Origin of the sequence: Cryptosporangium sp. NPDC051539, assembly GCF_044454545.1 — a bacterium.
Taxonomy (GTDB): domain Bacteria; phylum Actinomycetota; class Actinomycetes; order Mycobacteriales; family Cryptosporangiaceae; genus Cryptosporangium.
On sequence record NZ_JBITDV010000012.1, the window covers coordinates 1 to 55,669 of the forward strand.

The 55,669-nt window shown below is 71.1% G+C and carries 54 protein-coding genes, 1 pseudogene and 1 riboswitch (1 of these 56 cut by a window edge); of the genes and pseudogenes, 23 read left to right on the plus strand and 32 right to left on the minus strand.

Translation table 11 applies throughout. From position 1 onward, the window contains the following. Positions 1–74: 74 nt before the first annotated feature. Positions 75–608, minus strand: coding sequence for a site-specific integrase (locus ACIBZJ_RS32100; RefSeq protein WP_395936322.1), 534 nt, complete (start codon positions 606–608; stop codon positions 75–77). A gap of 462 nt (positions 609–1,070) precedes the next feature. Between ACIBZJ_RS32100 and ACIBZJ_RS32105 the strand changes: the two genes are divergently transcribed. Next, a complete protein-coding gene (locus tag ACIBZJ_RS32105) occupies positions 1,071–1,289 on the plus strand; it encodes a DUF2283 domain-containing protein (protein ID WP_395936324.1) in 219 nt (72 codons plus the stop codon). A 220-nt stretch (positions 1,290–1,509) separates the two neighbouring features. Here ACIBZJ_RS32105 and ACIBZJ_RS32110 read toward each other — a convergent pair whose 3' ends face one another. The 7 genes from ACIBZJ_RS32110 to ACIBZJ_RS32140 all read right to left on the minus strand — a co-directional run bounded on the left by ACIBZJ_RS32110 (position 1,510) and on the right by ACIBZJ_RS32140 (position 7,677). Continuing rightward, entirely contained in the window at positions 1,510–1,683 is a 174-nt protein-coding gene (locus ACIBZJ_RS32110; RefSeq protein WP_395936326.1) for a hypothetical protein, read from the minus strand. A 149-nt stretch (positions 1,684–1,832) separates the two neighbouring features. Further along, entirely contained in the window at positions 1,833–2,873 is a 1,041-nt protein-coding gene (locus ACIBZJ_RS32115; protein ID WP_395936328.1) for a hypothetical protein, read from the minus strand. Beyond that, positions 2,870–3,214, minus strand: coding sequence for a PadR family transcriptional regulator (locus ACIBZJ_RS32120; protein ID WP_395936330.1), 345 nt, complete (start codon positions 3,212–3,214; stop codon positions 2,870–2,872). The genes ACIBZJ_RS32115 and ACIBZJ_RS32120 overlap by 4 nt, the downstream gene beginning before the upstream one ends. Positions 3,215–3,570: 356 nt before the next feature. Further along, positions 3,571–4,119 (minus strand): TIR domain-containing protein, encoded by a 549-nt coding sequence (locus ACIBZJ_RS32125; RefSeq protein ID WP_395936332.1) that lies wholly within the window; start codon positions 4,117–4,119, stop codon positions 3,571–3,573. Beyond that, positions 4,109–5,326: a CATRA conflict system CASPASE/TPR repeat-associated protein gene (locus tag ACIBZJ_RS32130; RefSeq protein ID WP_395936334.1), complete on the minus strand. Its 1,218-nt coding sequence runs from the start codon at positions 5,324–5,326 to the stop codon at positions 4,109–4,111. Before ACIBZJ_RS32130 ends, ACIBZJ_RS32125 begins: the two co-directional genes overlap by 11 nt. Further along, a complete protein-coding gene (locus ACIBZJ_RS32135; RefSeq protein ID WP_395936336.1) occupies positions 5,310–7,343 on the minus strand; it encodes a CATRA conflict system CASPASE/TPR repeat-associated protein in 2,034 nt (677 codons plus the stop codon). Before ACIBZJ_RS32135 ends, ACIBZJ_RS32130 begins: the two co-directional genes overlap by 17 nt. Continuing rightward, complete coding sequence (locus ACIBZJ_RS32140; protein ID WP_395936338.1) at positions 7,321–7,677, minus strand: CATRA system-associated protein; 357 nt, start codon at positions 7,675–7,677, stop codon at positions 7,321–7,323. Before ACIBZJ_RS32140 ends, ACIBZJ_RS32135 begins: the two co-directional genes overlap by 23 nt. Positions 7,678–7,915: 238 nt before the next feature. On the opposite strand from ACIBZJ_RS32140, the gene ACIBZJ_RS32145 reads away from it, so the two are divergent. Continuing rightward, on the plus strand, positions 7,916–8,230 hold the full coding sequence (locus ACIBZJ_RS32145; protein WP_395936340.1) for a GIY-YIG nuclease family protein: 315 nt from the start codon (positions 7,916–7,918) through the stop codon (positions 8,228–8,230). 109 nt (positions 8,231–8,339) lie between these two features. Here the strand turns inward: ACIBZJ_RS32145 and ACIBZJ_RS32150 are convergent, their stop codons facing one another. Continuing rightward, entirely contained in the window at positions 8,340–9,302 is a 963-nt protein-coding gene (locus ACIBZJ_RS32150) for a macro domain-containing protein (RefSeq protein ID WP_395936342.1), read from the minus strand. A gap of 11 nt (positions 9,303–9,313) precedes the next feature. Continuing rightward, the gene (locus tag ACIBZJ_RS32155; RefSeq protein ID WP_395936344.1) at positions 9,314–9,868 is read right to left on the minus strand and encodes a GNAT family N-acetyltransferase; all 555 of its coding nucleotides are present in this window, start codon (positions 9,866–9,868) and stop codon (positions 9,314–9,316) included. A gap of 6 nt (positions 9,869–9,874) precedes the next feature. On the opposite strand from ACIBZJ_RS32155, the gene ACIBZJ_RS32160 reads away from it, so the two are divergent. Next, the gene (locus ACIBZJ_RS32160; protein WP_395936346.1) at positions 9,875–10,420 is read left to right on the plus strand and encodes a GNAT family N-acetyltransferase; all 546 of its coding nucleotides are present in this window, start codon (positions 9,875–9,877) and stop codon (positions 10,418–10,420) included. A gap of 148 nt (positions 10,421–10,568) precedes the next feature. Here the strand turns inward: ACIBZJ_RS32160 and ACIBZJ_RS32165 are convergent, their stop codons facing one another. The 3 genes from ACIBZJ_RS32165 to ACIBZJ_RS32175 are packed head-to-tail and all read right to left on the minus strand — an operon-like array spanning position 10,569 to position 12,909. Next, positions 10,569–11,120 carry a cysteine hydrolase family protein gene (locus tag ACIBZJ_RS32165; RefSeq protein ID WP_395936348.1) on the minus strand — a complete coding sequence of 184 codons (552 nt, stop codon included), beginning with the start codon at positions 11,118–11,120 and terminating at the stop codon, positions 10,569–10,571. Further along, entirely contained in the window at positions 11,117–12,478 is a 1,362-nt protein-coding gene (locus tag ACIBZJ_RS32170; protein ID WP_395936350.1) for an MFS transporter, read from the minus strand. The genes ACIBZJ_RS32165 and ACIBZJ_RS32170 overlap by 4 nt, the downstream gene beginning before the upstream one ends. Beyond that, positions 12,475–12,909: a MarR family winged helix-turn-helix transcriptional regulator gene (locus tag ACIBZJ_RS32175; protein WP_395936352.1), complete on the minus strand. Its 435-nt coding sequence runs from the start codon at positions 12,907–12,909 to the stop codon at positions 12,475–12,477. The genes ACIBZJ_RS32170 and ACIBZJ_RS32175 overlap by 4 nt, the downstream gene beginning before the upstream one ends. A 500-nt stretch (positions 12,910–13,409) precedes the next feature. Between ACIBZJ_RS32175 and ACIBZJ_RS32180 the strand changes: the two genes are divergently transcribed. Beyond that, positions 13,410–13,565, plus strand: coding sequence for a hypothetical protein (locus ACIBZJ_RS32180; RefSeq protein WP_395936354.1), 156 nt, complete (start codon positions 13,410–13,412; stop codon positions 13,563–13,565). A 55-nt stretch (positions 13,566–13,620) separates the two neighbouring features. Then, positions 13,621–13,797, plus strand: a pseudogene (locus ACIBZJ_RS32185) (replication initiator); the annotation flags it as partial. A gap of 83 nt (positions 13,798–13,880) precedes the next feature. Here ACIBZJ_RS32185 and ACIBZJ_RS32190 read toward each other — a convergent pair. The 3 genes from ACIBZJ_RS32190 to ACIBZJ_RS32200 form a co-directional block, all read right to left on the minus strand. Continuing rightward, positions 13,881–14,951, minus strand: a complete 1,071-nt coding sequence (locus tag ACIBZJ_RS32190; protein ID WP_395936356.1) for a glutamate--cysteine ligase — start codon at positions 14,949–14,951, stop codon at positions 13,881–13,883. A 79-nt stretch (positions 14,952–15,030) separates the two neighbouring features. After that, positions 15,031–15,258, minus strand: coding sequence for a hypothetical protein (locus ACIBZJ_RS32195; RefSeq protein ID WP_395936358.1), 228 nt, complete (start codon positions 15,256–15,258; stop codon positions 15,031–15,033). Then, positions 15,255–15,485: a hypothetical protein gene (locus ACIBZJ_RS32200; RefSeq protein ID WP_395936360.1), complete on the minus strand. Its 231-nt coding sequence runs from the start codon at positions 15,483–15,485 to the stop codon at positions 15,255–15,257. Before ACIBZJ_RS32200 ends, ACIBZJ_RS32195 begins: the two co-directional genes overlap by 4 nt. Before the next feature lie 266 nt (positions 15,486–15,751). Here ACIBZJ_RS32200 and ACIBZJ_RS32205 point away from each other — a divergent pair, with 266 nt between their 5' ends. The 4 genes from ACIBZJ_RS32205 (at position 15,752) to ACIBZJ_RS32220 (ending at position 19,106) form a co-directional block, all read left to right on the plus strand. Next, positions 15,752–16,594, plus strand: coding sequence for an alpha/beta fold hydrolase (locus tag ACIBZJ_RS32205; protein ID WP_395936362.1), 843 nt, complete (start codon positions 15,752–15,754; stop codon positions 16,592–16,594). A gap of 22 nt (positions 16,595–16,616) precedes the next feature. Then, positions 16,617–17,042, plus strand: a complete 426-nt coding sequence (locus ACIBZJ_RS32210) for a hypothetical protein (protein WP_395936363.1) — start codon at positions 16,617–16,619, stop codon at positions 17,040–17,042. Between the two features lie 117 nt (positions 17,043–17,159). Continuing rightward, positions 17,160–18,317 (plus strand): MBL fold metallo-hydrolase, encoded by a 1,158-nt coding sequence (locus tag ACIBZJ_RS32215; RefSeq protein WP_395936365.1) that lies wholly within the window; start codon positions 17,160–17,162, stop codon positions 18,315–18,317. A 300-nt stretch (positions 18,318–18,617) separates the two neighbouring features. Beyond that, positions 18,618–19,106 (plus strand): hypothetical protein, encoded by a 489-nt coding sequence (locus tag ACIBZJ_RS32220; RefSeq protein WP_395936367.1) that lies wholly within the window; start codon positions 18,618–18,620, stop codon positions 19,104–19,106. Positions 19,107–19,150: 44 nt separating this feature from the next. On the opposite strand, the gene ACIBZJ_RS32225 is transcribed toward ACIBZJ_RS32220, so the two are convergent. The 4 genes from ACIBZJ_RS32225 to ACIBZJ_RS32240 all read right to left on the minus strand — a co-directional run bounded on the left by ACIBZJ_RS32225 (position 19,151) and on the right by ACIBZJ_RS32240 (position 23,220). Then, positions 19,151–19,612: a pyridoxamine 5'-phosphate oxidase family protein gene (locus ACIBZJ_RS32225; RefSeq protein WP_395936369.1), complete on the minus strand. Its 462-nt coding sequence runs from the start codon at positions 19,610–19,612 to the stop codon at positions 19,151–19,153. A gap of 44 nt (positions 19,613–19,656) precedes the next feature. After that, positions 19,657–21,564 (minus strand): GGDEF domain-containing protein, encoded by a 1,908-nt coding sequence (locus ACIBZJ_RS32230; protein WP_395936371.1) that lies wholly within the window; start codon positions 21,562–21,564, stop codon positions 19,657–19,659. 196 nt (positions 21,565–21,760) lie between these two features. Then, positions 21,761–22,741, minus strand: coding sequence for an LD-carboxypeptidase (locus ACIBZJ_RS32235; protein WP_395936373.1), 981 nt, complete (start codon positions 22,739–22,741; stop codon positions 21,761–21,763). Continuing rightward, positions 22,738–23,220, minus strand: a complete 483-nt coding sequence (locus ACIBZJ_RS32240) for a YbaK/EbsC family protein (RefSeq protein ID WP_395936968.1) — start codon at positions 23,218–23,220, stop codon at positions 22,738–22,740. The genes ACIBZJ_RS32235 and ACIBZJ_RS32240 overlap by 4 nt, the downstream gene beginning before the upstream one ends. A gap of 102 nt (positions 23,221–23,322) precedes the next feature. On the opposite strand from ACIBZJ_RS32240, the gene ACIBZJ_RS32245 reads away from it, so the two are divergent. Continuing rightward, positions 23,323–24,096, plus strand: coding sequence for an NAD-dependent epimerase/dehydratase family protein (locus tag ACIBZJ_RS32245; RefSeq protein ID WP_395936375.1), 774 nt, complete (start codon positions 23,323–23,325; stop codon positions 24,094–24,096). Here the strand turns inward: ACIBZJ_RS32245 and ACIBZJ_RS32250 are convergent. Continuing rightward, a complete protein-coding gene (locus ACIBZJ_RS32250; protein WP_395936377.1) occupies positions 24,068–25,075 on the minus strand; it encodes a Gfo/Idh/MocA family protein in 1,008 nt (335 codons plus the stop codon). The two genes, ACIBZJ_RS32245 and ACIBZJ_RS32250, sit on opposite strands and share 29 nt — an antisense overlap. A gap of 4 nt (positions 25,076–25,079) precedes the next feature. Next, the gene (gene nagA / locus ACIBZJ_RS32255) at positions 25,080–26,216 is read right to left on the minus strand and encodes an N-acetylglucosamine-6-phosphate deacetylase (protein WP_395936379.1); all 1,137 of its coding nucleotides are present in this window, start codon (positions 26,214–26,216) and stop codon (positions 25,080–25,082) included. A gap of 204 nt (positions 26,217–26,420) precedes the next feature. Between nagA and ACIBZJ_RS32260 the strand changes: the two genes are divergently transcribed. Further along, entirely contained in the window at positions 26,421–26,753 is a 333-nt protein-coding gene (locus tag ACIBZJ_RS32260; protein WP_395936381.1) for a DUF3263 domain-containing protein, read from the plus strand. A 45-nt stretch (positions 26,754–26,798) separates the two neighbouring features. Here ACIBZJ_RS32260 and ACIBZJ_RS32265 read toward each other — a convergent pair whose 3' ends face one another. From ACIBZJ_RS32265 to ACIBZJ_RS32275, 3 genes are read right to left on the minus strand one after another with little or no spacing between them, the layout of a single operon-like run. Continuing rightward, entirely contained in the window at positions 26,799–28,550 is a 1,752-nt protein-coding gene (locus ACIBZJ_RS32265) for a sensor histidine kinase (protein ID WP_395936383.1), read from the minus strand. A gap of 50 nt (positions 28,551–28,600) precedes the next feature. Next, positions 28,601–31,015, minus strand: coding sequence for an AAA family ATPase (locus ACIBZJ_RS32270; RefSeq protein ID WP_395936385.1), 2,415 nt, complete (start codon positions 31,013–31,015; stop codon positions 28,601–28,603). Positions 31,016–31,058: 43 nt separating this feature from the next. Continuing rightward, positions 31,059–32,129, minus strand: a complete 1,071-nt coding sequence (locus ACIBZJ_RS32275) for a hypothetical protein (RefSeq protein ID WP_395936387.1) — start codon at positions 32,127–32,129, stop codon at positions 31,059–31,061. Positions 32,130–32,209: 80 nt separating this feature from the next. Between ACIBZJ_RS32275 and ACIBZJ_RS32280 the strand changes: the two genes are divergently transcribed. The 6 genes from ACIBZJ_RS32280 to groL all read left to right on the plus strand — a co-directional run bounded on the left by ACIBZJ_RS32280 (position 32,210) and on the right by groL (position 41,193). Next, on the plus strand, positions 32,210–35,023 hold the full coding sequence (locus ACIBZJ_RS32280) for an alpha/beta fold hydrolase (protein ID WP_395936970.1): 2,814 nt from the start codon (positions 32,210–32,212) through the stop codon (positions 35,021–35,023). Then, positions 35,020–35,889 (plus strand): ABC transporter permease, encoded by an 870-nt coding sequence (locus ACIBZJ_RS32285; protein WP_395936389.1) that lies wholly within the window; start codon positions 35,020–35,022, stop codon positions 35,887–35,889. The genes ACIBZJ_RS32280 and ACIBZJ_RS32285 overlap by 4 nt, the downstream gene beginning before the upstream one ends. 162 nt (positions 35,890–36,051) lie before the next feature. After that, positions 36,052–36,843, plus strand: coding sequence for a sporulation protein (locus ACIBZJ_RS32290; protein WP_395936391.1), 792 nt, complete (start codon positions 36,052–36,054; stop codon positions 36,841–36,843). A 267-nt stretch (positions 36,844–37,110) separates the two neighbouring features. Next, positions 37,111–37,242: riboswitch (SAM riboswitch) on the plus strand. A 10-nt stretch (positions 37,243–37,252) separates the two neighbouring features. Next, entirely contained in the window at positions 37,253–38,524 is a 1,272-nt protein-coding gene (gene thrC / locus ACIBZJ_RS32295) for a threonine synthase (RefSeq protein WP_395936393.1), read from the plus strand. A 449-nt stretch (positions 38,525–38,973) separates the two neighbouring features. Continuing rightward, positions 38,974–39,183, plus strand: a complete 210-nt coding sequence (locus ACIBZJ_RS32300; protein ID WP_395936395.1) for a cold-shock protein — start codon at positions 38,974–38,976, stop codon at positions 39,181–39,183. Between the two features lie 381 nt (positions 39,184–39,564). After that, entirely contained in the window at positions 39,565–41,193 is a 1,629-nt protein-coding gene (gene groL, locus ACIBZJ_RS32305) for a chaperonin GroEL (protein WP_395936397.1), read from the plus strand. A 77-nt stretch (positions 41,194–41,270) separates the two neighbouring features. Here groL and ACIBZJ_RS32310 read toward each other — a convergent pair whose 3' ends face one another. Further along, the gene (locus tag ACIBZJ_RS32310) at positions 41,271–43,634 is read right to left on the minus strand and encodes a S8 family serine peptidase (RefSeq protein ID WP_395936399.1); all 2,364 of its coding nucleotides are present in this window, start codon (positions 43,632–43,634) and stop codon (positions 41,271–41,273) included. Positions 43,635–43,712: 78 nt separating this feature from the next. Here ACIBZJ_RS32310 and ACIBZJ_RS32315 point away from each other — a divergent pair, with 78 nt between their 5' ends. Beyond that, positions 43,713–45,434 (plus strand): glycerol-3-phosphate dehydrogenase/oxidase, encoded by a 1,722-nt coding sequence (locus ACIBZJ_RS32315; protein WP_395936971.1) that lies wholly within the window; start codon positions 43,713–43,715, stop codon positions 45,432–45,434. On the opposite strand, the gene ACIBZJ_RS32320 is transcribed toward ACIBZJ_RS32315, so the two are convergent. Further along, positions 45,431–45,598: a hypothetical protein gene (locus ACIBZJ_RS32320; protein WP_395936401.1), complete on the minus strand. Its 168-nt coding sequence runs from the start codon at positions 45,596–45,598 to the stop codon at positions 45,431–45,433. The genes ACIBZJ_RS32315 and ACIBZJ_RS32320 overlap by 4 nt on opposite strands. Before the next feature lie 200 nt (positions 45,599–45,798). Here ACIBZJ_RS32320 and ACIBZJ_RS32325 point away from each other — a divergent pair, with 200 nt between their 5' ends. Beyond that, complete coding sequence (locus tag ACIBZJ_RS32325; RefSeq protein WP_395936403.1) at positions 45,799–46,344, plus strand: type 1 glutamine amidotransferase domain-containing protein; 546 nt, start codon at positions 45,799–45,801, stop codon at positions 46,342–46,344. A gap of 46 nt (positions 46,345–46,390) precedes the next feature. On the opposite strand, the gene ACIBZJ_RS32330 is transcribed toward ACIBZJ_RS32325, so the two are convergent. Both ACIBZJ_RS32330 and ACIBZJ_RS32335 read right to left on the minus strand, forming a co-directional pair. Continuing rightward, the gene (locus tag ACIBZJ_RS32330) at positions 46,391–47,914 is read right to left on the minus strand and encodes a PLP-dependent aminotransferase family protein (protein ID WP_395936405.1); all 1,524 of its coding nucleotides are present in this window, start codon (positions 47,912–47,914) and stop codon (positions 46,391–46,393) included. A gap of 313 nt (positions 47,915–48,227) precedes the next feature. After that, complete coding sequence (locus tag ACIBZJ_RS32335) at positions 48,228–49,889, minus strand: DNA repair helicase XPB (RefSeq protein WP_395936407.1); 1,662 nt, start codon at positions 49,887–49,889, stop codon at positions 48,228–48,230. Positions 49,890–50,102: 213 nt separating this feature from the next. Between ACIBZJ_RS32335 and ACIBZJ_RS32340 the strand changes: the two genes are divergently transcribed. Next, positions 50,103–50,999, plus strand: a complete 897-nt coding sequence (locus tag ACIBZJ_RS32340; protein ID WP_395936409.1) for a L,D-transpeptidase — start codon at positions 50,103–50,105, stop codon at positions 50,997–50,999. Here ACIBZJ_RS32340 and ACIBZJ_RS32345 read toward each other — a convergent pair. Next, positions 50,996–53,359: a helicase-associated domain-containing protein gene (locus tag ACIBZJ_RS32345; protein WP_395936411.1), complete on the minus strand. Its 2,364-nt coding sequence runs from the start codon at positions 53,357–53,359 to the stop codon at positions 50,996–50,998. The two genes, ACIBZJ_RS32340 and ACIBZJ_RS32345, sit on opposite strands and share 4 nt — an antisense overlap. An 89-nt stretch (positions 53,360–53,448) precedes the next feature. On the opposite strand from ACIBZJ_RS32345, the gene yidD reads away from it, so the two are divergent. Further along, entirely contained in the window at positions 53,449–53,964 is a 516-nt protein-coding gene (gene yidD / locus ACIBZJ_RS32350; protein ID WP_395936413.1) for a membrane protein insertion efficiency factor YidD, read from the plus strand. Between the two features lie 62 nt (positions 53,965–54,026). Beyond that, positions 54,027–54,215 carry a hypothetical protein gene (locus ACIBZJ_RS32355; protein WP_395936415.1) on the plus strand — a complete coding sequence of 63 codons (189 nt, stop codon included), beginning with the start codon at positions 54,027–54,029 and terminating at the stop codon, positions 54,213–54,215. Here ACIBZJ_RS32355 and ACIBZJ_RS32360 read toward each other — a convergent pair. Further along, complete coding sequence (locus tag ACIBZJ_RS32360) at positions 54,212–54,487, minus strand: hypothetical protein (protein WP_395936416.1); 276 nt, start codon at positions 54,485–54,487, stop codon at positions 54,212–54,214. The genes ACIBZJ_RS32355 and ACIBZJ_RS32360 overlap by 4 nt on opposite strands. Continuing rightward, on the minus strand, positions 54,484–54,705 hold the full coding sequence (locus ACIBZJ_RS32365) for a hypothetical protein (protein WP_395936418.1): 222 nt from the start codon (positions 54,703–54,705) through the stop codon (positions 54,484–54,486). The genes ACIBZJ_RS32360 and ACIBZJ_RS32365 overlap by 4 nt, the downstream gene beginning before the upstream one ends. A 480-nt stretch (positions 54,706–55,185) precedes the next feature. Between ACIBZJ_RS32365 and ACIBZJ_RS32370 the strand changes: the two genes are divergently transcribed. Further along, positions 55,186–55,669: the 5' portion of an HAD family hydrolase gene (locus tag ACIBZJ_RS32370; RefSeq protein WP_395936420.1), read on the plus strand. Its footprint extends 137 nt past the window's final position; the window shows 484 of its 621 coding nt (coding positions 1–484); its start codon is at positions 55,186–55,188; the stop codon falls past the right edge of the window.

The following is a 55,669-nucleotide window of genomic DNA, read 5'->3' on the forward strand; positions in this document are numbered from 1 at the left end:
CCGTGGGGAGGTCCATGCGAGCATGGACCCCGGCGGACGCCGCGGGCGAAGCTTGTAATCGGGCGGTTAGGGGTTCAAGTCCCCTCACCAGCTCTGTTCTGACCTGGGAGTTCGTGGTTTCGAGCAGTGCGCCTCTGTCGCCGAGAGGTCACGCGACGCTTCGTTAGGGCCTTTGCGGCGTCCTTGAGCGCGTCTTCCTGCGGGTGCACGTAGGTGCGCATCGTGAAGGCTGCGTCGGCGTGGCCGAGCCAGGCGGCGATGACGGCCACCGGCACGCCCTGGAGGTGGAGCAGGGTGCCGCAGGTGCGCCGGGCGTCGTGCGCGGCCGGCGACCTTCTTGTCCGTTGTCTGCCGCCTCGTGCCCGCTTCAGGACGTCGATCAGCTCGTCGGTGACCGGGAGGGTTCGGCCGCCGCTCTCGGACTTCGGGTCTGATTCCGTGGCGTCGCCGTCGACCGAGACGCGGGCTGCCCTGACGGTGAGCGTGCGCTTGCGGAAGTCGGTCGCTGCCCAAGTCTGCGGCGAGCGGTCGACCAGTTCGGCGACGTTCCGCGCCACGGTGCCCTGGTTGATCGCGTCGTCGAGGATTTGACCGAGCGTGAAGAGCATCGGGTAGACGGTGCGTGCTGTTCAGGGGCGTCGCGGCTTGCCGTCCGCCCGCGGGATCGAGCCGGCCTGTAGCTCAGCGACAAGCTTGACGAGGTGCTGCTTCAAGGGCCGGCCTGCGGCCGGTCGGCGCGCGCCGACGACTATCTCGCTCTTCAGCGCATCGTTCACGCACCGGCCGGGCTCTTGCGGCCACCGTGCCGACCGAACGCCTCTACGTGCTCAGCCTCGGAAGCCAGCAAGGCAACCGACGCGTCCACTGGCACCTCGCACCGCTCCTGCCCGGAGTGCCCTATGCCGAACAGCAACTCGCCGCGGCTCTCCTTCGACCGCGGATACATCCAAGTCCCGGATGAGGAGACGGCCAACCTCGCGGACCGACTGCGCGACCCCCGACGCCCCCCGCTCTCCGGAGGGTGGGTCGACGGCAGACGCGATGAGGACGGTTCGTGGTGAACTACACGCGTGCGAATCACGGTCGACGCCGAAGCCAACGCGGCCTACGTCGAGATAGCCCCCGACGTCCAGGACGGGGACGCGGTCGAGCAAGTCGTCATCGAGCGGCCGGAACGCGGCGACGTGGTGCTCGACTTCGACGCCGCCGGCCACCTTCTGGGCGTCGAGATCATCGGCGCCAACGAGCTTTTGCGGCGCTCTGTTCTCGCAAAAGCGGAGCACCTCTAGCCGACGGCCGCCGTGCCATTTGCAAGGGAAATCGAGGGTCAACCACGGTCAACGACGGACACCTCGCGTCGCAGGTCAGGGCCCGTGACGGCCACGGCGGTACCGGTTCCCAGCTGACAGTGCGAGTTCGATCCTCGTCACCCGCTCCACGGACTGCGGCCCAGGTCAGAGGATACGTTCCTCCCAGCCTGGGCCGTCGTCGTTCCGGGGCCGAGGTCCCCTACGTGCCAATAGCCTGCGGGAACCAGTGCCCCGGCGGCCCCGTCGTCCGGCTCGTCGTCGGCCGAGCGACGGTCTCCCCGAACTGCTTGCCGAGAGCCTTCGCGATCGCCTGGTCGGCCCCGCTCGTCGCATGCTGGTAGATGATCGCGGCCCGCACGTTGGCGTGGCCCATGCGCGCCGGCAGGTCGCGGAGGCTGGCGCCGGTCGCTGCCGCGAGCGGATTTCCCGTGTGCCGGGTCGTGCAGGTGCAGTTCCGGGACGCCGATCGCCTGGACCGCCTTCTTCCAGCCGGACGCCTTGCCTCGGCCGGGACTGGCCGCGTCATCGTTCGCCAGCCGGCCGGGAGCTACCAGCCGGGCCAGGTCGCCGGGGCTTGCTGACCCCGAACGCCAACCCCAGGATCCCGAGCGTGACGACGGTCAGCAGCGCGCTGACCGTCGACCGCTCCAACCAGAACGGAAGCTCCGGCGGCACGGGCGTCCAGGACGACCCGGTCGCGAAGTGGATGAGCGGTTCGGCCCCGAGCAACGCCGCCGCGGGCAGCGTCACCACGCCGACCCACAGCCCGCGCAGGTCCCGGCGGAGCAGCAGCCACCCGGCCACCGCGTTCGCGGCGAACAGGAACAACGGCGCCACCACCGCGAAGGCGGTCGGCGCCACCCAGATGTACGACCAGTAGCGGTCGAGGTCGAGGCGCAGAACCGGCACGATCGGCACGGCGGCGACGAACACCGGCACCCACCGTGTCACCCGGCCCGGACGCGACGGCAGCGCCAACGCGAGGACGCCGAGCGCCGCGTGCGGAAGGAGCACGATGAACGACGCAACCGAGGTGCTGAACCAGCCACCGTCCCGAATCGGGAGTGCGGCGGCCACCAGGCCCACCGGTTTGGCCACGACCATCAGCACGAGCGACGCCGCGATCAACCGCCGGCACCACCGGCCGGGGACGACGGCGAACACGACCGCCGCGGCCAACCAGGCGATCCAGGCGAACGCCGCCGGCGACTGGAAAACACGGGACGGGCCGACGGGCGGGTAGCCGTCGATCAGCGGCGTGAACTCGACCGCGAGCAGCCAGATCGTCGCCAGCGCCGATCCGGTAGCCAGCGCCAGCACCGCCGCGATCGACACCCCGCCGGTGAAGCCTGATGCTCGACGGGCCCGTAGGTGCTGACGCGCCCCGCCGACGAGCAGGTCGACGGTGTCCTGGGGGCTGAGCCGGCTCCGGTCGGGTCCGATTGTGTCCAGGTAGGTGCCGACGAGTTCGTCGCCCCGTTCGGCGCGGTAGTCCGCCGGGTAGGCGAACAGCAGCCGGCGGTACCGCCGTTCCAGGCGGTTTCGCTGTTCACGCTCGTTCATGCGAGCCCTCCCGCCGGGGCCCAACCCGACGCCTTCAGCCGGGCCGTCGCGGCGGCCAGGTTGCGACGCATCCGCTCGGTCTCGGCGCCGAGCACGTTCAAGCCTTCGTCGGTGAGCCGGTAGTAGCGACGGAGGCGCCCGTCCACGACCTCCTCGTGGTCGGGCGCCACCAGCCCGTCGTCGGAGAGCCGGTCGAGCGCGCCGTAGAGAGTGCCCGGCCGGAGGGTGATCCGCCCTTCGGAGAGCTCAGCCACCTCGGTGATCAGCCCATATCCGTGCAACGGCTCTCTGGCAAGCGCGGTGAGGATCAAGAATGTCGGCTCCCGCAACGGCGTTGTCATGCCGACCAATATATCGGCTACGAAGATATACCGCTAGCGAGTACACAGATTGCTGTAGGACCAGGTGAACGATCACGCCGATCGCGAGTCGGCGTCGGGAGAAGTGCGGCCAGGTGAACCCATGACCGCTTGGACCAGCGGGTAGCCACTCAGTAACGTCGCCATCCCCAGGTGTGGCCGTGGTTCACAACGACTGCGCGGCGCGGTCGACCAGCTTCTTGTCCGAAGCCGGCTGAAGCCGGGTGGGTCCGGAGCCGATGTCACCGAGATGCCGTACGGCGCGCGCTCAGGACCTAGGCGGCGTCCTGTCGGAGAGCGTCTCCGGGTGGATCGGCTGCTTCAGGGGCAGGCCTGCTTCAGGGGCAGCGGCGGGTGAATGCGTCCAGGTGGGCGAAACGGTCGGTGCTCAGCCAGTCGGTACCGTCCCGGTTGACGTCGCAGCCGGCGTCGTAGAGGCGGGTGGCGATCTTCTGCAGTGCGGCAGCCGTGCCGTCGATCCGGACGACGTTCAGCCCGCCGAAGTCCGAGAACGGCCGGAGCTGTCCGATCTCGATCATCAGCGTGCGTTTCGGGTAGAGCGCCATCGCCATGCCCGCCTCGAACAGCACGTTCGGCCGGGCCTGGCCGGTCGGCAGGCGCTCGTGCTCCCACTCGCGGTCGACGTGCAGGCTCGGGTGCAGCGACGCGCAGTCGTCCGGCGTGGCCAGGATGATCGCGGCCTGGATGTCGCGGAACGCCTCGTGCAGGGCGTCGATCAGCGACGGCATCATCTTCCCCGTCCGTTTCACGACCTCCTCCCAGTCCAGCGGGTGCAGGTCGAGCGCGCGCAGGAAGCCGTTCACGGCCTGACGGGCCTGGTTGTCGCGGCCGTGGACGACGAAGACGCGCCGCTTCTCAGAAGTCATGGAACATGCCCGGGTCGAGCCATTCGGATCCGGTGAGTCGCACGTCGCAGCGGGCCAGGGCCAGCCGCCCGGCCATCGTCCGTTTGCTGAGCTCGGTGTCGTCGAGCCGGATCGGCCGCCGGAGCTCGAGCCCCGGCGGGACGATCGGGGACCCGGCCTCGACGATCAGCGTCCGCCGGTAGCTCAGTGCGCCCAGCGCCAGGCCGATCCGCAGCGTCATCGGGTCGCCGATCGCTCTCGCTCCGGCGTCGACCGCTTCGAGGGTGCCGTTCTTCCAGGTCACGGACTCCGGGGTGAGGACGATCAGCGCCGCCTGCGCCAGTTCGAGGCCGGCGAGCAGAACGTCGATCTCGGACGGCGGCGCCTCCCCGAGGTGGTTGACGCACTCCTCGCGCTCCACCGGCCGCAGATCGAGCATGCGTAGCCAGTCGTGCACCCGGGCCCGCACCCGATCGTCGGGGCCACAGATGACCAGGACCTTCCGCGGGTCCCGCGGTCGCCGGGCGGGCTTCTCCGGCGGCTCGGGCGCGACGAGCGTGGTGCTGCCCTCCGCGATCGCCCGCAGCAGTCGGCGGCCCAGCGGGGGCAGCTCGGGGTCGCGCTCCTCCACCCAGGTCCAGGCCAGGAGCGGCGGTGACGCCACACCGAGAACGACCAGGTCCCAGACGTTCTCCGGCTCGAGCGGCTGCCACAGCGCGAGGCCGCTCGCGATCGGGCCGCCCTGCCAGCCGCGGACCTTCGGCAACTGCGCCTCGACGACCTGGCGGACCGCCGGTGGCCACTGGGCCAGGGCATCGTCGGGCACCACGCCCTGGAACGCGCGCGCGACCACCAGCGGGGCGTTCGGGACCGGGGAGACCAGCGACCACATGCGGCCGAGGTCGTCCCAGCCGGCCGCGCCCTCGTCCGCCGCCAGCACGATCGAGAGGTTCACCCAGTCGTCCACGATCCGCACGACGGCCTGGTGCAGGGCGTCCGGACGCTGCTGTGCGCAGACGAGGCCGTTCCCGGCGGTCAGCCGATCGGCCGGCGGGAGCCGGACCGGAACCGGGTCTCCGGACGGCAGGACGACCGGTTCGGTGACGCCGAGCAGGTCGCGGCAGCGCCGCCAGACCTGCCTGATCTCGTCGTATCCGACGGCCGCGTCCGGGCCGGCGAGCGGCGCGAACGCATGGATCACCAGTTGCTGGTCAACGACCGCCGTCACCGTCACCTCCTGGACCTTTCAGCCGGCCGGCCAGCTCGGCGACGCGGTCGCGAACGGCCGGCGTCGCCGGCTCGCCCGGCGCCGCGCCGATGCGCCCCTCCCGGAATCGGGTGAGCCCGTAGAGCGCGACGATCGCCGCCGTGAACGCCGGCTCGTCACCGCCGGCGACCGCGCTCAGCGCCGAAGCCAGCGCCGGCTCGATCCGCGTCCACCGATCGGCGGGCAGCCGACGCCCGGGCAACGGCACGACGATGCGCAGCATCTCGTCCACCAAGTCGGCCGGAAGAGCCACGCGCCGGACACCGCCGCGCCAGAGCCAGGCCGCGCGGCGGTATTGCTTGTTCTCGACCTCACAGCTCTCGAACTCCTCGGGGCCCACCCCGTCGAAGCCCTCGCCGACGACCTGCTGGTAGAGCGGGTCGGAGAGCAGCGCGGCCAGTTCGAGCCCCGGGTCGGCCTTGAGGGCGTTGCGGAGCTCGTTGCTGTCGAGCAGGCGTCCGATCTCGATGATCGTTCCGCCGGCGTAGCCGATCGCGGCCTTGGAGAAGCCACCCATCGACACCGCGAGCCGCATGCGCAGACGGTCGTCGTGCGCGTCGTTGTCGGCGGCCAGCCGGGCCCGCCAGCCGAGCAGCAGCCGGGGCAGCGCCGTGGGCACCTCGATCCCGGCCGGAAGCACGACCATCATGCCGTCGCCGGCATCCTGACGGTCGGTCGCGGCGACCGGGACACCGATGTCGGTGACGACCTGCTCCACCAGCGTGGCGATCCGGTGCTGGACCTCGACCTGCTGGGGAGTGCTCCGCGTGCTGTAGCCGACGACGTCGATGCCGAACCCCAGCCTCTGCTCGACCTGGTCGGAAAGCTGGCGCAGGGCCGGAGCCGGTGGTGCGAGTACCGATCCGTCGGGGGCCGTCTCGGGCCGACGCTCGAACAGCCCGGCGTCCTTGGCGATCCGGCGCACGCTCTCGGTCTGCTCGCGGGTGATGTCCAGGAACTCGATGTCGTCGGCGAGCTGGGGTTTCAGCCAGCGCAGGAGCTTGGCGTCGGAGGGCAGCAGCTCGCCGATCGCGCTGGTCATGTTGTCTTCGGCGATCTCGACCGAGCGCCGGATCCGGCGCAGGTCGGCGCGGGTGCCCAGCAGGATCGCCTCGTCCCGCACGAGGTCGGCCGTGTCGTCGCTCGGCCGGCTCGTCCCCAGCGCGTCGCCGATCCGGTTCGCGTGGGTTTCGAGGCGACGGCTCAGCTCCTGCAGCGCACTGCCGTCGCCGCGGACGCGGGCGTGGAAGCGGAGCTTGGCCGCGTGCATCAGGTAGCGGGCCAGCGGCGGGAGCTCGACGCCGCCGGAGCTCCAGGTGAAGTCGCTCAGCTCGCTGTCGCGGCCCGGGTCGGCGAGCACGACCAGCCGGCGGTTGCCACCGTCCCTGGACTCGGGCGCGACCTCCCAGAGCGCGAACTCCCCGGCCTCCCCGGCCCGGCTGGGCCGCTGACGCCAGCCCGGGTCGTCGCCGGGGGCGGGCGGAAGGACCGCTCCGGCGTCGGCACCCCAGCTCGCGGAGTCGGTGCTCTCGGCCGGACGCTTGGCCTGGTAGATCACCGCCGACCCGAGAAGCGCGTCGATGCCGTCGACCGTCAGCTGCTGCCACCAGCGGGCGTACTCGCGCCACCCCAGCGGTGCCGCGGCGCCGATCCGGGGTTTGCGGTGATGGTCGGCGACCGGGGTGGCGAACACCAGCGACAGGTTGAGCACCTCGTGCTCGTGCCGCACGATCGCCTGGTAGTCGGCGACCCGGTCCTGCAGGCCGGCGAGTGCGTCGCCCTCGGCGCCGAGGGCGTCCGGCGGCGGGAGTTCGGTGGACAGCTCGGTGCCGGGAATCGACAGCGTCATGCCCAGCTCGGACCGGCACCGTTGCCAGATCTCGCTGATCTGGTCGAAGGCCTGCCCGGCGAGCGGGCCGCCGATCGGGGCGAAGAGGTGGGCGACGAGTTCCTGTTCAGGAAGGAATGGGCCCGGCATCGCCGACCTCCGGCTGCTCGGCCTGTCCTTTGTTGACGGTCAGAGCGTGCACCAGGGTGTTCTGCCGGTCGAGGACCTGCTCCGGCGCCCGGACGATCTCGGCCGTCCCGATCCGGTTCGCACGGACCGGTCCGTTGAGGTCGAGCTCGGCGACCGCCCGTCGGAGCCCCGGCCCGTCCGCGGAGCGGAGGGCCTCGTCCAGACGGTCGAGAATGGCTTGGACGTTCTCCCAGCGCTGCGGCGCGAGTTGCCATTCCACCACGTCGCCGAGCACGTCGAGCGCGTCCGCGATCGTTTCGTCGTCCAGTGTGGTGCGGGTGTGGCGGGGGTCCATGAGCGCACTGTAGTCAGGGGAATGCGGTGAGGCTTGGTGTACGTCGGCGTCCGGACGGTGGGGGTTGACGTCGGTTCGGGGGCAGGTTGGGTGGGTCGCCGGACGTGCGGGCACCGGCCGCCGCCGGCGAGCCGGCCGCTCTACGTCGGCATCTCGCCGAAGCTCCGCCCACCAAGGGCCGGCCGGCCGCCGAGTCGCCGAACTCTGCGGAGCCGAGTTCGTTACCACTACCGCGGCGGTGTCGACGCTGCGACTCACGCTCGGGGTCCTGCTTGCCGACCGGCTCGGGATCGGGCTGCGTCGAGTGGGCAGCGGGAAGCGATTCACATTCGGCAAGGTTGGTGAATCCCGCCTTACGGAATGGCTCGCCGACAATGCTCGCGTCGTCTGGATGGCGACCGCGGACGGTTGGAAGCTCGAGGAAAGGCTCATCCAGAGCTTCGGCCTACCGCTGAACCTGGACCAGAACCGGCACGGCAGTTTCCACCAGACGCTCTCGGCCCTCCGCGCAGCGCAGAAGGCACAGGCACGCGTGCTCCCGATCGAGAGCTGACAACCGTCAATCGTGTGCGCGTCGCCGTCACCGCGCCGACGGCGGCATCCGGACACTGCCGAACGTCCGACCGCCGCTGACGAGGCGCTGGAGCAGACGCCGGCAGGCCTCATAGCGTCCGTAGGAACGCCGCCACCTCCAGCAGATCGATCTGCCACCGATCGTCAGGGTGGACGACCACCCGTAACTCCCGTGCCACGACGCTCCGACGCGACCTCGCTACGAACGACATCAGCAGCATCTTGAGCAGGCTCTCGCGGTCGAGCGCATCGATCCGCGCCAGTCCCGAACCCACGATCGGTACGGCGATCGGGCGCCGTTCGCCGTGGGCGTCGACGGCGTCCCACAGGCGACCGAGGCTGAGCCAGAGCGTGTCGAGCGACGACCGCGCGATCCCGCCGCGACTGATCTCACTCAACGCCACCGCGTACACCAGCCCCGCCCCACCGGGCCCGACCCCACCGGGCCCGACCCCACCGGGCCCGACCCCACCGGGCCCGACCCCACCGGGCCCGACCCCACCGGGCCCGACCTCGGCAGGCCCGACCCCGCCGATCACGGCTACCGTGCCCAGCGGATACCGGAGTTGCTTTCCGGGCAACTGTTCCGCCGACCTCGTCGGCTGCACGTCCCGCAGCGCCCTCTCGAGCTCGCCATCCACCACGGCCACGTCGCCGCCGTACCGGCGCTGAAGCAGCTGACCCTGCAGACTCGTCAGCGCGATCAGCCCCGGCCGCACCTCGGTGTCGAAGGTGTCGCTGAACCCCACCGCGATCGGGCAATCCTGATCGAGCAGATCACCCACGGCGACGGTCACCACCACCTCCGGCCGTTCGAACGCGTGCTCGATGCGCCGCGGCGGCACGACCCGCCACGCGCCCCAGCCGACGCACAGCACCGCACATCCGATCAGCACCGTGAGTGGATGCGGCAACGGTCCGCTGACCAGCACGCTCGCGAACTGCACGATCGCCGACACCAGCCCGAACGCCACAAACGTCTGCGTCGAGAACACGCGGATCCCGCGCCGGGTTCCGAACATGGCGCGCAGCGCCGACCGCTTTCGTGCCACGACCCGCGACCCTAGCCTTCCCGCGGCCAACGCTCTCGACGCACTGATCCCCCGGCCGACCGGCGGAGCGGAGTGGTCACCGCCATCTCCAGTTCGCGATACGTCGGGTCCGGCGGATAGCGGATCGTGTGTCCGGTCTCGGTGAATCCGAGCCGCCGGTAGAACGCCTTCGCCCGTTCGTTGAGGTCGAGGACGAACAGCCGGACGACGTCCGCCCGCAAGTGTTCGAAGGCCCAGTCGACCGCGGCGGACGTCACCGCGGGTCCGGCGGGACCACCGCGGACCGTCGGGGTCACGTAGACGCCGACGAGCATGGCCGAGACCTGCACGGTGACCTCGGCCTCAGCGAACACGCCGGCCGTGGCGACGAACCGGCCGTCGGCGACGGCGGCGAACCAGGCGGTGTCGGTCGAGGCCGCGCGCGCACGCCAGGCGGTGTCCGGCAGAGCCGCAGCCTCGTCGTACTGCTCGACGAACGCGAGCGGAGAGTCCTTCAGCGCCTCGAGACGAAGGCGCTTGAGCTCCGTGAAGTCGTTCGGACCGGTCCGTCGCACCTGGTAGGTCATGGAGCCATGGTTCCAAGGTTCACCGAACGCCTGGTTCTGACGGTGCCCAGCGAGTCCGACGTCCCGGACCTGTTCGCGATGTACTCGGACCCGCAGGTCTGGGCCGGCGACCCGCTCGCCCGGCACGAGTTCCCCGATCAGACCACCGGGTTGGTGATCCGTTGGCGCTCCGGCTGGGCGCACGACTCGCTCGGCATGTGGGTCGCGCGCACGACGGACGGGGATCTCGTCGGCATCGGCGGGTGCTTCGTCCGGTACGACGTCGCCTGGAACCTCGGCTACCGCCTCCGGTCGGAGTTCTGGGGTCGAGGCCTCGCGCAGGAGATCTCCCGCGCGGCGATCGCGGCGGCCGGCGTCCTGCGCCCGGAGCTCCCGATGACCGCCTACCTGCTGGAAGGAAACCTCCGCTCGCAGCGCGCGACCGAGCGCGCCGGGCTGCGCCCGATCTGGCGCGGCCCGGACGCCGGAAATCCCGACCCGCACGCGATCCGGCTGCTCTATGCCGACCGCGACCTCACTCCGGCCGAGATCAGACTGCTGACGGACGACTGAAGGCCACTGCAAGACTCTGCTGGACGAGACCCAGAAGCGCTTTCCGCTGAACAGCGGTAACCCGGATCCGAGCACGACCGGGTGCACGAGCAGCCGGTACCCGCCGAGCAGCGGTGGAGCCGGGCGCGCGCCGCGACCCGCGCAGGCATCAGAGGTCGGCGACGTCGAGGACGGTCGCGTACCGCGGGTAGAGCGTGCCGACGAGGAACTCGTGGGTCGCGGGGTCGGGGTCGGCGCACGCGTCCCGGACGACGGAGATCGCGTAGTCGCGGTCCATCGCCTCGCGGAGGGTGCTGAGCACCACCCCGCTGGTGCTGATGCCGGCCAGCAGGAGCGACGTGACCCCGCGGTCGCGGAGCTGCCGGTCGAGGTCGGTGGTGGTGAACGCTCCGACCCTGACCTTGCGCACCTCGACGTCGTACGGCTGCCGGTCGAGGCCCTCGTGGATCTGGGTGGCCGGGGCGTCGACGCCGAGATGCTCCCGCTGCTCGGGGGACGCCACGCGGGCCATGACGCTGGTCGGCGGGATCGCGTCGAACTCGGCGTCGGTGAACCCGACCCGGACCCAGCCGACGTGTCCGCTGTTCGCGCGGACCCTGGCGATCGCCGTGTTGGCGCGTTCGAGCAGCTGGCCGACGTCGGGGAGGCGGTGCAGGAGGCCGACCTGGTAGTCCATGACGAGCAGCGCGGTCTGGTTCACGGGGTAACCGCCTTCGGGAGAGATCGATCGAGCACGTTGACGAGCAGGAACGCGATGGCCGCGACTACGAGGAACATCGCCAGGTGGTGCATGCCGGTGGTGTCGGCGCGCCGGCCGTAGAAGGTGCCGAGCGCGGCCGAGGACGTGATCGCGCCGAGGTAACCGAACGTGCGGAGCAGCCCGGCGGAGGCGCCGATGTCGTCGGGGTTGGCCTGCCGGTAGACCGCGTTCTGGAGCGCGAGGCTGTTGAGGCCCTGCGGGATGCCGAAGAGCAGCACGACCGCGACGATGATCCAGATCGGACTGCTCGGATGCAGGGCGAGCAGGAGTGCACACGCCACCGCCTGCGTGGCGGACGCGACGAGCAGCTTGCCGCGCAGCGCTTCGCGTCGGCCGGTGACCGCGGAGACGACGATGGCCATCGCGAACATCGGCAGCGTGACCAGGCCGGCGTGGCCGGGCGCGAGCCCGCGCCCCTGCTCGAGCCACTGGGTGAAACCGAAGATGAAGCTGTACGACACGACGTAGGCCAGCAGAGCCCGGCCGTACGTGATCAGCAGCGCGGTGTTGCCGCCGAGCACGCGCAGGTCGATGAACGGATCGTGGTGCCGCAGCTCGCGGACGGCAAAGCCGCCGGCGGCCGCGGCGCTGATCACCAGCAGATACGACGAGCCGAGGTGGGGGTTCATCAGGAACAGGAGCAACGTGACCAAGGTGGTGGCGAACAGGACGATCCCGGTCACGTCGAGGTTGAGCTTGCCGTGTTCCGTGCGGTCCCGGGGAAACCGGCGCCACCCGAGCACGAACGCGACAGCCGCGATCGGGACGTTGATCGCCAGCGTGGTGCGCCAGCCGCCGAGGCCGATCAGCAGGCCGCCGAGCGGAGGTCCGATGACCGCGATCGTCTGGGTGGAGATCGCCAGGATCGTCAGGACACCGGCCGGGCTGTCCTTGCCGGTGCGCTCGGCCTCGTCGCGGATCAGCCGCATCGCAGCCGGGTAGCCGGCGCAGGTGCCGAATCCCAGGATCACGCGGGCCACGATCAGCACCCCGAGGTTCGGCGCGATCGTGCCGATCACGCCCGCGAGCCCGACCAGGGCGGTCGCGGGGAGGAACAGGCGGCGGGGCCCGTAGACGTCGATCAGGCGGCCGACGACCGGCTGACCCACCGCGGTCGCGAGGTAGAGCGACGAGATCAGCCAGGCCGTGGCCTTGGGCGGTTCGCCGAGCGCGACCCCGATCGGGACGAGCGCGACCGAGATGATCGTGGAGTTGATCGGGTTGAGGGCGGCGCCGGAGACCAGCGGGGCGATCAGCTTGCGGTCGAACCCGTCGTGGCGTCTCTGCAAGACCGTCACTGGTCGACGATCCGTTCGAGCAAGGTGAGTGCCTCGCCGATCACCTGCCGCTCGGCGTCGGTGAAGCGCTGTGCGAACGCGTCGACGAGCCACTCTTCGCGGTGGGTGCGGGCGCCCTGGGCCGCGGCGCGCCCGTCGTCGGTGAGGAAGAGCCACTTCTGGCGGGCGTCGTCCGGGTCGGCCTCACGGCGGACGAGGCCGAGCTCGTGCAGCGCCGTCAGCGTCTTGGCCATCGACTGCGGCCGGACGCGCTCGGCGCCGGCGAGCTGGCTCGCGGACGAAGGTTCGTTGAGGGCGAGGCGCGCCAGGGCGGAGGCCTGGGGAGCGGTGAGGCCGCTGACGGCGGACACGTCCTGGAGGCGGCGGCGCAGGCGGCCGTAGAAGATCCGCAGACGCTGCGCCACGGCCGCGGACGAGGTCGGTGGGCTCATAGATAGACAGCCTAGGCTGATAAGTTCAGGCTGTCTATCTCGTTGGGGTTGCCCCTCGTAGGTCCTCGGCCATGTCGGCCAGGGCGAGCAGTTTCCGCTGCCGACCGGCTCTGTGGGGGGTGACCGCCGGGCCGTGCCGCGCGCCGGCGACAGCGAGGCCGAAGTGGGTAGGCGTCCGCGGGCGCGGCGCCGTCGGCCGCCGTTGAGACCCTGAGGACACTCATCCCGACGTTGGCGTCCCCCACTGTTCGGCGGGTGACATGCGAGGCCGATCGGTCCTGAGGATCGGCTCGAGCCCTCGCCAGGATGCCGTGATCTGCGTCACCAGCAGAAGTGTTGTAGCTGCTCAGCAGGGTCCTCTGGCGTACGCAGATGCGCAGGAAAACTGGTGTGCCATTTGCCTTGACAAGGTCCTGACGCTGCGTACACATAAGGAACAACTCGATAGCGCGAGCTGAGTTCTTAATGGACGGCTGTGCTCGCGTGAGGAGTGTTCGGCAGTGGTGGTTGACGTTCGCTGGCTGGTCGTGGCAGCCGTGCTGGTTGGGGTCTTCTGGCTCGCCAAGCGTCGTCCGGACTGGATCCAGCCGATGACGTTGGCGCTCGCGGCGGCTGTGGCCGCGTACGCCTGGCTGTACACGCCGTTCGGAGAATGACTCTGACGACCCACCATCGGCGGTCGGGTGGGCGGCCACCCTGGCGGTGGCGGGGATGCCGTGGGATGTCTGGTCGCAACTGGTGGTGTGGGGCCGGTCGGGTGGTCTGCTGGTGGCCTGTGGACCGCGACACGCGAGCGTCTGTCCCTCCTGTGCTCGGCGGTGGCGCGGCGACACGTGGTGGCTGGCGTTGGCCGGGCTGGTCGATGGCAAGGGCGCTCGCCCGGGTGCGGTCGCATCCTCGCGTGTTCCTGCCGCTGACCGCTCCGTCGTTCGGGAAGCCGGGGCTGCCCTGGAACCCCCTCGAACACGCCGTCACATCCCGGCCATCACGGCCGGGATGCCACCCGTCCGGGCCAGCAGCCGCCGCTGCCGGTCGGCGCCGTTGCCGATCTGCCGCACCCGGCTCAACTCGCCGCCGACGACGTCCAGATCGCCCTGCCGGAGCAACGCGGGCGTCAGCCGCTCGCACATCTCGTCGACCAATTCCCAGGCCGGCCGTGCCCGGCCGGACCGCGGATCCAGCAGCGTGCCACCGAGTCCCGACCGGGCCGCGTTCCAGTGGGCGGCCTCCAGCACGTGGTCTGCCAGCGGGTCGTCCACGTCGTGCACCGACGACAGCGCGGTCGCGACCAGCGCCCGGATCAGCCCGGCGATCAGCACCGTGTCACCGGCCGTGGGGCAGACGTCGGCGACCCGGACCTCGACCGTCGGGTACCGCGCCGACGGCCGGGCGTGCCAGAGGATCATCGTCTCGTCGAGCATCACGCCCGACTCGATCAGCGACGCCACCGCCTCGTCGTACTCCTTCTCGGATTCGACGTGCGGCATCGGCCCGACGCCCGGCCAGCGATCGAGCTGGATCGTCCGCCAGCTGGCGTAACCGGTATCGACCCCGGCGTGCAGCGGCGAGTTCGCGGCCAGGGCCGACACGACCGGCAACCACGGACGGATGCGCCGGCACACGTCCACCGCCGCACCTCGGGACGGCACGCCGACGTGCACGTGACACCCGCAGAGTGCCGGATCGCGCGCGATCGGGCCGTAGTGGCGGACGATCTCGCGGAAGCGGGGATCCGGTGTGGGCTCCCGGTCGTCCTCGCCGACCGGGGTGGCGGCGACCGCGACCAGCCGCACCCCGGCCGTGGCCGCCGCCGCGGCCGTGCCGGCGCGGATCCACTCGACCTCGGCCCGGAGTTCCGTGAGATCGGTGGCCGGGTCGGTCACCATCTCGACCATGCACGGCCGGAACTCGGACCGATTGTGCGTCCGCAGATCCGACGGGAGTGCGGCCTGGACCTCCGCCGCCCGCGGCACGTTCCGGGCCGTGCAGGGATCGAGCAGGAGGAACTCCTCCTCGACCCCAACCGTGAGTGCGCTGGTCATAGCCGTCTTCTGCCCGGCCTGACCCGACTTACTCGGAAACCCGACTTACTCGGACCCGACTTACTCGGGACGCGGTGCGTCAGGCCGGTGGCGGCGGTGGGCGGTGCTCGGCGCCGTTGGCCGGGCGGGGGAGTGGGGGCCCGTCGCTGCTGAGCGAGTCGAGCAGTTGCTCGGCCGCGCGCTCGGCGGCGAGCTTGGACTCGTCGGTCAGCGTCGGCCGCGCGCCGCTGACCTCCATCTGCTGCGCCACTATCGCCACCACGTCGCCCGCGGTCAGCGTGAGGTCGGGCGGGTCCGTGTCGCTCACGCCGGCGCCCGCAATTCGTCGGTGATCTCGCCCCGCTCGGACGCGGCGATCACCTCGGAGGCCCACCGGGCCCGGCTGCACGGCCAGGTCGGGGCGGCCGTCCAGTGCCCGGCGTTCCCGCACACGGCGTCGTCCTGGTAGCGCTCGATCGGCTTGTGTAGTTCCAGCAACCGGTACGCGGTTGCGACGTCCTCGGGCGTCAATGGTCGGTGCCAAACCAGCCCCATCGCTTCCCCTCCCTGGGAGTTCGTCCCTGCCCGGACAGGGATGACCTGGTGCCCCTACCCTCCGCTCAAGGGTTCAATCCCGAATGGGATGCCAAGTTTTCGCAATTCCCATCGTAGGCGTTTAGAACCGCATCGTTGTCCTTCATGGCGTTTCGGACAAGGCCGGAGGACTGCGGCGCCGGAGTATCAGCGACTTATCAGCGTCCTAACAGGTGTGATCCGCAAACTCATCTGCAAGCGGCTGAACGGGCGAAGGAGCGCCGACGATGGTAACTGCAACGACTTTCCGAGTCCGGTCGGCGGACGGCACCAGCATCGGCGTACTCAGCGCCGGACGAGGTCCCGGTCTCGTCGTCGTCCCCGGCAACAATCGTCGGGCTCATCACTACGACGCGCTCGTCCGCGCGCTCGAGAACGACTACACCGTGCACGTCATGGATCGGCGGGGGCGCGGCCTCAGTGGCCCCCAGGGTCCGTACTACAGCATCGAAGCCGAGGCCTCCGACGTCTTCGCGGTCATGCGCGAGACCGGCTCCGACCTGTTGTTCGGGCACAGCCACGGCGGCCTGGTCGCGCTGCACCTCGCACTCTGGCGCCCGGTCGACGCGCTGGTCGTCTACGAGCCCGCGGTGAGCATCGGCGGCTCGTTCGACGTCGACTGGTTACCGACGTTCCAGCGTCACCTCGCGCTCGGTCAGCACGGCGCGGCGATGGCGACGTTCCTCAAGGGCACCCGGCTGGTCCCGATCGGCGACGCGCCCTACTTCGTCTACCGTGCGCTGGCCCACCTGCTGCTGCGCGGTGCCGACGGCGCCGAGACCAGAGCGATGATGCCGACCACGCCGGCCGAGATCGCCGAGATCGCGCGCCTGGACTCCGACGGCCGCCGGTACGCGAGCATCCAGTCACCGACCCTGCTCCTCGGGGGCGGCCGCACGCCCGACTACCTGACGACCGCGCTCCGCCGGCTCGACCAGCTCCTGCCCGACAGCGAGTGCCACGTCCATCCCGACCTCGATCACAACGCTCCCGATCTCAACGCTCCGGTGGCGATCGCCGCCGAGATCAGCAGGTTCGTGCGCCGCCGGGCGGCCGTCGTGACCGGTTGAACCCCGCACTAGGCTGCCGGGCATGGGTATGCGGCAGCTCGCGGTGCTGGTCGCCGGGCTGTTGCTGGTGACCGGGTGCTCGGTACTGCGGTCGGCGCCCTCCACCGAGACGCACATCGTTTCGTTCGAGCTGGAGACCGTCGACGCGTCGACCGTCGACATCAAGGCCGACTACTCGATGGTCCCGCTGGCCGACAAGAAGTCCACCCGGTACGGCTCGTCCTGGGACGAGGAGCTCACGTTCCACTATCCGGACGTCTACCGGCTGGTGCTGTTCGGTGAGCCCCGCCAGCGGACCTACCGCTACCTCCGGCCCTCGTCGGAAGCCCCCGAGGTGCGCTGCCGGATCAAGATCGACGGCGTGCTCGTGGCCGAGGCCACCGGCATCTCGGCGCTCTGCGTCCACACGATGACCGAAGGCAGGCAGAAGCGGCTGACCACGGCGTGATGTGACCTGCGTCGCCTTTGGTATTGCCGGAGCCGGTGACGGCTCTTGTTCGTTGAGAAGGCCGTGGGAAGGGGAGTTGCTGTGGCGAACGATCTCTTATCCGAGGTGAGTGCGTCCGTGAGTGCGCCGCTCGGCACGCGTGGCACATCGCTCGGTAGCCGGTCGCTGTTCACCGCCCTCGCGCTGACCGGCATCGCCGCGTCCGTCGCCTGGGCCGTGCGAGACATCCCGTCGGCGCTCGGCGGCCGCCCGTCCGGCCCGCGGCTCGAGCGCATGCGCCGGTCGCCCCGCTACCGCGAGGGCGCCTTCCAGAACGAGGCCCCGACCTCGCTGAGCGCTCCCGGGGTGGTTCCCGGAGGCCGCAGCATGCTCAGCGAGTTCGTCTTCGGCCGCCAGCGGCGCAAGCCGGCCAAGCCGGTCCCGGTCGTCGTTCCGACGCTCGCCGAGCTGACCGCTCCGGCCTCGGACGGCCTCCGCGCCACCTGGCTCGGCCACGCGACCGTGCTGCTCGAGATCGAGGGCCGCCGCGTGTTGTTCGACCCGGTCTGGAGCGAGCGTTGCTCGCCGTCGTCGCTGGCCGGCCCGCGCCGGCTGCACCCGGTCCCGGTCGACCTCGGTGCGCTGCCGCTGGTCGACGCGGTCGTCATCTCCCACGACCACTACGACCATCTGGACGAGACGAGCATCCGGACGCTGGCCCGCCTGCAGGACGCTCCGTTCCTCGTGCCGCTCGGGGTCGGGGCACATCTGGAGCGCTGGGGTGTGCCGGCGTCCCGGATCGTCGAGCTCGACTGGGACGAGACCGCGACGATCGCCGGCCTGGGCTTCACCGCCACCGCGGCCCGGCACTTCTCCGGGCGGCTCCGCTCCGACAACGCGACGCTCTGGGCCTCCTGGGTCGTGGCCGGAGCCGACCGCAAGGTCTTCTACACCGGTGACTCGGGCTACTTCGAGGGCTACACGACGATCGGCGCCGCCCACGGCCCGTTCGATCTGACGCTGATTCAGATCGGTGCCTACGCACCGTATTGGCCGGATATCCACATGACGCCCGAGGAGGGCGTCGCCGCGCACGTCGCGGTGAACGGTGGACTCCTGGTTCCGGTGCACTGGGGAACGTTCAACCTCGCGCTGCACGACTGGTCGGAACCGGTCGAGCGGCTGCTGACCGAAGCGGCCGAATGCGGTGTGCGGGTGGCCGTGCCGCGGCCAGGGCAAGCCATCGACGTCGACGACGCCCCGGCGCCGGACGGATGGTGGCGGTCAATCGCCTGACCTTCCGCTTTCTCGGTTGTTCGAATACAGACCTGCACCGCCCCGCGCCTCCCCTCTCCGCGCGGGGCGGTGTGCTGCGTGTGGCTGTACGCCGTTCGGGGGCGGCCGGGGGTGCAGGCCCCCAGGCCCCGGCCCCCACCTGGTGGTCACCGTTCACGGCGCGCCGACCGTTCGGCCAAACCCCGCCCGCGAGGGCCGTGGTGACCCTGACCGGACGGAGGATTCGGCGGGGCAGCGCCGAACCCCGTAATTACTTAGCGTAACTAGTTGAGATCGAACAGAGTGGGGGAGGTGGGCACCGTGTCGAAGGGGTCGCATCGGGACCGACGACGTCGTCGATCGCCGTGGCGAGCGGGGTGGGACGCAGTCGGGGCCGCGGGCCGCTGGGGGGTGGTCGTCGGCGGGGCCTCGGCGTTGGTGGTGTGCGCGATCGGCTTACCGCTCGCAGCCGCACCACTGGCCAGCACCGGGACGGCGACGGACGGCGCCGCCGCGGACTGCGTGGCCGAGACCGTCGCCGACAAGCTGGTCCGGATCGTCTGCGGAGTCACCGACCTGGCCCGGGATGGGGACTCGGTCTACGTCGGGTGGCGGACGACGAGCGGTGGGGTCCGCTCGATCTACGACCGGGAAGGGGCCGGGCACCCGATCTCGGTCACCGGGTACGCGCCGACCGCGCAGGTGGCACCGCCGCACCGGGTGCTCTGGAAGGTCTGCCGCGACCGGCAGGCGCCGTGGACCGACGCCTGCTCCGAGTGGCGCACCCAGTGGGCGGCGCCGGCGGCGTGAGAGACCGTCGTGCGTGAACCCGGGCGACCGTTCCGCCGGGCCGCCTAGTCTCGCTCCGTCCGCTGTATCGGCCGGCCGGGCCGCCAGAGCTCGACGATCAGAACGTTGCGCTCGTGGTCGACCGAGACCAGCACCACCTCCCGCAGGTCGACCCGGAACAGGTGGAACGGCTCCGGCGGATGACGTTCGGCGAGGTACGCGGCTTTGTCGTCGACCTCGACGGCCGAGCCGGTGATCTTCGCGTCGCCGCCGGCCAACGTGCCGTCGCCCGGGTTGGCATGAATCGCCACCCGGGCGTCGCGCCGCAGGTCGAGCGCCTTGCGGGCCTGCCACATCGACCCGAACGTCAGGTCGGGGCCGTAGAAATCGACCTCCGTGCCGCTGACCCGGGGTGATCCGTCGGCCCGCAGCGTCGCCATCACGTGGTGCTTCGTGGCCGTGAACCGTGCCTTGACCGCCTCCGCCATCGCCGGTGCCTCGACGGAGAACTGTTCCCAACTCGCCATGCCGACAGTCTGGCCGGAAACCCTGACAGCTCCCGGCAGGGTTTCTAGTGAGCCGCTGCCAATTCGAACGCCGCCGCGAGGTCGTCGGCCGCCGATGCGTCGAACGGGACCGTCTGGTCGTCGGTGCGCGACGCCGGGGGCAGGTCCGCCGCCCTGGCCTCGATCCAGGCCAGGCAGGTCGCGACGATCCGCTGGCTGTCGGGGTGGACGCCCGGCGCAGCCAGCGCCTCGCGCATCACCAGCGTGCCCGGGTCGTCGGCCGCGACCGGCCCGCGCGCGGTGCGGTCGGTCAGCGAGAGCACCGGCGAGTTCAGCGCGGCCACCCGGCCGGCCGCCTCGACCAGGCGCGCCTCCGCGGCGTCCAGGCCGAGTCGCGTCCCGACCTCCCGGCAGAGGTCGGCGACGCCCGAACCGGTCGGGACGATCTCCTCGACCGCCGGGGCGATCGTCGAGGCGAGCGCCACGCGGTTCCGCCCGGTCGCCTTCGCGTGGTACATCGCGCGGTCGGCGTCCCGGATCAGGATCTCGTCGTCCACCAGGCCGATCGCGCAGGCCACGCCGAGCGAGCCGGTCACCGGGATCGGGTCGCCGTCCGCGATCTCGACCGGCCGGTCGGCCAGCGCCGACCGCAGCCGCTCGGCCAGGATCGCCGCACCGGCCTCGTCGGTGTCCGGCAGCAGCCAGACGAACTCCTCGCCGCCGAACCGGGCGACGACGTCCGCGTCCCGGGTGACCGCCTTCAGCCGGGCCGCGGCCTGCACCAGGGCGGCGTCACCGGCGTGGTGGCCACGGTCGTCGTTGATCCGCTTGAAGTGGTCCAGGTCGAGCACGACCAGGCTGAGCGGCCGGCCGCTGCGGCGAGCCCGCGCCACCTCGCTGCGCAGCATGTCGTCGAAGTACCGGCGGTTGAACAGGCCGGTCAGCGCGTCGGTCACCGCCAGCCGTTTCTGCTCGCGCAGTGCCTTGGTCAGCTGACGGGCCAGGTCGGTCCGGTCGCGGGTCACCAGGTGCTGCCGCACCATCAGGCCGGCCAGCACGATCGCGGCCAGCGCCAGCGCCCGGTAGCCGCCCGTGAACGCGTGCTCCAGCGTCACCATGACCAGCGCCGACAACCCGGTCGCCAGCAGCGGGACGACGGTCAGGTCCCGGCCGGCCGTCAACCGGACGGCGTCCGGCTCGTCGTGGCGCAGGGCGACCAGGCCGCCGAGCGCGAGCAGGACCGCGGCCACCTGGTAGCCGGTGTCGAGCCAGCTCCCGTCGTCGTAGGTGCCCTGGATCCGGCCGTAGAGGTACAGGCAGTCGGTGACCGTGTAGACCAGGTACGACCAACCGGCCAGCCGGAGCGAGACCGGCAGCCGCCGCTGCCCCGAGAGACCGAGCGTCAGCAGGCAGCCCAGCACGACGATGTCGGACAGCGGGTAGAGCGCGGTGACGACCCGGCTCAGCCCGTCGACGTCCTCGATCACCGGGGCCACCAGGACGCGCCAGCCGAGCGCGCCCAGCCCGAGCATCACCAGCGAGACGTCCAGCGCGACCCGGCCGCGACGCGACCGGTGGCCCTGGCCGAACGCGATCACGAACGCCGGGATCACGATCAGGTACTGGGCGAGGAACAGGCCGTCGGCGGCCGACGGGTAGGCGACCTCCGGGCCCTCGATCCAGACGTATCCGACCCAGAAGACCTCGCCGACCAGCCAGAACAGGTACGAGAGGGTGAGCGCGGCCCAGGCCCGGCCGGTTCGGGACGCGGTCCGCCGACGCCGGGCCGCGGCGACGCCGGCGGTCACCGTGGCCACGGCGATCGGCACCAGGAACAGCACGTTGACGACCAGGCGGGCGACCGAGTCCGGCTCCTGGGCCAGCCAGTTCACCAGCGTGAACACCGCGACCCAGTACAGGCCGCCGATCGCGGCGAGCCGGACGACCGGGTCGGTACGGACGAGGCGGATCACGGCGACGCCCCGGCCGGCTTCTTCCGGCTCAGCCGAAGCGCCTGTGAGCTCTGCCGCGAAACGCTCCACGAGTGATCACCCGTCCCGTGTCGTTGGGGTGCCTTACTGGCTCCGCCCGCTCACGGGTTTCATCGGCGTCTCGCCTCGGGCGTCCAAGTGTCGTTCAGGCGTCCGACGGGAGCGCTCAGGTCGCTAACTAATGCCTGGTCAGCACGATCTCGACCGCGCCCGGCTCTGCGGCCAGGTAACACGACCCCCCGACCGGGAACGTGTAGAGCGGGTTCGTGTGCCCGACGTCGACGTTCGCCAGCACCGGGACGCCGGCGAGTTGCGGCGCGGTCGTCACGATCTCGCGCAGCAGCTCCTGGGTCATCCCGGTCTGCCGCTGGAACCGGCCGATCACCATTCCGCGCACCGCGATGCCGGTCTGCAGCAGCGACGTCAGACGGCGGGCGAAGTCGTGCACGGACGATTCGAAGTCGTCCTCGACCACCACGACCGCCCCGTCCAGGTCGGGCCAGTACGGCGTGCCCTGCAGCAGGTTCATCGTGCCCAGGTTGCCGCCGATCAACGGGCCGTTGGCGACCCCCGGCTGCAGCACCCACCAGCCCTCGTTGTGGGCCGGAGCAGCCCTCTCCTGCCCCCGGTACCACTCGTCGTCCGTCCAGGTCGTCGCCGGCCGCCAGCTCATCGCGCCGTCGGTGCACACCGCACCGCGGAACGCCTCGATCGTCGCCTCGTTGTACTCGCGCATCGCGAACGTCGAGAAGTGCGGCCCCGAGTACGTGATCAGGTTCGACCGCGCCAGCAGCGCGCACTGCAGCGCGGTGATGTCGGAGAACCCGCAGAACACCTTCGGGTTCGACCGGATCAGGTCGTAGTCGAGGTGCGGCAGTAACTGGTTGGAATGGTAGCCGCCGATGACCGTGAGGATTCCGTCGATCTCCGGATCGGCGAAGGCCGCGTGCAGGTCGGCCACCCGTGCGGCGACCGGCCCGGTGCCCAGCGGACCCGTCTCACCGGCGTGCGCGCCGAACGAGATCTCGAATCCGAACTCGCTGGTCAGCCGCTCCACGGCGGCGGCCCGGTTGGCGTCCGAAATCAGGTTCGTCGACGTCGAAGGCGCGATCACCCGGATGCGGTCACCGGCCTTCAACCGCGGCGGCAGCGTCGTCACCGGGCCAGGCCCAGCCCGTCGAGGACCTCCGCGCCCGGCAGCGCGGCCAGCGTCGCTCCGCCGATGCGAATCTTCGATTCGCGCAGTCCGCTGCCGATCACCACCTCCGGCGCGGCCGCGACGGCCGCGTCGATCAGCACCGGCCACTCGGCCGGCAGGCCGAGCGGGGTCACTCCGCCGTAGGCCATCCCGGTGATCTCCACCACCTCGTCCAGCGGTGCGAACGACACCTTGCGGACGTCGAGGTGCCTGCGGACCAGCCCGTTGATGTCCGCCCGCGTCGTGGCCAGCACCAGACAGGCCGCGTACTTGACGACGCCGCCCCGCTTACCCGCCACGACCACGCAGTTCGCCGACTCGTCGAGCGGCTCGCCGTACCGCGCGCAGAACGCTTCGGTGTCGGCGTCGGTCGGGTCGATCGCCGCGACCCGGACCGCACCGTCGAGCGTCTTCAGGACACCGGCAACCGGCGCTGCCATCAAGGCCGGGTGGTCAGCGGCGGGCAGCCAATCCAACTTCTCGGTCACGTGCGATCCTCCGATCGGTTCTCGGAATACCCAACCACGGATGTGAGGACGCAGATGACCGGTGTGGTGCTGCTGACCGGAGCGGCCGGACTGATCGGGTCGGCCCTGCGGACCCGGATGGCCCGGCCGGGGCGGACGTTGCGCCTGCTCGACACCGCACCGCTCGGTGGCGCCGCCGCCGGGGAGGAGATCGTGCAGGCCTCGGTCACCGACGCCGCCGCGCTCGCCGACGCCTGCGCCGGAGCAGACGCGGTCGTGCACCTGGCCGGCCACTCGGGTGAGGCACCGTACGAGGACATCGTCGCGGTCAACGTCGGCGGCACGCGGACCGTGTTCGAGGGCGCGCGGCAGCACGGGGTGACCCGGATCGTGCTGGCGAGCTCGAACCACGCGGTCGGCTTCGTCCGCCGGGGCGACGGGCCCCTGCCCGCCGACGTCCCGTTCGCGCCCGACACCTGGTACGGCTGGTCTAAGACCGTCGGCGAGTCGATGGGGCAGCTCTACCACCACCGGTTCGGGATGGACGTCGTCGCGCTGCGGATCGGCACCTGCCGGGAGACGCCGCCGGACGTCCGTTCGCTGTCCACGTGGCTCTCGCTCGACGACGCCGCCCGGCTGGTCGAGGCGTCGCTGAGCGCGCCGTCGCCGGGCTTCCGGCAGGTCTGGGGCGTGTCGGCGAACACCCGGAACTGGTGGTCGCTGTCCGAGGGCGAGGCGATCGGCTACCACCCGGCCGACGACGCCGAGGCCTACGCCGACCGGGTGACGGGTGAGCCCACCGACCTGGTCGGCGGCCCGTTCACGACGATGCCGTTGGGTGAGCGTTGAACGCGATCGACGTCCGGGCCCGGTCGAGCGTCCGCATGATCGAGCGGGTCTCGTCGAGCGTCATCAGCGGGGACTCGGTCTCACCAGCCCGGATGCGGCGGGCGACCTCCTCGGCCTGGAACGTGTAGCCGAGGCCGGGCAGGACGAACTCCTCGGTCACCGGCTCGGCGTCGCGCCGGACCAGCGTGAACGACTCCGGGCGGAAGAACGTCGGCGGGATCTCGATCCGGCCGGTCGTGCCGGTGATCGAGGCCCGGGTCGGGTTCAGCCCGCTCAGCGAGCAGTGCAGCACCGCCACCGCGTCCGACGCGTACCCGAGCAGGATTCCGGTGTTCGCGTCGACGCCGGTCGGCGCGAGGCCGGCGGTGGCCAGCACCGTCGAGGGCTCACCGAGGATCATCGACGCCAGCGAGATCGGGTAGATGCCCAGGTCGAGCAGCGCGCCGCCGCCGAGCTCGGGAGCGAACAGCCGCCCGGCCGGGTCGTAGTCGGCCGGGAACCCGAAGTCGGCCTCGACGGTCCGGACCTCGCCGATCGCGCCCTCGGCGAGCAACTCGCGGATCCGGGTGATCGCCGGGTTGAACCGGGTCCACATCGCTTCCATGCAGAACACCCCGGCGGCGCGGGCGGCCGAGATGACCTCGTCGGCCTCGGTGACGTCCATCGTGAACGGCTTCTCGACCAGCACGCCCTTGCCGCCGGCGATACAGGTCAGCGCAGCGGAGGCATGGCCCGAGTGCGGCGTGGCGACGTAGATCACGTCGACGTCCGGGTCGTCGGCCAGCGCCTGGTACGAGCCGTGCGCCCGTGGCACCGGCCGACCCGCTCCGGTGTGCGCTGACGCGAACGCCTCAGCGGTTCCGGCAGCCCGCGAGCCCACGGCGGCGACCTCGTGATCGGGCAGCGTCAGCAGGTCGGAGGTGAATGCCCGGGCGATGCCCCCGGTACCGAGAATGCCCCAGCGCAGCGGTGTGGTCACCGGGTCAGGGTAGCCAGCCCCCGCCGATCATCACCGCGTCGACTTCCAGGTCGGGGCCGAGAACCAGCAGGTCGGCGTCCAGGCCGGGTACCAGCGCGCCCACCCGGTTCGCGATGCCGATCGCCCGGGCCGGTGTCGAGCTCAGCGCGGTCACCGCATCGATCAGCGGCACCCCGGCGTCGACGGCCCGGCGCAGGGCGGCGTCTTGGGTGAGCGTGCTGCCCGCGGTGGCGCCGCTGCCCTCGATCAGCGCCACCCCGCCCCGGACCTCGACCGACCGCGGCCCGACCTGGTACCGGCCGTCGCCGGAACCCGCCGCGGCCATCGCGGCCGTGACCAGCGCGATCCGCTCCGGACCGCAGAGCCGGAACGCCATCGCCAGCAGCGCGTCGTGGACGTGGATGCCGTCCGCGATCAGCTGCACGACGACGTCCGGGTGCTCGAGCAGCGCGCCGACGGCCCCCGGCTCGTGCTGCTGCGGCCCGGGCTGGGCGTGGAACAGGTGGGTGGCCAGCGTCGCGCCGGCGTCGATCGCGGCCAGCGTCCGCTCGTAGCCGGCGCCGGTGTGCCCGATCGCGACCAGCACACCCTGGTCGACGGCCCGCTTCACGAGCTCGAGTGCCCCCGGCAGCTCCGGCGCCAGCGTCAGCACCCGCAGGTGCCCGCGGCACGCGTCGATCAGGTGCTGCAGTGTGTCCGCGTCGGGCGCGATCATCGACGCCGGGTCTTGCTCACCGGCGTGCGCGGGGGAGAGGAACGGGCCCTCGGCGTGGATGCCGGCCACCGCACCGGCCTCGGCCAGTTGCGCGAGCGCGGACGCCGCCCTGGCCATCTCGTCCACCGGCGCGGCGGCCAGACTCGCGAGCGCCGACGTCGTCCCGTGAACGCGGTGCAGCGTGCCGATCGCGGCCATCGCGTCCGGCTGGGCGCAGCAGTAACTCTGGCCCCCACCACCGTGGACATGCAGGTCGACGAAGCCCGGGGTGATCCACCGTCCACCCAGGTCAAGGACGTCGGAGTCGCGCGGCAAGGCCCGCTCGGGGCCGCCGATCGCGGTGATCTTTCCCGACTGAACGGCCACCCAACCGCCCTGCACGACCCCGACCGGTGACACCAGCGTGGCGTCGGACAGGACGGTCATGCCGCTCCTTACGCAGTTCATGACGGTAGGTCATCGTACCTTCGGCCAGTTGTATCCGACCGCGGGCATCAGCGTCCCGCCAGACTGTTCACAGAGCCCCGTCCGGAGCCGCTCGCATGGCTACAGTGGGGACGCTGCCGCGCCACACAGGGTCATCCGGTTCATCGTCGTCGCCGATGGGTCCGGAGGAGGGACGAGGAGTTCATGGACCACACCCACGTCCCGGCGCCGCTCGACGAGGCTGATGAACCTGATGAAGCCGCCGAGTATGCCGGGCCGGAAGATACGGGATTGACCGAGCGAGAACTAGCGATCTTGGCGTTCGAACGGCAGTGGTGGCAGTACGCCGGTGCCAAGGAGCAAGCGATTCGCGACCAGTTCTCGATGTCGGCGACCCGGTACTACCAGTTGTTGAACGCGCTGATCGATCGGCACGACGCGCTCGTGCACGACCCGATGCTGGTCAAGCGGCTCCGTCGCGTCCGGGCGCAACGTCAGCGCCAGCGTTCGGCCCGCCGCCTCGGCGTGCGCCTCTAACGCCTGTCCGGACGCGTGCCCAGCGGGCACGCGTCCGCAGTGTCTCTAGCCGCAGGGAAGGCCGACCCGCAGCCGGGTACCGGCCCCGGGGTCGCTCTCGACGGCGGCCCACCCGTGCAGCGCGCGGGTGCGATCGGTGATACCGGCCAGGCCACCACCGGGGACGACCCGGGCCCCACCGGGGCCGTCGTCGGCCACCAGACCGTGCAGCCAGCCGTCGACCTCGGTGATGACGATCCGGACGGAGGCGTCCGGGGCGTACTTGGCCACGTTGGTCAAGCCCTCGCAGAGTGCGAAGTAGGCGGTGGCCTCGACCGCGGGAGGTTGCCGCCGGGCGCTCACCGCGAGATCGACGGCGAGCCCCAGCCGACCGGCGACCGTCTCCAGCGCGGGGCCGAGCCCGTCGGTCCGGAGCACCGGCGGGTGCAGCCCCTGGGCCAGCGCACGCAGGTCTTCCAGCGCCGCGTGCACCTCGGCGTGGCAGGCGACGGCGACCGAGCGCACCGAGTCCAGCGGCGTGTCCGCGGCCAGTTGCTCGAGCTGACCCGAGAGCGCGACCAACTGCTGTTGCGCGCCGGCGCGCAGGTCGTTCTCGAGTCGCTGACGCTCGGCGATCTCCCGCTCCTCGACCCGGGCCTGGGCGGCGTGCACCTGCTGGAGGTGTGCGGTCGCGGCCGCCTGGAGCTGGGCGGTGAGCAGGGCCTGGCTGCCGGCCCGGAGCACCGCGTCCACGAGTGCGGGCCGCCCTCGCAGCGCGCCGTCCAACTCGATCACCGCCAGCGGGGTGTGATCGTCGGTGCGCGTCTCGATCAGCCACCGGGACGGCTCCGGCGACGGCAGCTCGACCAGCCGTCCGGCGGAGTCGACGAAGCTCTCCTCGGTGGGCACCCAGAACAGCAGCGTCAGCGTCGGGTCGCGCAGGGCGTGCGCGAGTGCCTCCCGCACCCGGGCGACCGAGGTGCTCGCCGACGTCATCCGGACGACGCGGAGCGGCGCGTCGACCTCCCACCAGCGCTCGCGGAGCGCACCCGAGAGCACGGCCAGCGGCAGCACGACCGCGACCGTGTCCTGGACGACGTAGAACGACATCAGCGCCTCGAGGCTGGTCCAGGCGTTCGTTCGCAGCGTGACGGTCGCGGCCACGGCGACGATGGCGGTCGCGACCAGCACCGGGATCATCGCCGGGCGCTCGTTGCGGGACAGTCGTCGTCCGCGGCGGATCAGCAGGGCCACGTACCAGACCGCGAGCACGGCCTGCAGCCCGATGTTCGTCGGGATCAGACGGTCGAACAGCCACCGGTCCGGCACCAGCGTGGGCCAGAACACGTCGGCGGAGTTGCCGTTCCACTGCGGGCGCGAGACCAACTCGACCAGGAACTCCTGGACGACGAGCACCTCGATCGCCGCGTAGACCCAGTAGCGCTCGGCCCGGCCGGTGAGGTGACCGACCGGGTACACCAGCACGGCGGCGCCGGCGGCGGTGATGCCGACTCCCTCGCTGAAGATCGCGAACACCGGGAAGATCCCGACGTCGAAGATGGAGAGCCAGGTGAACGCCGTGAACACGGCCGCGACCAGGAGCAGCACACCACTCCGGCTGCGGGTGTCGCCGGTACCGGCGAGCAGGCCACCGGCCGCGCCGAACGCGAACGACGCCACGACCGAGACCACCGCGCCGGCCACGTGGTGCGACCAGTACGGTGCGCCGCAGACCACGGTGAGCAGCCCGGTGCCGAGCCCGGCCAGGATCGCGCGACCGGTATGCCCGGGCACCGGCAGCACCGCGCGCATGCTCACGCGCGGATCGTAGTGGTGGTTCCAATCGCGGCGCCGCCCCCGAATGGGGGTCAGCGCTTCTCGGCGTACGCGGCCAGATGCGCGACCTGAGCCGGGTCGAGCGACGGACGGACCTTCCCGCGGGCCGTACGCAGGTGATCGGCGGTCACCTCGGCGGTGTCCATCGACTCCCGCATCGCGGCCAGCGCGGCCTCCCGCACCAGCGCGGCGCAGTCGGCGGAGGAGAACCCGTCGAGTTCTCCGGCTACGGCGTTCAGGTCGATCTCGGGTGTGAGGGGCACCTTCCGGGCGGCAGCACGGAGAATGTCGGCCCGGGCGTCGGCGTCCGGCGGCGGCACGAACACCAGCCGCTCCAGACGGCCGGGCCGCAGCAGCGCCGGATCGACCATGTCCGGCCGATTCGTGGCGCCGACCACCACGACGTTGCGCAGGCCCTCGACGCCGTCCAGTTCGGTGAGCAGCGCGGCCACCACCCGGTCGGTGGTGCCGCCGTCGGTCGCCTGGCCGCGGACCGGCGCCAGCGCGTCGACCTCGTCGAGGAAGATCAGCGTCGGCGCGGCCTCGCGGGCCCGGCGGAACAGCTCGCGCACCGACCGCTCGCTCTCGCCGACCCACTTCGTCAGCAGTTCGGCGCCCTTCACCGCGAGCACGTTGGCCTGCCCGGTGCCGGCCAGTGCCCGCACCAGGAACGTCTTGCCGCAGCCGGGTGGCCCGTAGAGCAGCACCCCCCGCGGCGGGTCGACGCCGAGCCGGGTGAACGTGTCCGGGTATCGCAACGGCCAGAGCACCGACTCGGTGAGCGCCTCCTTGACCTCTTTCATGTCCCCGACGTCGTCGAGGCTCAGGGACGCGACCTCCAGCGTGGATTCCGCCATCGAGGTGGGCCGCACGGATTGCCGGGCCGCGTCCAGGTCGGCTCGCGCGATCTGCGGGGTGTCGGCGTCCCGCTGCCGGATCGCGGCGCGCACCCCGGCCTCGCGGACGAGCGTCGCCAGGTCGGCGGCCACGAACCCCGGCGTGCGGGCCGCGATGTCGTCGAGCGAGACGTCTTCGGCGACCGGGAGCTCGCGGGTGAACAGCGCGAGCAGGTCACGGCGTTCGGTCGAGTCGGGCATCGGCACCCGGAGCTCGGAGTCGAGTACGCCCGGGCGCCGCAGACCGGCGTCGACGTCTTCGGGGCGGCTGGTCGTGCACACGACCGCGGTCTTCCCGTCGCCCACCAGGCCGGCGATCAGCTGGACCAGCACGGTGGCCAGCGGGCCCGGGTCGGTGCGGGGCGCCAGCGCCTCGACGTCGTTGAGCAGCAGTACCGCCGGCTGATCGGCCTGGGCCCGCGCGGCTGCCTGCCGCAACGCGTCCGCGGCCGCGTTCGGCGCGACCGCGGCCAGGCCGGGGCACCAGATCCGCAGCACCGCGGCACCGGTGGCCTGCGCCACCGACCGCACCAGCGTCGATTTCCCCGCGCCGGCCGGACCGGTGATCAGCACGCCGAGCTGCACGCTCGTCCCGAGGCGGTCGAGCACCTCGCGGTGGTGGAACGCGAGGTCGAACAGCTCCTTCAGGTGGGCGGCCTGGCTGCGCAGGCCGACCAGGTCTTCGGTCGGCCGCGGCTCCTCGTCGAGCGCGGCGCCGGGCTCCGCGAACACCCGCCGTAGTTCGTCGGTCTGCGTACTCATCCGGACGTTACGGGCCGCGGCGGTCTCGCTGCTGGCGGCCGTCCCGGCGGCCCCGGCCGCCCCTGGGGAGGGGAAGGTTCCGCCGGTGGACGGGACCGGAACGCCGAGGCCGCTGGGTGAGCCCGGAGTGCCCGCCGGGCGGGGCGCGAAACGCGTACGGGTCGGGAAACCCGGGCTCGTCGCGGAGCGGGACCAGACCGCGCCGCCGGACGTCTCGGACCAGGTGACGACGGTCTCCGGGGTGATCAGCGCGGCGGTCTCCGGCTCACACGCGACGACCGTGAGCAGCGCGGCCGTCCAGCCGCTGCCGACCGTGTTGGAGAGGCTCCGGCGGGCGGACTCGACCAGCGGGCGATGCGGGTGGGCCCGGTCGAGGTCCTGCGGCAGCAGCGAGACGTCGTCCCCGCTGGTGATCACCTTGCTCAGGAGCGCCAGCCGGAGCATCTCCGGCGAGACGGCGGCGACCACCGTGGGGTCCCCGGACACCGTGACCGACCGGGCGCCCTGCACCGGTGCGGCGCTGACCTCGACCGGCGCACCGTCGCGGACCCGCAGGTTGCCCATCATCAGGTCGTCGGCCAGCAACAGGCCGCGTGCCGAATTCGGCTCGCTGAGCGCGGCGATACCGGCCGAGGTCCGCTCGGCGCTGCGCAGCAGAACCGGATCGCCCGGCTGCAGGTCGAGCGCGGCGAGCACCTCGGGGTGCAGGCGGACCACCCCCCGGCGCGCGTCGAGCACGGCCGATCGCAAACTCGCGGTCAGGGTCAGCGAGGGCGCCTCTGAAGTCACTCTGTAAGTTTCCGTCGTCCGGCAAGACCCGGCCGTCCCGCCCTCACCCGAAACGGATCGGGATGCCTCCGGAGGCCGGTTTCTTCTGCCAGTACGCGCTCGTCCGGCCGTCGTCGTACTTGTCGAACGACCCGATCGGGTCCACCTCCAGCGTGGCCGACGTCAGATCGGCAGGCACGTCGAGGACGACCAGGCCACCGTCGTTGCCGACGTCGATCTGCACGTAGGGGACGTTCTGGTCGCCGAAGCCGATCCGCTTGCCGTCGGCGGTGACGAGCGTGAGCGCCTCGGCGGTGTCGAGGCGGTAGACCGCGGCGGCGAGTTCGACCGTCATGGAGGAACTCGTGCTGACGCTGCTGAGCGTCAGCCAGGCCCGACCGGCCTTGGCCCAGCCGTGGTCGGGCGTGTAGGGATCGATCGCGGCCGCGCTCACCGAAACACCGACGTGGTAGTCGTCGTCGCTCTCGCCGAGGACGTTCGTGGCGGTGCCGACGCCGTCGTAGGGCGTGAGCTGGTCCACCGATCGCAGCGGGTAGTAACCGGCGATCGTGTCGTTGCCGCGTTTGGCCGCGCGCAGGTCGAACGACTGGGTGCGACCGGCGTCCACGAGCCGGATCGTCGCGGGCTTGCCCCGGGGGACGCTCACCGCCAGTACTTTCTTGTCGGTCACGTTGTTCCCCTCCGGGAACACCGCACCGGCGGCCATCGCCGGGAGGAGATCGACGGTCTTCGATCCGGCGGCCAGCGTGACCTGGACGTCCGCGGTCTCCCGGTACCACCGGCCGTTGAGCCCGGTCACCAAGGCGAACACGAGTTCGTAGCCGTCTTCGGCGGCCACCGCGCCGTCGAGACCGACCAACTCGGCTTCGTCCTGGTCGACCTTCTCGAGGGTGGACACCTCGGTGATCCGCAACCCTCGGTGCGGGCCGATCAGATCGGGTTCGGCCGCCGTGGTGCTCTTGCCCGGTACCGCGCCGGCGGTGGCGGCGAACACGGCGACGTAGTCCGTGGCCACCTTTTTGTGGGGATCCGCGGTCGCTGCGCAACCGGCGCCCGCCAGCAACACGAGAGCGGCGCTGAAGAGGCCGATGTGGCGTAAGGGGGTGGTGAGCACGCAGGGATCCTGGCAGAGCCCGGCTACGCGGCAACAGCTTTCTCTCAGGAACGGCGACCTAGGGTGAGCGCGTGACAGGGATGCCGGGGCCGGCGCGCACGGGATGGCGCGCTGTGGTCACCACGAGACGGATCATCACGACGGTTGCGGTGATCGCCGCGGTCGCCGCGCTGGTCATATGGGTCCGCTGGCCGGACGGTGAATCGGTACGGACGACGTCCGGGCTGGTCACCGTGCGATCCGGGCCGGAGCGCAACCAGCCGATCCAGCTCGACACCGCGCTCTTCGTGCCGGAGAGCGCGACGAAGCAGCACCCGGTCCCGGCCGTCCTGCTCGCCCACGGCTTCGGCGGCAGCAAAGACAGCGTCGCAGCCCAGGCTCGCAAACTGGCCGGTCAGGGCTACGTCGTGATGACCTGGAGCGCCCGCGGCTTCGGCCGCTCCGGCGGCACGATCTCGCTCGACGACCCGGACTACGAGGTCAACGACGCCCGCGCGCTCATCGACCGTCTCGCCGACCGCGACGACGTCGAGCAGGACGCCGCCGGTGACCCGCGGGTGGCGGCGGTGGGCGGTTCGTACGGCGGCGCGCTGAGCCTGCTGCTCGCGGGTTACGACAAGCGGGTCGACACGATCGTCCCGCAGATCACCTGGAACAACCTGCCGGGCGCGTTCTTCCCGGAGTCCACCGGCCGCGGACCGGGCGACGGCGTGTTCAAGCGCTCCTGGGCCGGGCTGTTCTTCGGCAGCGCGGGCGCGGGCGGCGCCACCAGCGCGGGCGACCTGGCCGCTCTGCTCGGCGCTCGTCAGAGTGCGAACGGCGAGATCGACCCGAGCAGCGTCGACCCGGCCAAGGCCGAGGAACTCGTGCAGTGCGGCCGGTTCTCGCCCGACCTCTGCCGCCTCTACCTGCAGGCCGCGACCACCGGCCGGGCCACGCCGGAGATCATCCAGCGTCTCGACCGGGCCAGCCCGGCCCGGATCCTGAGCCGGATCACCGCGCCGACGCTGCTGATCCAGGGCCAGGCCGACACGTTGTTCCCGCTGTCCGAGGCGGACGCCAACGCCCGCGGCATCGCGGCGAACGGCACTCCGGTGAAGGTCGCCTGGTACGCGGGCGGCCACGACGCCAGCGCCTCGACCCGCGAGTCCGACCGCGTCGACGCGCTGACGCTCGAGTGGCTGAAGCACTACCTGGGCGGCTCCGGGCCGAGCCCCTCCGACCGGTTCAGCTACACGACCGCCGGGGCGATCAGCGTCCGGGACACCCGGCCGACGACCCGGATCTACACGGTCGACCGCTATCCGCCGGAGAACAGCGGCTATCGCGTCCGGCTCTACGGACCCAACCCGCAGCCGATCGCGAACCCGCCGGACGGCACCCCGGCCGCGCTCTCGTCCCTGCCCGGGGCCGGATCGCTCACCAGCCGGTTGTCCAGCGCGGGCATCGACGTCCCGGGTCAGTTCGCCAGCTACAGCGGCGTCGAGCTGAGCCGGTCGGTCGACGTCGCCGGGTCTCCGACCGTGCAGCTCCAGGCCGTGTCGCCGACCGGCGAGGCCGTCCTTTTCGTCAAGCTCTACGACGTCGACGCGGACGGGCGGGCCACGCTGCCGGGTGGCGCGGTCGCCCCGGTACGGCTGACCGGCCTCCCGCGCACCGCCGACCAGCTGGGCAGCGTTGCGCCGGTCACGGTCACGCTGCCGATGCTCGGCCACCGTTTCGAGTCCGGGCACAGCGTCCGCCTGGTCGTTTCCACCAGTGACCAGGCCTTCGCCGGGCCGGTGACGCCCGCCGTCTACCAGGTCGCGATCGCGTCGAACAGCCTGCACCTGCCGGAGGTGGCCCCGGTGCCGGTGGCCGAGGCCACCGGCACCTGGCTCTGGGTGCTGGCCGGGCTGCTGGTGCTCATCGTTCTCGGGGTGACGACCGTGGTGCTGATCGTCCGCGCACGCAGGCGGACCGACGCCGTCGACCCCGACACCGCGGACCTGCCGCTGGCCGTCCGGGGTCTGAAGAAGGCCTATGGCGACGGGTACCTGGCCGTGCGCGATCTGTCGTTCACGGTCGAGCCGGGCCAGGTCGTCGGGCTGCTCGGGCCGAACGGCGCCGGGAAGACGACCGCGCTGCGGATGCTGCTCGGGCTGATCCGACCCAGCGGCGGCGAGATCCTCGTGTTCGGGCACCGGATCGCGCCCGGTGCGCCGGTGCTGTCGCGGATCGGCGCGTTCGTCGAGGGCCCCGGCTTCCTGCCGCACCTCTCCGGGATCGAGAACCTGCACCGGTACTGGCAGGCGACCGGCCGGCCCGCCGAGTCCGCGCACCTCGACGAGGCACTGGAGATCGCCGGCCTCGGCGCCGCGGTGCACCGGCACGTGAAGACGTACAGCCAGGGCATGCGTCAGCGGCTCGCGATCGCGCAGGCCATGCTCGGGCTGCCCGACCTGCTGGTACTGGACGAGCCCACGAACGGACTCGACCCGCCGCAGATCGCCGAGATGCGGGCCGTGCTCTCCCGGTACGCGACCGACGGGCGTGCGGTGCTGGTCTCGTCCCACCTGCTCGCCGAGGTGGAACAGGTCTGCTCGCACGTCGTCGTCGTGAGCAAGGGAACCGGCGTCGCGGCCGGGACGGTCGCCGAGATCGTCGGCGAGGGCCGGTCGGTCCTGGTCGAGGTCTCGCCCGGCGACTCGGAGGCGGCGATGGCCGCGCTGCGCGCGATGCCGGGCGTCTCGGTGGTGCAGCCGAACGGTCACGGGCTCGTCGTCGAGCTGGCCGGTGCCGAACGTGGGGACGTCGTGCGGGAACTGGTCGGCGCCGGGGTCGGCGTCGAGCGGCTGGTCGCGCGCAGACGGTTGGAAGACGTGTTCCTCGAGCTGGTGGGGGAGAGCAAGTGAGCGTCACATCCCGGCGGAGCCGGACGTCGAGCGTCAGCCGGCCCGGCCGGACGCTGAGCTTCCGGGCCGAGTTCGCGCGGCAGCTGACCCGGAGGCGGACCCAGATCGCGCTCGGGTTCCTGATCGTGCTGCCGTTGATCCTGGTGGCGGCGTTCAAGATCGGCGTACCCGACGACCCGAACTCCGCCGACGGGGGTACCAGCCTGGCCGACGTGGCCACCGCGGGCGGCGCCAACTTCACGCTGTTCGCCGTGTACGTGGCGTCGACGTTCCTGCTGCTGGTGGTCGTCGCGCTGTTCTGCGGCGACACGGTCGCCAGCGAAGCGAGCTGGGGGACGCTGCGCTATCTGCTGGCGTCGCCGGTACCGCGCGGGCGTCTGCTCCGGCAGAAGCTCACGGTCGGTCTCGCCTACAGCGGATTCGCGCTGCTGCTGCTTCCGACCGTGGCGATGATCGCGGGGACGATCGCGTTCGGGTGGCATCCGCTGCGGACACAACTCGGGGCGGACATCCCCGCGCTGGAAGCGCTCGGGCGCATTCTGCTGGCGGTCGGGTATATCGCGATCACGCTGTTGCCGGTAGCCGGACTCGCGTTCTACCTGTCGGTGCGCACCGACGCACCGCTCGGTGCGGTGGGCGGAGCGGTGATGCTCTGGATCGTCTCGAACATTCTCGAGGCGGTCACGGCACTGGGTGATCTGCGCGGGCTGCTGCCGACTCGGTACGGAACCGCTTGGCTCTCGTTGCTCTCGTCACCGATCGATGCGGAAGACATGGTGAAGGGAACGGTTTCGGCGGTCGTCTACACGACCGTGTTTCTGTCACTGGCGTGGTGGCGTTTTCTTCGCAAAGACATCGTGAGCTAGTCCGTCTCGGCGAATCGGCCGCCGTCGCGGTGCGCGCGGTGCACCGATGCGGCCGACGCATGACTAGTCCGATGTCTGACGAGTCTGTGCCTTTGTGGGACGGCAACTGCGAATATGACCACGAGTAAGCACCACAAACTCGGCAACGCAAAGGATCGTGTGATGTTCAAGAAGCTCTCGGCGATGTTCGGCGGCGGCGCGTCCGTCGACACCGTGCTCGCCACTCCGCAGACGCAGCCGGGCGGTGTGCTCCGCGGCGAGGTGCGGATCGGCGGCGGCAGCGTCGAGATGGTCGTGGACCGCGTCGAGCTCGAGCTGGTGGCCCGGGTCGAGGTCGAGGGCGAGACGCTCGGCGGGGACGACTACGAGCACAACACGAACCTGGCGTTCCAGCGGTTGCACCTCGGGCATCGGTTCAGCCTGCAGCCGGGTGCGTTCCACGCGGTGCCGTTCGAGCTGGCCGTGCCGTGGGAGACGCCGATCACGAGCGTCAACGGATACGCGCTGCACGGGATGCAGCTGGGGGTGCGGACCGAGCTGGAGCTGGCCGGGGCGCTCGACAAGGGCGATCTGGACGCGATCCAGGTGAACCCGCTGCCGGCGCAGGCGCGGCTGCTGGACGCGTTCAGCCGGCTGGGTTTCCAGTTCAAGGGCGCTGACCTGGAGCGGGGGACGCTCTACGGCTCGCGGCTACCGTTCTTCCAGGAGATCGAGTTCTACCCGGCGCACCAGTACGCGGGCGCGATCAACGAGCTCGAGGTCACGTTCATCTCCGGCCCGCAGTCGATGGACGTGCTGCTGGAGCTGGACAAGCGAGGCGGGTTCCTGAGCTCGGGCAGCGACGCGTACAACCGCTTCACGGTGCAGTACGCCGGCGCCGAGCAGCTCAACTGGGAGCAGTGGCTCCACGAGCACCTGCAAATCCTCACCCAACGCCGGGGCCTCTTTCACTGAGTGGGCGGCCCGCTCAGAACGACGCTGACGCGCGAGCGGGCCTCCTCATGACGCCCCGCTAAATGTCACGACGTCGGCCCGCTCGAGCGTCAGCGCCGTCCTGAGCGGGCTCCAGGTTCAAGCAACGGCGGGCGCCGCGCTTCGCGCGGCGCCCGCTGCTTTGTGTGTGGGGGTGGGCACAGTGAGCTAGGTAACTCCTAGGGGATGGGAGCGATCCGGACACGAATCGGAGCGCGCGCCGTAAACTAGGCGACACAACTTCATAGCAACTCATCCAGAGGGGCAGAGGGACACGGCCCGGTGAAGCCCCGGCAACCATCACATCCATGCGGTTCGCGCGAGCGAGGCGAGGTGTGACAGGTGCCAACTCCGTCCCGGTTGATCCGGGAGAGATGAGGAAAGCCTCGCCATGACGTCACTTCTCGCTGCCCGAGACACCTCCAGCCCGGCCCGCGTCCTCCGCTGCCGCAACTGCGGCGCCGAGTACCCGCTGATCGCGGTCCACGCGTGCGCCGAGTGCTTCGGCCCCCTCGAAGTCGGCTACGACGCCGACGCGATGGCCGGCGTCACCCGCGAGCAGATCGAAGCCGGGCCACTGAACATCTGGCGGTACGCGCCGCTGCTCCCGGTCGGCCAGAACCCGGACGACCGGGTGAGCCTCAACCCCGGCCTGACGCCGCTGGTGCGCGCCGACCGGCTGGCCGAGGCGATCGGCCTGAACGCCCCGCTCTGGGTCAAGGACGACTCGGCCAACCCGACCCACTCGTTCAAGGACCGCGTCGTCTCGCTCGCGCTGACCGCGGCGAAGGGACTCGGCTACCGCTCGGTGGCCTGCGCGTCCACCGGCAACCTGGCCAACTCGGTCGCCGCGCACGCCGCCCGCGCCGGCTGGCAGGCCAGCGTCTTCATCCCGGCCGACCTCGAGCCGAGCAAGATCCTCGCCTCGGCCGTCTACAACCCGCGCCTGGTCGCCGTGGACGGCAGCTACGACGACGTCAACCGGCTCACCAGCGAGCTCCAGGAAGACGAGGCGTTCGAGTCGACCGCGTTCGTCAACCAGAACGTGCGGCCGTACTACGCCGAGGGCTCGAAGACGCTCGGCTACGAGGTCGCCGAGCAGCTCGGCTGGCGGCTGCCGCCCCAGGTCGTGGTGCCGATCGCCTCCGGTTCGCTGCTCACCAAGATCGACAAGGCGTTCGGCGAGCTGGTGAAGGCCGGCCTCGTCGACGAGCGGGCGTACCGGGTGTTCGGCGCCCAGTCGCTCGGCTGTTCCCCGGTCTACACCGCGTTCGCCGAGGGCCAGGACGTCGTCCGGCCGGTGAAGCCGACCGGCATCGCGAAGTCGCTGAACATCGGCAACCCGGCCGACGGCCCCTACGTCTTGGACACCGTCCGCCGCACCGGCGGCACGATCGCCGCGGCCGACGACGACGAGATCCGCGCCGGTATCCGGCTGCTGGCCGAGACGACCGGCATCTTCGGCGAGACCGCCGGTGGCGTCACGGTGGCGGTGCTGAAGAAGCTGGTGGCGGACGGCGCGCTCGACCGGGACGCCGAGACCGTCATCTTCAACACCGGCGAGGGGCTCAAGACCGCCGACGCGGTCGAGAGCCAGGTCGGGCCGACGCACCGCATCGCACCGTCGCTGCGCAGCGCGCGCGAGGCCGGTCTGCTCGGTTGAGCCCGTTCGTCGGCGGCTCCGCCCGGGTGTTCTCCTGCGCGGGCGGAGCCGTTGGTGTGTGGGTGATCCAGTCATCGCGGTAGGAGCGGCAACAAACGCCTACATATCGCCGGGAGTTTGTTTTTGAATCGGTTGCGGAATCGCCGGATCCGTATTCCCCGCGATAGCTCTTACTCAGACCAGTGGGGGCGGTGGTTCTGCTGAGAAAACGCAGTAATGCCGTTTCCGGGTAGCGTCGGAATCGTGGCACCGGAAACTTCCCCAGTGGGCACGCGCTTTTCGAAGCGTCACTTTCGCACTGCCTAGAGGTCCGGTACCGTCCTGACCGGTCGCAGTTCGTTCTTGCCAGTGTTCGTGCGTTTGCGGTGCGGGGCTCTTGGACGAAAGACCCGGGGCGCATGGTCAAGGAGTGCGTCTCCGCGGGCAACAGCAGGCGAGGGAAGTGCACAGTGGCGCAGGGCACTGTCAAGTGGTTCAACTCCGAGAAGGGCTATGGCTTCATCGCTGTCGACGGCGGCGCTGATGTCTTCGTCCATTACTCGGCGATCATGATGGACGGGTACAAGGCTCTCGAAGACGGCCAGCGGGTCGACTTCCAGGTCACTCAAGGCCCGAAGGGTCCGCAGGCGGAAAACGTCCAGGTCGTCGCCGCGTCCTAGACGCAGACTCGAAGCAGGGCCCGTTCCGGTGGGGTGACCGGAACGGGCCCTGTCTGTATTCCGCGGAACATTTCTGCGACAGAGCAATCAATTCCCAATCCGTGCCGGCGGCGGCCGGACCCTCCGCGCCGGTGTTCGCCGCGTCCTCCCGTGGCTGCCCGGACGCCGGGCGTTTCCTTGCACTCGCCTGGGTCGAGTGCTAAACAGGGCATTGGCACTCTGTAGTCTTGAGTGCCAAGGGTCGGGGAGGTGAGGCTCCCCGCTGGCCGGTCCGTGCCGGCAGCAGGGGGTCGTCCGTCGCGGGCACCGTTCCGACCGCGCAGTCTCCGGCTGTCGTTACGCGGCATCCGGGGGTCCGACATCATCGGAGGACATCACCGTATGGCCAAGTTGATCGCGTTCGACGAAGAGGCCCGTCGTGGCCTCGAGCGGGGTATGAACCAGCTCGCCGACGCTGTGCGGGTGACGCTCGGCCCCAAGGGCCGCAACGTCGTCCTCGAGAAGAAGTGGGGCGCGCCCACCATCACGAACGATGGTGTGAGCATCGCCAAGGAGATCGAGCTCGACGACCCGTACGAGAAGATCGGCGCCGAGCTGGTCAAAGAGGTAGCCAAGAAGACCGACGACGTCGCGGGTGACGGCACCACCACCGCGACCGTGCTGGCCCAGGCGCTGGTCCGTGAGGGTCTGCGCAACGTGGCCGCCGGTGCGAACCCGATCGCGCTGAAGAAGGGCATCGAGGCGGCCGTCGCGGCGGTCTCCGAGGCTCTCGGCAACGCGTCGAAGGAGATCGAGACCAAGGAGCAGATCGCTTCGACCGCCTCGATCTCGGCCGCTGACACCTCGGTCGGCGAGATCATCGCCGAGGCGATGGACAAGGCCGGCAAGGAAGGCGTCATCACCGTCGAAGAGAGCAACACCTTCGGGCTCGAGCTGGAGCTCACCGAGGGCATGCGCTTCGACAAGGGCTACATCTCGCCGTACTTCGCCACCGACACCGAGCGGATGGAGGCCGTCCTCGACGACCCGTACATCCTCTTCGTCGAGGGCAAGATTTCCACCGTGAAGGACCTGCTCCCGCTGCTGGAGAAGGTCATGCAGGGCGGCAAGCCGCTCGCGATCATCAGCGAGGACGTCGAGGGCGAGGCCCTCGCGACGCTGATCGTCAACAAGATCCGGGGCACCTTCAAGTCCACCGCCATCAAGGCGCCGGGCTTCGGTGACCGTCGCAAGGCGATGCTGACCGACATGGCCATCCTCACCGGTGGCACCGTCATCAGCGAGACGATCGGTCTCAAGCTCGAGAACACGACGATCGACCTGCTGGGCCGCGCCCGCAAGGTCGTCGTGACCAAGGACGAGACCACGATCGTCGACGGCTTCGGCGACGCGGAGCAGATCGAGGGCCGGAAGAGCCAGATCCGGGCCGAGATCGAGAACTCCGACTCGGACTACGACCGCGAGAAGCTCCAGGAGCGCCTCGCCAAGCTGGCCGGTGGCGTCGCCGTCATCAAGGTCGGCGCGGCCACCGAGGTCGAGCTCAAGGAGCGCAAGCACCGCATCGAAGACGCGGTGCGCAACGCGAAGGCCGCCGTCGAGGAGGGCATCGTCGCCGGTGGTGGCGTCGCTCTGCTCCAGGCTGCCAGCGTCGCGTTCGAGAAGCTCGAGCTGTCGGGCGACGAGGCGACCGGGGCGAACATCGTCAAGGTCGCTCTCGAGGCTCCCCTCAAGCAGATCGCGGTCAACGCCGGTCTCGAGGGTGGCGTCGTGGCCGAGAAGGTGCGCAACCTTCCGTCGGGCCACGGCCTGAACGCCGCGACCGGCGAGTACGTCGACCTGGTCGCCGAGGGCATCATCGACCCGACCAAGGTCACGCGGTCCGCGCTGCAGAACGCCGCGTCGATCGCCGCGCTGTTCCTCACCACCAACGCGGTGGTGGCCGACAAGCCGGAGAAGGCGTCGGCCCCGGCCGGCGACCCGAGCGGCGGCATGGGCGGCATGGACTTCTGAGTCCACTCCGCTAGCTCGCACCACAAGGGCGGGTCCCCCCGGGGGGCCCGCCCTTTGCGTGCCTCCGCGCAGGCTCCTCACCGCGGGCGGGCGGCCGCCGTCTGACGCGCGAGGGTGACGGCGGCAGCCGCGTCGACCTCGCCCGCACCCAGGACGTTCCGCTCGCTGCCGCCGCAGGCGGACGTGGAGCCCAGGCTCGCGCGCTGGGTGCTCGCCCGGAGCAGCGCGGCCGTGCGGGTGATGTCTCCGCGCAGCGTCGGCGCGGCCTGCCACACCAGCGCCACCACGCCCGCTACCTGCGGCGTCGCCATCGAGGTCCCGGAGAGCCGGGCGTAACCGCCGCCGGGCCAGGCCGACAGCACGTCGACGCCGGGTGCCACCAGGTCGGGCTTCGCGTCGGAGTCGCCGGGAACCGGGCCGCGCGACGAGAACGACGCGATCTCTTTCTTGTCGTCGACCGCGCCGACCGTGAACACCGACTCGTACCGGCCGATCGGATCGGTGATCGTCCGGCACTTGGGACCGGAATTACCCGCCGCCGCGACCACGAAGATTCCGGCCGACCGCAGGGCGTCGACGGCCGGCTCCAGCGTGTCGGCTCCGCATCCTTCGAGGTCGGGGCAGCCCCAGGAATTGCTGAGGACGTCGGCCGCGCGGGCCGGGTCACCGTCGGCGAGCGGGTCACCGCCGGTGGGGAACGGCGCCAGCATGAACTGCAGGCAGCCCACGTAGTAGGCGGGGTTGCCCAGTGGCCGGGCGAGGTTCGCGCACCCGATCCAGGTCGCGCCCGGTGCCACCCCGACGACCTTGCCGACGGCGCTGGCCGCGGTGTGGGTGCCGTGCCCGTTCGGGTCGCGCGGGGTCGTGGTCGAGAACCAGGGGTCGTACCAGCTGTCGGCGCCGCCCCGGTAGCCCGGGCGCAGCGCCGGATGCGAGGCGTCGACGCCGCTGTCGGAGAAGCCCACCGTGATCCCGCGGCCGTCGACGCCGTCGGCCCAGGCCTCCGGAGCCTTGATCGTGAGCAGGTTGGCCGGCGGACTGGTCGGCGTCTCGTCGCTCGACGCGCCCGGGCCGGGCAGCTCGGGAATCGGCCGGAGCTCGGGGTTCGGCCGGACCGATGCCACGTCGTCGCGCGCCGCCAGCAGCGCGCGGACGATCGGGGTGTCGTCGACCTCCACGGCGTTGACCAGGTAGAACGAGATCGGGTCGGCCCCGGCTTTGTTCAAAGCGGAGAGCAGCGGCGCCTGCGTCCGGCGCGCGTGTTCCACCAGCCGGTCGTACACCGCGGTCCGGCGGGAGGTGAGGTCGGTGGTTCCGGTTCCCACCGAGGTGAGGTCCGCTTGGTTGCTGAGGACGACGAACAGCCGGTCACCGTGGAACCCGGCCCGGCCCGGCCCCAGCCACACCACCACCGACGCGAGCAGCACCGCCGCGACCGCCGACGCGGCCAGTACCGGCCGCCTCGGTACGGCGGTCTCCGGTGCGGGCCGACGGGCTCGCAGCACCAGGACTATCGCGACGACCGCGCCCCCGGCCAGCGCCAGCCACGCCGAGATCCCGCTCGCGATCGCGGCCCACTCCGGCACGTCGCCGGGAACCAGCAGAAGAGAGATCTCCTCGGCGTCCGCGAAACCGAGCGGACCGTAGGCACACGCGGCCACCAGCAGCAGGCCGGCCCACTGCCGACCCGGGTCGGTGACGGCCATCATCAGGCCGCAGGCCGGCAGCACGCCGAGCAGCGGCATCTGCAGGCCGGGCGTGCCGAACGCCCCGGCCAGCAGCGTCAGCGCAACGACGACGACGAGCGCGTCCAGCACCAGACCGGCCACCGGCCCACCCACCGGAACCCGGGTGGGTCCGACCCGGCGCAGCCGGGACGCCAGCGCACCGAGCGCGAGCGCGGCCAGGAGCGCCGCGCCGGCGTCCAGCGGGCTGCCCAGCGCGCCGACCCACCACCACGGCAGCAGCACGACCAGCCCGAGGGCGAGCGCGGCCACCGCACCGACCCCGCCCACCCGCGGACGCGCCACCGAGCCGATCGGCGTCGAGCCGCGGACCGCGAACACCAGCCCGACGGCGACCACCGCGAACAACAGCGACGTCGACGTGTCGCCGAACGACCAGGGCACGACCCGCACGAGCCCGAGCGCCGCAGCGCACCCGGCCGCGAACGTCCACGAACGCGCGATCCCCCGGATCACCGGACGTTTCCCCAGCATCCAGGCCAGCGCCGCCGGTCCGCCCGCCACCAGCGCGACGATCACCGACAGCAGCGGCCAGTACGCCCGGGGAACCTCGTAGCCGGTGGCGGTCAGAACTTCCTCGACCACCCAGCCGCCGGCCTGACCGACCACGGTCACGCCGGTGGCCCACACCCCGGCCAGCGACACCGCGGTCGGAGCGATCCAGCGGGGCACTCCGGGTGTCGGGTTCGGCTGCATGCGCGCACCGTATCGGCCCTGCTTGATCCCGCGGCGGCCCCGGCGACGTACCGTGGTGCGGTGAGTCGGAATCCACAGGTGTCCCGCTTCGCCGCCAGCCAGCTCGGCCCGGAGCAGCGCACTGCCGCACTGCAGCGGCTACGCACCGAGACGTTCGACGTCGTCGTGATCGGCGGCGGCGTCACCGGAGCCGGAGCCGCGCTCGACGCGGCCAGCCGGGGCCTGTCGGTGGCGCTGATCGAAGCCCGCGACTACGCCGCCGGCACCTCCAGCCGGTCCAGCAAGCTCATCCACGGCGGCCTGCGCTACCTGGAGCAGCTGAACTTCAGCCTGGTGCGTGAGGCGCTGGAGGAGCGCGGGCGGCTGCTCACCACGCTGGCGCCGCACCTCGTACGCCCGACGCCGTTCCTGCTGCCGCTCAACCACCACGGCTGGCAGCGGTTGTACTACGGCGCCGGGGTGGCGCTCTACGACACGCTGGGGTCGATCCTGGGCACCGCCCGAGGGGTGCCGCGGCACAAGCACCTCAGCCGCACCGGCGCGCGCCGGCTGTTCCCGAGCCTGCGCCGGGACGCGCTGGTCGGCGCGATCCGCTACTACGACGGTCACGTCGACGACGCCCGCTTCGTGCTGACGCTGGCCCGGACCGCTGCCTCCTACGGCGCGGTCACGGCGACCAGCACCCGGGTCGTCGATCTGCTGCGCAACGCCCGCGAGGTCGTCGGTGTCCGCGTGCGTGACCTGGAGGGCCACGACGAGTTCGAGGTCAAGGCCCGCACGGTCGTGGCCGCGACCGGCGTGTGGAGCGACGACCTGTCGGAGATGCTGCACGAGCGCCCCGGCCTGCGGGTCCGGGCGTCGAAGGGCGTCCACCTGGTGGTGCCGCGTTCGGTCATCTCCGGGGACGTCGGGCTGATCCTGCGTACCGAGAAGTCGGTGTTGTTCGTGATCCCGTGGGGCGGGCACTGGATCATCGGGACGACCGACACCGACTGGAACCTCGACCGGTCGCACCCGGCGGCGTCCAGCGTCGACATCGACTACCTCCTCGACCACGTGAACGCGGTGCTCGAGCGCCCGATCACGCACGAGGACATCGAGGGCGTGTACGCCGGGCTGCGTCCGCTGCTGGCCGGTGAAGACGAGTCGAGTTCGAAGCTGTCGCGGGAGCACGCGGTCGTCGAGCCGATGCTCGGGCTGATGCTGGTCGCCGGAGGCAAGTACACGACGTACCGGGTGATGGCCGCCGACGTCATCAACAAGGCCGCCCACCGGCTGCGCGACGTCCCGCCGAGCCGGACGCAGGACGTCCCGCTGATCGGCGCCGACGGGTTCACCGCGATGTGGGCGAACCGGGCCGACCTCGCGCGCAGGCACGGGGTGACCGTGGGCGCGGTCGAGCACCTGCTCGAGCGCTACGGCTCACTCACCACCGAACTGCTGGCCGGTATCGAGGAGAACCCGCGGCTGGGGCGGCCGGTCGTCGGTGCACCGGAGTACCTGGCCGCCGAGATCGCGTACGCGGCGTCGCACGAGGGCGCACTGCACCTGGACGACGTCCTGACCCGGCGGACCCGGATCTCGATCGAAACCGCGCACCGGGGGATGGAGTCGGTGGAGGACGTCGCCGACGTGCTCGCTCCGGTGCTGGGGTGGGATGCGGCCACCCGGCGGCGTGAGGTGGAGCACTACCGGGCCCGGGTGCAGGCGGAGCGTGAATCGCAGCGGATGCCCGACGACCTGACCGCGGACGCTGCTCGGCTCGGCGCTCCTGACGTGCGGAAACCTGCCGCTTCCTAGTGGACTTCGTCGAACAGGCCGGAGTTCGCGAAGTTGCCTTCGGGAGCCTGCTCGAGGTCTTCGTCCTTCGAGCGGTTCCGACCCCACATCGCCGCGCCCATGATGCCCGCGATAACCGCGACCGTCAGCACGGTGAAGAGCGTCAAAACCAGAGGTGTGCTCATGAGGAGTTAGCCTCCGACGTTCGGGCGCGGCCGTCAAGCGCCCTGGACCGTTCGGAGGCTCCCTTAAGCCGATTGATAGGAACGTAACAGCTGGTCGTGGGATCAGATGACGCTGAGCCATAACGCAATTAATTCTGCGTTCGGATTCCGGTCAGTGCTTCGGCCGGTTTGATCGCGTAATCCCCGGGAAAGCCGCCGCCATGGCTACTCAATTGAACGGTGCCCGAGTCGCGTTCGTGGCCACCGATGGCGTGGAGCAGGTCGAGCTCGACCGGCCGTGGGCCGCGGTGACCGAGGCCGGCGGACAGCCCGAACTGATCTCGCTGTCGGCGGGGAAAATTCAGGCATTCAACCATTTGGACCCGAGCGAGACCCGTCCGGTCGACCGCGTCCTCGACGACGCCGACCCCGACGACTACGTCGCGCTCGTCCTTCCCGGCGGTGTGGCCAATGGGGACTTCGTCCGGGCGGATCAGCGCGCGGTGAGCTTCGTGAAGGCGTTCTTCGAGGCCGACAAGCCGGTCGGGGTGATCTGCCACGGCGGGTGGGTGCTGATCGAGGCCGGTGTCGCTTCCGGACGCACGGTGACGTCGTGGCCGAGTCTGCAGACGGATTTCCGGAATGCCGGTGCGGAGTGGGTGGACCAGCAGCTCGTCGTGGACGGGAACCTGGTGACCAGCCGGAATCCGGACGACTTGCCGGTGTTCTCCGGTGCGGTCGTGGAACGGATCGCCGCCGCGACCTGAGGCGCTGGCCGCGCTCCGGTTCCACACCGGAGCGCCGAACGGGTGCTCAGACCACGGGGCGCAGGCGTGGCTCCCACGGGCCGTGGCGGTTGAGTTCGGTCCAGGCGGCCACGAATCGCCGCACGACTTCGACCAGGAATTCGTCCGGGAAGCAGTACGGCAGACGCAGATACGAATCGTGCGCACCGGTCAGGTCCATCGAGCTCCCGGGAATCGCCTCGACCCCGTGGCGCAGCGCGATCTGCGCGAAAGTACCCGCGTCGGCGCCCGCCAGTTCGACCCAGAGCGACGGCCCGCCGTGCGGCGTCTGCCAGCGCCAGCTCGGTAGGTGTTCGGCCAGCAGAGCCTCGATCGTCGCGAGTTGCGCCTGCCGCTCCGGCACCCGCCGTTCGATCAGTGCCTCCAGGTCCGGCACGATCCGCGCGGCGACGAGCTGGTCGATGATCGGCGACCCGAGGTCGGCCAGCGCCTTGCGCCTGGCGAGCCGGCTGATCACGTCCGACGTCGCCCGGGTCCAGCCGACCCGCAGGCCACCCCAGACCGACTTCGACAGCGACCCGAGCTGGATCAGCGTCACCGGACGGTCGCCGGCTGCTGCCGCGAAGGCCGGGAGCGGCGGTGGCACGTCGTGCCCGAGGCTGACGCCCGACAGCGCGTCGTCGGCGACCACCACGACGTCGTACTCGGCCGCGAGCTCGACGATCCGGCGGCGCCGGGCCGCGGAGAGCAGCCGGCCGGTCGGGTTGTGGAACGTCGGCATCAGGTAGACCAGGTCGATCGGCTGGGTGGCGAGCACCTTGGCCAGCGCCTCCGGCCGGGCGCCGTCCTGGTCGATCGGGATCGGCACCAGCGTGGCGCCGGCGGCTCGGAACACGTCGTAGCAGGCCGGCCAGCCCGGCGCCTCGACCGCGACCCGTGAGCCCGGGCGCAGGTACAGCTCCGAGATCAGGTCGATGGCCTGGTGCGCGCCGCTGGTCACCAAGATCTCGTTCGGGGTGCTGGCCAGGCCGATCCGGGTCAGGTGCCCGGCGATCGCCTCACGGAGCCGCGGGAGGCCGTGCGGCTGGTAGCCCGGCTCGGCCATCGCTTCGGTCAGGTCGTGCCGCATGACCTCGTCCAGCGCGACCGGCACGATGCTGTCGGCGGCACCGGCCGCCGAGGCGAGCGAGAGGATGCCGCCCGGCCCGTCGATCAGCCGCTGGAACAGCTGGGCGGACTGCCCTCCCGGCACCCGCCCGTCGCCGCCCGGCCTCCGGTTGGCGCGCGCGGTACGCGCGATCCGCGTCCCGCTGCCGCGCCGGCTCTCGACCAGGCCCTCGCCGCGGAGCTGGTCGTAGGCGGAGACCACGGTCGCCCGGCTGACCGCCAGCACTCCGGCCAGCCGTCGTTCGGCCGGCAGCGTGCTGCCGCCCGGGAGCGCACCTTCGTCGATACCGCGCCGGACGGCGGCGGCCAGCTGCTGGTACAGCGGACCGTCTCCTACCGACCAATCGCTGAGGACGTGGATCAGGCGCGATTCGTCATTGGACCGGTCGTCTCCGGTCTGATAACGGTCCACCTCGGCGGTCATTGGCTCTGTCCTGTCGGTCGCATTGGCACCATCATTGCGGGTGTTGGACCGATCCACCAGAGGCTGGTGAGGCCAATTTTGAGCAACTGGACTGAGATGGAGAGGCGGGACCGATGATGCTCGTAGTTTTTGTTCTTTTTGTAGTGATTGCGGTACTGGCCGCCCGGTTCGGTGTCGACAGCCGGGACGGCATGGACTGGCGTCCGTACGACGAGGCCAGGCGCGCGAGGTCAGGATTGGCCCCCCGCGTGAGCTGAAGTGGTGTGGGGCGGCCCGCCCGGCCGCCCGACTTCAGTCCACTCCGGCCCGGACCTCAGCCCACCTCGGGCAGGGTGGGCCCGATCACGTCGTCGGCGTCGACGATCGTGTAGGCGTAGCCCTGCTCGGCGAGGAAGCGCTGCCGGTGCGCCGCGTAGTCCGCGTCGAGGCTGTCGCGGCTGACCACCGTGTAGAAGTGCGCCTGCCGCCCGTCGGCCTTCGGACGCAGGACCCGCCCGAGCCGCTGGGCCTCCTCCTGCCGCGACCCGAACGTGCCGGAGATCTGGATCGCGACCGCGGCCTCGGGCAGGTCGATCGAGAAGTTCGCGACCTTCGACACGACCAGAGTGCTGATCTCGCCGCGGCGGAACGCGTCGAACAGCCGCTCGCGTTCCTTGTTGGTGGTCTTGCCCTCGATCACCGGCGCTTCCAGCTCGGCCGAGATCTCGTCCAGCTGGTCGAGATAAGCGCCGATCACCAGCACCTGCTCGCCCTTGTGCTTCTCCACGAGCTTGCGGATGACCGGCATCTTCGTGCGCGCGGTCGCGCACACCCGGTACCGCTCCTCGGGCTCGGAGACCGCGTACGTCATCCGTTCGGCGTCGGTCATCGTGACGCGGACCTCGACGCACTCGGCCGGTGCGATCCAGCCCTGGGCCTCGATGTCCTTCCACGGCGCGTCGTAGCGCTTCGGGCCGATCAGCGAGAAGACGTCGCCCTCGCGGCCGTCCTCCCGGACCAGCGTCGCGGTGAGCCCCAACCGGCGGCGCGACTGCAGGTCGGCGGTGAGGCGGAAGATCGGCGCCGGCAGCAGGTGCACCTCGTCGTAGACGATCAGGCCCCAGTCGCGGGCCCCGAACAGCTCCAGGTGCCGGTACTCGCCGTTCTTGCGGGACGTCATGACCTGGTAGGTCGCGATCGTGACCGGCCGGATCTCCTTGCGCTCGCCGGAGTACTCGCCGATCTCGTCCTCGGTCAGCGACGTCCGGGCGACCAGTTCGCGCTTCCACTGCCGCCCGGCGACCGTGTTCGTCACCAGGATCAGCGTCGTCGCCTTGGCCTGCGCCATCGCGGCCGCGCCGACCAGCGTCTTACCGGCACCGCAGGGCAGTACGACGACGCCGGAGCCACCGGCCCAGAAATTGTCGACCGCTTCCTGCTGGTAGGACCGCAGTGTCCAGCCGTCTTCGGCCAGGTCGATCTGGTGTGCTTCCCCGTCGACGTACCCGGCCAGGTCTTCGGCCGGCCAGCCGACCTTCAGCAGCACCTGCTTGAGACGGCCGCGCTCGGACGGGTGGACCGCGACCGTGTCGTCGTCGATCTTGGCCCCGAGCATCGGGGACACCTTCTTGTTGCGGCTGATCTCCACCAGCACGGCCCGGTCGAGCGCCCGCAGCACCAGCCCGTGCACGGGCGAGTTCAGCAGCTGCAGCCGCCCGTACCGGTCCATCGTGTCGGCGACGTCGACCAGCAGGGCGTGCGGCACCGGGTAGCGGGAGAACCGCACCAGCGCGTCGACGACCGACTCGGCGTCGTGGCCGGCCGCGCGGGCGTTCCACAACCCCAGCGGCGTCAGCCGGTAGGTGTGGACGTGTTCCGGAGCCCGCTCGAGTTCGGCGAACGGTGCGATCGCCATCCGGCAGGCCTGCGCGTCGGCATGGTCGGTCTCGAGAAGCAGCGTCTTGTCCGACTGGACGATGAGGGGTCCGTTAGGCACGTGTTCCAGTGTCCCTCGGCCGAGGCCGGTTCGCAGGTAGCCGGGTGGCCGAACGTGAATCATGCGTTCAACCGCACAGAGTGAGCGAGGTTCTACACAGGGAGCCGTAATTACTGTCACAAGTGCAAGCTGACCTGCTGCGATACCTGTGTGACGGGACGGAATGCAGCGGAGAGTCGGCAATCTTCGTAGCTCGCGCGTAGCCTTCGGTCCGTGCCTGGTCGACATTCATCCTCAGCAGACACTACGGAGTACATCTATATCGCTGAGGAAGCGCCACGCGGTAAGCACACCCGCACGCGGGGGCGCCGACGTCGCGAGAATCCGGCCGGTCGGGCGGTCAAGGTCGCTTTCGCCGGGCTCGCCGCCGCCGCGGTGGCCGGCAGCATCTCGTACGGCGCGGTGTCGATGGTCACGCACGGTTCCCCCACCAGCACCGCGACGGCGATCGACGCCCCCGCCCCGCCCCGCACGGCCGACGAACGGGCGTCCCGCTCCGGTGGGTACTGCGCGCGCACCGGTCCGGGGCAGGCCCGGGTCGAGCAGTACCTGGCCACGCAACCCGCCCGGTTCGGCCAGGTGACGATGGACGCGACCCAGGACGCGACCGACTGTGCCGCGATCAAGAAGTTCCAGACCGCGGTCGCGCTCCCGACCGTCACCGGCTTCGCCGACGACGCGACCGCCGAGATCGCCGACCGCCTCTACGGCTCGGCCGCCGGATCGTGCCAGGCGGACGCGACGGCGACGACCGTGTGCGTCGACCTGAGCCGCCAGACGCTCTGGGTGATGCGCGGGGGTTCGGTGGTGTTCGCGCCGGTCGTGGTCCGTACCGGGGGCAAGGGCCTGAAGACGCCGGTCGGCAAGTTCGAGATCAGCGAGAAGAAGACGCTCACCACGTCGAGCGAGTACGGCACGAAGCTCCCGTACTGGGAGCGCTTCTACCAAGACTTCGGTCTGCACGCGACCGACGCGTCGTTCTACACCGACGAGAAGTCGGGCGGGTCGCACGGTTGCGTCAACCTACTGGCCGGTGACGCGAAGAGCGTCTACGACCTCACCGAGGTCGGCTCCGAAGTGCACGTCTTCGGCCACAAGGCCGGTACCTAGTCCCTGGTCGGGATCGCGCTGACCACGCGGTGCAGCGCGAACGTGTGCTCGGTCTCGGTCCGGTCGTCCTCGGCCCGTAGGTAGCCGCCGCCGACCGAGACGGGCCGCACGACACGGGCGGTGACGCCCCCGTGGGCGTCCACGTAACTGAGCCAGACGCGAGCCCGTTCGCGCGCGGCCTGCTGCAGGACGCCGACCGCCGCACCGGGATCGGTCTCGCCCGGCTGGGTGAGCACGGGCGCCCGCCGGGCCGCCCGTGCGGCCTCGTCGCCACGGCGGACCGCGGCGACCGCCCCGGCCAGGTAATCGGAGTCGAGCGAGATTTCGCTCGCCCCGCGCGGCGTGCTCCGGGCCGACCGTCCCGCGGTGCGTTTCGCGTCCGGCCGGCCGAGCACCAGACCACCGTTCGTGTCTTCGGCGGCCGGTGCGTAGCCGCAGCCGCGCAGCAGGTCGACGACCCGCCCGACGGCAGCCGACGAGACCAGCACGGTGTCGGCGATCCGCCGCAGGTTCAGCTCGGCGCAGCGCCGGTCGGCCAGCACGGTCGCGAGCAGCGCCTGGTCGTCGCTGCGCAGGTACGAGCCGGCCGCCCCGACCCGTAGGCCGCCGTGTCTGCGCGCCATGTCGTCGATCAGGTACGTCAGCGACTGCGGCACCGGCGTACGCGAGCTGGCGGTGAAGAACGCCTGCAGATCGCTGCCGGAGCGGCCGGCGTCCAGGGCGCGGCGCACGGTGTCGGGCGTGACCCGGTACACGGTCGCGCTGCCGGCCGACTCGACGTCGGCCACCAGCGCCATCTCGTTCGCGAGCATGGGCTCCAGCGGGCCGGGCGCCACCACGGTCAGGTCGGCCTGCACCAGGACGTGGTCGACCGGCTCCGGCAACAGGTCGACGAGCAGCGGGATCGGGTCGTCGCCGAGCAGGATCGCCCGGCCGAACGACGTGAGCGTGTTCTGCGCGACCAGCCCGAGCGTCGCGGCCTCGGTCAGCTGCTCGGCGACCGCCTCGTCCCGCCGACGTCCGCTGCGGCGTGGCGTCCGCCAATCGAGGACGCCGACGATGTCGACGGTGGCCAGCGGACCGGGGTATTCGACCAGGATCTGCAGGATCGCCGCGCGCAGCGTGGGCGCGGCCGAGCGGGTGACCTCGGCCGACAGCGCCGCGATCGCCCGATCACGCTCGTCGCGGCCGCCGACCAGCGCGGGCATCCGGGCCATCCCGAGCCAGGCGGTCGCGAGCTGGGCCCAGCGACGCTCGGCCGGCGTGGCCTGCCAGACGTCGAACGCGGCGGTGGGCAGCCAGGTCGGATCGGCGTCGGGCGTGCGGGCGAGCAGGTTCGCCTCGTACGCGACCTCGAGCAGCAGCGCGGCGGTCGGCTCGTCCACCCCGGCCGCCCGCGCGAGCCGCCGGAGCTCACGGACGCCCAGGCCACCCGCTTTCAGGACCGGCGGTGGGTCGCTCGCGCAGGCGTCCAGCAAAGTCGTGGTCTGACGCAGTACCTCGAGCACCTGGCCGGACCCGGCACCGTCCACGCGGTCGGCCGGGCCGGCCGCCGCGGCAGTAGGCGCCGGTTCCGACGGGTGCAGCGGACCGATCGGCGAATCGCCGCGCAGCGCGAGCCCGACCTCGCGCGGAAGCTCCACCGTGGAGGCGTCGAGCGGGACGAGGAGCCCGTGCACGAGCAGCCACCGGATCGGCGTGTCGGCGTCCGTGGGGTCGCTGGGGCGGCGGACGTCCCGGATCGCGCCGACCGGGTTGCCGCCGATCGCCAGCCGCTCGAGTACGGCGACCGCCTCCGGCGGGCAGGCATCCAGCAGGGCCCGGAGCCGGACCGGGTCACCGAACGCCTCGGTGATCAGCGCGGTCGCTTCCGGCTGACGGGCCGCGGGCAGGTGCAGCGCGGCCAGGATCGGGGCCAGATCCTCGGCCCGGTCGTCCTGGATCAGGGCGGCCACCGGCCGCCCGAGACCGGCCGGGAAGCGGGACGTGACCTCGTCGAGCATCGACGGAAGGCGCAGCGTGGCCTCGGTGTCGGGCCAGGCCAGGCCGAGCGTGATCAGGTGGTCGAGCGCTTTGCGGACCGTGAAGTCGGGGGCGGCGGCGAGCAGGGCCAGGGCCTCTTTCCGGTCTGCGCGATGTTCCGGAGCGGCGACCAGGCGGAGCGCGTCGAGCACTTCGAGGTGGAACCGGTCGAGGTGATCGAGCGCCCGGGCGACCGACATCCGGGAGTGCGCACGCTGCGCCAATACGGAGAAGTCGGACGGAACCGGGACGGCGAGGTCCGGGCGCGCGGCGAACAGCCGTTCCAGCTGTTCGTCGGTCAGCGCGCGGTAGTGATCTGCCAAGCTCGCCGTGCTCACCGAATAGACGCTAACCGGTTTCTGTCCCGGACGGTCCGCATGCCGACACCGACGAGCTCAGTGACTGTTGCACATGCCACCCTTCCGCCGTGGCGAACGAGACTGGGTGGATGCTGCTGGCGGGGTGGCAGCGCTGGCGGGAGAGACGCCGGGCCAAGCGTCGGCGGCGCCGGGGCCGGCACGGCGATGGGGTGGACGCCAGCGACGCGGCCTGCGCGCTGGACGGCTGTGGGGGCTTCGGCGGTGGGCACCACGGCCACCACGGGGGATGTGACGGTTGTGACGGGTGCGACGGTTGCGACTGCAACTTCAACCTGCTCAGCCTCGGGACCCTGCTGATGCTGATCCCGTTCCTCCGGACGGCGCCGACACTGCGGACGCGGTCGTCGCTGGCAGGACGTGGCGGCGTCCTGTTGATTCGCGGCTACCAGCGGCAGATCAGCCGGCATTTACCGGTGAAGTGCCGATACACGCCTTCCTGTAGTGAGTACGGCGCGCAGGCCGTGGCGCGATACGGCCTCGCCGACGGCTCGCGGCTGATCGCGGCCCGGATCAAGCGGTGCACGACGGCGGTCCCGATGGGTACTCCCGACCCACTGCGATGAGACACTTGAACCCTGCCGTGTGATCGGTCATGGTGTGCTCGTCAGCGCAACGAGGAGGAACGATGGCGTCCGACGCCCGTCCGGCCAAGCCCAGCAAGAGTGCCACGGTCAAACCCGGTCACCTGGCGGTCAGCGAATTCCTCGGCGAGCACCAGGGGCCGTCCAGCCCGTTCGGTGACATCCCGCTGCCGTTGCCGAGCGACCAGATCGACTACGTCCACCCGGGCGCGGAAGAGCAGTCGGCGCACTAGCGTCCGAGAGACTTCTCGACGTTCTGCCAGATGGGGCACGGCCACGGGATGCGTGCCCACGTCCCGGAGCACTCCGGGCAGAAGTGCGAGCCGTCGCGGGGCTCGTGCAGGCGGAGAAAATCCGTCAGCGCCAGCGAGAGATCTGCGAGGTCGTCTCTGGCGTACGCCAGCAGCGTCAGGTCGTCGGCTTCGCGGGCCCGCGTGCGCGCCTCGCGGAGGCGCTGCCAGACCGCGTAGTGGCGGCTCAGTCGTTCCGCGTCCTGTCCGATCACGGGTGCCTCCTCGAGGCCGGTGCGGTTCCGGTTCCGGGGCGGGCGGCGCCGCCGCATCGGTGGTGCCGTGGTGCGCTGGTGCGGCGTCCCGGGTACGGGCGGTGGCCCTGGTCGCGGCGGTGGCCTTCCAGCCGTTCGGCTTCGGCACTGAACGAGCCGCTCTCGTCCCAGAAGTAGACGGTCGCGTGCTCGAGATACTCGGCCGGGCGGATCTCCATCGGTCCTCCAGTGCGTTCGAGGGTGCGTCGCAACGCCCTCTCGCCGGGAGTTGCAGATGAACTCTCGCGCACGTTCACGTCCAGATGTGATTACCGGTCGGATGCTCGCGATACCTGTGGGTATCGGTTGGCGAGGCCGACGCCGAGGGGTGGTGTTGCCCCCGAGGGCTTGTGTGGACCTCTTGTCACACATCGTGGGGGCTATGTTACATTTTCCGGCAAATGCTCCTTTTGTGGGGTAGGGTCCCGGCGTTTTGCGCCGCTGACCTGCACAAACTTCGTCTCCCCGGGTAGTGGCTGACATATGGGGTCGTCGCTATTCGGGATGGCGGTGCCGCAGGGTTTGCAACGGAGCAGACCCAGTAGGGCGCGCGGCGTCGCTCAGGAGGCGCGGCAGGCGGGCGAAGCTGACCGCCTCCCTGCCGCGCCTCCTCCACTCCTGATACCGGGCTCGATACCTCGGCGAATTAGCGTGGGAGCATGCCCCTCGCTGCACCGGTGGTCGGATTCGACCTGGACATGACCCTGATCGACAGTCGCCCCGGAATCGGCGCCGCCTACGACGCGCTCGCCGCCGAGACCGGGGTATGGATCGACACCGCGCTGGTCACGTCCCGCCTCGGGCCGCCGCTGAGCGTCGAGCTCGCGAACTGGTTCCCGGACGAACGGGTGCCGGCGATGATCGATCGCTACCGGGAGCTGTACCCGTCGCTGGCGATCGGGCCCTCCCCGGCGTTGCCCGGTGCGGTCGAAGCGCTGGACGCGGTGCACCGCCACGGCGGCAGCACGGTCGTCGTCACGAGCAAGTACCCGTCGAGCGCGCTGCTGCACGTCGAACACCTGGGGCTCGCCGTCGACGACCTGGTCGGCGACGTGTACGCGGCGGCCAAGGGACCCGCGCTCGCCGAGCGCGGCGCAGTGGTCTACATCGGTGACCACACCGCCGACATCGCAGCCGCCCGGG

Coding starts and splice junctions, on each gene's coding strand:
- ACIBZJ_RS32100 (WP_395936322.1), bottom strand. CDS start 608: ATGCTCTTCACGCTCGGTCAAATCCTCGACGACGCGATCAACCAGGGC.
- ACIBZJ_RS32110 (WP_395936326.1), bottom strand. CDS start 1,683: ATGGGCCACGCCAACGTGCGGGCCGCGATCATCTACCAGCATGCGACG.
- ACIBZJ_RS32115 (WP_395936328.1), bottom strand. CDS start 2,873: ATGAACGAGCGTGAACAGCGAAACCGCCTGGAACGGCGGTACCGCCGG.
- ACIBZJ_RS32120 (WP_395936330.1), bottom strand. CDS start 3,214: ATGACAACGCCGTTGCGGGAGCCGACATTCTTGATCCTCACCGCGCTT.
- ACIBZJ_RS32125 (WP_395936332.1), bottom strand. CDS start 4,119: ATGACTTCTGAGAAGCGGCGCGTCTTCGTCGTCCACGGCCGCGACAAC.
- ACIBZJ_RS32135 (WP_395936336.1), bottom strand. CDS start 7,343: ATGCCGGGCCCATTCCTTCCTGAACAGGAACTCGTCGCCCACCTCTTC.
- ACIBZJ_RS32140 (WP_395936338.1), bottom strand. CDS start 7,677: ATGGACCCCCGCCACACCCGCACCACACTGGACGACGAAACGATCGCG.
- ACIBZJ_RS32155 (WP_395936344.1), bottom strand. CDS start 9,868: ATGACCTACCAGGTGCGACGGACCGGTCCGAACGACTTCACGGAGCTC.
- ACIBZJ_RS32160 (WP_395936346.1), top strand. CDS start 9,875: ATGGTTCCAAGGTTCACCGAACGCCTGGTTCTGACGGTGCCCAGCGAG.
- ACIBZJ_RS32175 (WP_395936352.1), bottom strand. CDS start 12,909: ATGAGCCCACCGACCTCGTCCGCGGCCGTGGCGCAGCGTCTGCGGATC.
- ACIBZJ_RS32190 (WP_395936356.1), bottom strand. CDS start 14,951: ATGACCAGCGCACTCACGGTTGGGGTCGAGGAGGAGTTCCTCCTGCTC.
- ACIBZJ_RS32200 (WP_395936360.1), bottom strand. CDS start 15,485: ATGGGGCTGGTTTGGCACCGACCATTGACGCCCGAGGACGTCGCAACC.
- ACIBZJ_RS32205 (WP_395936362.1), top strand. CDS start 15,752: ATGGTAACTGCAACGACTTTCCGAGTCCGGTCGGCGGACGGCACCAGC.
- ACIBZJ_RS32210 (WP_395936363.1), top strand. CDS start 16,617: ATGGGTATGCGGCAGCTCGCGGTGCTGGTCGCCGGGCTGTTGCTGGTG.
- ACIBZJ_RS32225 (WP_395936369.1), bottom strand. CDS start 19,612: ATGGCGAGTTGGGAACAGTTCTCCGTCGAGGCACCGGCGATGGCGGAG.
- ACIBZJ_RS32240 (WP_395936968.1), bottom strand. CDS start 23,220: ATGGCAGCGCCGGTTGCCGGTGTCCTGAAGACGCTCGACGGTGCGGTC.
- ACIBZJ_RS32245 (WP_395936375.1), top strand. CDS start 23,323: ATGACCGGTGTGGTGCTGCTGACCGGAGCGGCCGGACTGATCGGGTCG.
- nagA (WP_395936379.1), bottom strand. CDS start 26,216: ATGACCGTCCTGTCCGACGCCACGCTGGTGTCACCGGTCGGGGTCGTG.
- ACIBZJ_RS32260 (WP_395936381.1), top strand. CDS start 26,421: ATGGACCACACCCACGTCCCGGCGCCGCTCGACGAGGCTGATGAACCT.
- ACIBZJ_RS32280 (WP_395936970.1), top strand. CDS start 32,210: ATGCCGGGGCCGGCGCGCACGGGATGGCGCGCTGTGGTCACCACGAGA.
- ACIBZJ_RS32290 (WP_395936391.1), top strand. CDS start 36,052: ATGTTCAAGAAGCTCTCGGCGATGTTCGGCGGCGGCGCGTCCGTCGAC.
- thrC (WP_395936393.1), top strand. CDS start 37,253: ATGACGTCACTTCTCGCTGCCCGAGACACCTCCAGCCCGGCCCGCGTC.
- groL (WP_395936397.1), top strand. CDS start 39,565: ATGGCCAAGTTGATCGCGTTCGACGAAGAGGCCCGTCGTGGCCTCGAG.
- ACIBZJ_RS32310 (WP_395936399.1), bottom strand. CDS start 43,634: ATGCAGCCGAACCCGACACCCGGAGTGCCCCGCTGGATCGCTCCGACC.
- ACIBZJ_RS32320 (WP_395936401.1), bottom strand. CDS start 45,598: ATGAGCACACCTCTGGTTTTGACGCTCTTCACCGTGCTGACGGTCGCG.
- ACIBZJ_RS32325 (WP_395936403.1), top strand. CDS start 45,799: ATGGCTACTCAATTGAACGGTGCCCGAGTCGCGTTCGTGGCCACCGAT.
- ACIBZJ_RS32330 (WP_395936405.1), bottom strand. CDS start 47,914: ATGACCGCCGAGGTGGACCGTTATCAGACCGGAGACGACCGGTCCAAT.
- ACIBZJ_RS32355 (WP_395936415.1), top strand. CDS start 54,027: ATGGCGTCCGACGCCCGTCCGGCCAAGCCCAGCAAGAGTGCCACGGTC.
- ACIBZJ_RS32365 (WP_395936418.1), bottom strand. CDS start 54,705: ATGGAGATCCGCCCGGCCGAGTATCTCGAGCACGCGACCGTCTACTTC.